This window comes from Pseudomonas syringae group sp. J309-1 (genome assembly GCF_032582135.1).
Taxonomy (GTDB): Bacteria; Pseudomonadota; Gammaproteobacteria; order Pseudomonadales; family Pseudomonadaceae; genus Aquipseudomonas; species Aquipseudomonas quasicaspiana.
This window is the reverse complement of the sequence record NZ_JAWHNU010000043.1, coordinates 1-57,671: the sequence shown is the minus strand read 5'-3', so window position 1 is coordinate 57,671 and position 57,671 is coordinate 1. Positions and strand designations below refer to the sequence as shown.

General features: G+C 56.7%; 46 protein-coding genes and 1 pseudogene (1 of these 47 running past the window's edge). 17 read left to right on the top strand and 30 right to left on the bottom strand.

The features are described from left to right. The 12 genes from RX972_RS20565 to yaaA form a co-directional block, all read right to left on the bottom strand. Positions 1 to 427 carry the 5' portion of an alginate O-acetyltransferase AlgF gene (locus RX972_RS20565; protein ID WP_027898946.1) on the bottom strand. 242 nt of this gene lie to the left of the window's left edge, so the window shows 427 of its 669 coding nt (coding positions 1–427); it begins with the start codon at positions 425 to 427; its stop codon lies off the left edge, out of view. Between the two features lie 13 nt (positions 428 to 440). Further along, positions 441 to 1,628, bottom strand: a complete 1,188-nt coding sequence (locus tag RX972_RS20560; protein WP_027898945.1) for an alginate O-acetyltransferase — start codon at positions 1,626 to 1,628, stop codon at positions 441 to 443. A gap of 9 nt (positions 1,629 to 1,637) precedes the next feature. Next, positions 1,638 to 3,215 (bottom strand): MBOAT family O-acyltransferase, encoded by a 1,578-nt coding sequence (locus RX972_RS20555; RefSeq protein ID WP_027898944.1) that lies wholly within the window; start codon positions 3,213 to 3,215, stop codon positions 1,638 to 1,640. Positions 3,216 to 3,415: 200 nt separating this feature from the next. Beyond that, positions 3,416 to 4,537 carry a mannuronate-specific alginate lyase gene (locus tag RX972_RS20550; protein ID WP_231675414.1) on the bottom strand — a complete coding sequence of 374 codons (1,122 nt, stop codon included), beginning with the start codon at positions 4,535 to 4,537 and terminating at the stop codon, positions 3,416 to 3,418. Positions 4,538 to 4,545: 8 nt separating this feature from the next. After that, the gene (locus RX972_RS20545; RefSeq protein ID WP_027898942.1) at positions 4,546 to 5,985 is read right to left on the bottom strand and encodes an alginate O-acetyltransferase AlgX-related protein; all 1,440 of its coding nucleotides are present in this window, start codon (positions 5,983 to 5,985) and stop codon (positions 4,546 to 4,548) included. 13 nt (positions 5,986 to 5,998) lie between these two features. Then, positions 5,999 to 7,621: a mannuronan 5-epimerase AlgG gene (gene algG, locus RX972_RS20540; RefSeq protein ID WP_255881129.1), complete on the bottom strand. Its 1,623-nt coding sequence runs from the start codon at positions 7,619 to 7,621 to the stop codon at positions 5,999 to 6,001. A 26-nt stretch (positions 7,622 to 7,647) separates the two neighbouring features. Next, complete coding sequence (locus tag RX972_RS20535; RefSeq protein WP_316877964.1) at positions 7,648 to 9,132, bottom strand: alginate export family protein; 1,485 nt, start codon at positions 9,130 to 9,132, stop codon at positions 7,648 to 7,650. Beyond that, positions 9,129 to 10,547, bottom strand: coding sequence for an alginate biosynthesis TPR repeat lipoprotein AlgK (algK, locus tag RX972_RS20530; RefSeq protein ID WP_027898939.1), 1,419 nt, complete (start codon positions 10,545 to 10,547; stop codon positions 9,129 to 9,131). The genes RX972_RS20535 and algK overlap by 4 nt, the downstream gene beginning before the upstream one ends. Before the next feature lies 1 nt (position 10,548). Continuing rightward, the gene (locus tag RX972_RS20525) at positions 10,549 to 11,718 is read right to left on the bottom strand and encodes an alginate biosynthesis protein Alg44 (protein ID WP_316877961.1); all 1,170 of its coding nucleotides are present in this window, start codon (positions 11,716 to 11,718) and stop codon (positions 10,549 to 10,551) included. Positions 11,719 to 11,760: 42 nt separating this feature from the next. Then, a complete protein-coding gene (gene alg8, locus RX972_RS20520; protein WP_099270421.1) occupies positions 11,761 to 13,242 on the bottom strand; it encodes a mannuronan synthase in 1,482 nt (493 codons plus the stop codon). Positions 13,243 to 13,450: 208 nt separating this feature from the next. Beyond that, entirely contained in the window at positions 13,451 to 14,767 is a 1,317-nt protein-coding gene (locus tag RX972_RS20515) for a nucleotide sugar dehydrogenase (protein WP_027898936.1), read from the bottom strand. A gap of 933 nt (positions 14,768 to 15,700) precedes the next feature. Beyond that, a complete protein-coding gene (gene yaaA / locus RX972_RS20510; protein ID WP_316877958.1) occupies positions 15,701 to 16,480 on the bottom strand; it encodes a peroxide stress protein YaaA in 780 nt (259 codons plus the stop codon). Positions 16,481 to 16,797: 317 nt separating this feature from the next. On the opposite strand from yaaA, the gene RX972_RS20505 reads away from it, so the two are divergent. The 5 genes from RX972_RS20505 (at position 16,798) to moaE (ending at position 21,021) form a co-directional block, all read left to right on the top strand. Next, a complete protein-coding gene (locus RX972_RS20505; protein WP_316877957.1) occupies positions 16,798 to 17,934 on the top strand; it encodes a polysaccharide deacetylase family protein in 1,137 nt (378 codons plus the stop codon). Positions 17,935 to 18,266: 332 nt separating this feature from the next. Then, on the top strand, positions 18,267 to 19,661 hold the full coding sequence (locus RX972_RS20500; RefSeq protein WP_027900702.1) for a PhoH family protein: 1,395 nt from the start codon (positions 18,267 to 18,269) through the stop codon (positions 19,659 to 19,661). A 177-nt stretch (positions 19,662 to 19,838) separates the two neighbouring features. After that, the gene (gene moaC / locus RX972_RS20495) at positions 19,839 to 20,327 is read left to right on the top strand and encodes a cyclic pyranopterin monophosphate synthase MoaC (RefSeq protein ID WP_316877956.1); all 489 of its coding nucleotides are present in this window, start codon (positions 19,839 to 19,841) and stop codon (positions 20,325 to 20,327) included. Next, positions 20,324 to 20,569, top strand: coding sequence for a MoaD/ThiS family protein (locus RX972_RS20490; protein WP_231675420.1), 246 nt, complete (start codon positions 20,324 to 20,326; stop codon positions 20,567 to 20,569). Before moaC ends, RX972_RS20490 begins: the two co-directional genes overlap by 4 nt. Before the next feature lie 2 nt (positions 20,570 to 20,571). Further along, positions 20,572 to 21,021, top strand: coding sequence for a molybdopterin synthase catalytic subunit MoaE (gene moaE / locus RX972_RS20485; RefSeq protein ID WP_316877955.1), 450 nt, complete (start codon positions 20,572 to 20,574; stop codon positions 21,019 to 21,021). Positions 21,022 to 21,127: 106 nt separating this feature from the next. Here moaE and rhlB read toward each other — a convergent pair. After that, positions 21,128 to 22,408 (bottom strand): annotated as a pseudogene (rhlB, locus tag RX972_RS20480) (ATP-dependent RNA helicase RhlB); the annotation flags it as partial. Positions 22,409 to 22,983: 575 nt separating this feature from the next. After that, positions 22,984 to 23,640, bottom strand: a complete 657-nt coding sequence (locus RX972_RS20475; RefSeq protein WP_316877953.1) for an alpha/beta hydrolase — start codon at positions 23,638 to 23,640, stop codon at positions 22,984 to 22,986. Positions 23,641 to 24,120: 480 nt separating this feature from the next. Between RX972_RS20475 and RX972_RS20470 the strand changes: the two genes are divergently transcribed. From RX972_RS20470 to RX972_RS20455, 4 genes are all read left to right on the top strand, one after another. Beyond that, a complete protein-coding gene (locus RX972_RS20470; protein ID WP_027900709.1) occupies positions 24,121 to 25,149 on the top strand; it encodes an amino acid ABC transporter substrate-binding protein in 1,029 nt (342 codons plus the stop codon). 70 nt (positions 25,150 to 25,219) lie between these two features. Beyond that, complete coding sequence (locus tag RX972_RS20465; protein ID WP_027900710.1) at positions 25,220 to 26,401, top strand: amino acid ABC transporter permease; 1,182 nt, start codon at positions 25,220 to 25,222, stop codon at positions 26,399 to 26,401. A 10-nt stretch (positions 26,402 to 26,411) separates the two neighbouring features. Then, positions 26,412 to 27,509, top strand: coding sequence for an amino acid ABC transporter permease (locus RX972_RS20460; protein WP_316877950.1), 1,098 nt, complete (start codon positions 26,412 to 26,414; stop codon positions 27,507 to 27,509). 10 nt (positions 27,510 to 27,519) lie between these two features. Then, on the top strand, positions 27,520 to 28,284 hold the full coding sequence (locus tag RX972_RS20455; RefSeq protein ID WP_027900712.1) for an amino acid ABC transporter ATP-binding protein: 765 nt from the start codon (positions 27,520 to 27,522) through the stop codon (positions 28,282 to 28,284). Positions 28,285 to 29,401: 1,117 nt separating this feature from the next. Here RX972_RS20455 and RX972_RS20450 read toward each other — a convergent pair. From RX972_RS20450 to RX972_RS29585, 3 genes are all read right to left on the bottom strand, one after another. Further along, entirely contained in the window at positions 29,402 to 30,109 is a 708-nt protein-coding gene (locus RX972_RS20450; RefSeq protein WP_316877947.1) for a DUF4225 domain-containing protein, read from the bottom strand. Continuing rightward, positions 30,109 to 30,591, bottom strand: coding sequence for an Hcp family type VI secretion system effector (locus RX972_RS20445; protein WP_316877945.1), 483 nt, complete (start codon positions 30,589 to 30,591; stop codon positions 30,109 to 30,111). Before RX972_RS20445 ends, RX972_RS20450 begins: the two co-directional genes overlap by 1 nt. Positions 30,592 to 30,766: 175 nt before the next feature. After that, entirely contained in the window at positions 30,767 to 30,895 is a 129-nt protein-coding gene (locus RX972_RS29585; protein WP_410478248.1) for a DUF6124 family protein, read from the bottom strand. Between the two features lie 582 nt (positions 30,896 to 31,477). Here RX972_RS29585 and RX972_RS20440 point away from each other — a divergent pair. From RX972_RS20440 to RX972_RS20425, 4 genes are all read left to right on the top strand, one after another. Then, positions 31,478 to 32,704 (top strand): CynX/NimT family MFS transporter, encoded by a 1,227-nt coding sequence (locus RX972_RS20440; protein WP_316877943.1) that lies wholly within the window; start codon positions 31,478 to 31,480, stop codon positions 32,702 to 32,704. A gap of 90 nt (positions 32,705 to 32,794) precedes the next feature. Further along, positions 32,795 to 33,280: a nuclear transport factor 2 family protein gene (locus RX972_RS20435; RefSeq protein ID WP_316877941.1), complete on the top strand. Its 486-nt coding sequence runs from the start codon at positions 32,795 to 32,797 to the stop codon at positions 33,278 to 33,280. A gap of 44 nt (positions 33,281 to 33,324) precedes the next feature. After that, on the top strand, positions 33,325 to 33,648 hold the full coding sequence (locus tag RX972_RS20430; RefSeq protein WP_231675428.1) for a GIY-YIG nuclease family protein: 324 nt from the start codon (positions 33,325 to 33,327) through the stop codon (positions 33,646 to 33,648). A gap of 350 nt (positions 33,649 to 33,998) precedes the next feature. Beyond that, the gene (locus RX972_RS20425) at positions 33,999 to 34,931 is read left to right on the top strand and encodes a glutathione S-transferase family protein (RefSeq protein ID WP_316877938.1); all 933 of its coding nucleotides are present in this window, start codon (positions 33,999 to 34,001) and stop codon (positions 34,929 to 34,931) included. Between the two features lie 177 nt (positions 34,932 to 35,108). On the opposite strand, the gene RX972_RS20420 is transcribed toward RX972_RS20425, so the two are convergent. Both RX972_RS20420 and yejK read right to left on the bottom strand, forming a co-directional pair. Continuing rightward, complete coding sequence (locus RX972_RS20420; protein WP_316877936.1) at positions 35,109 to 35,459, bottom strand: glutaredoxin family protein; 351 nt, start codon at positions 35,457 to 35,459, stop codon at positions 35,109 to 35,111. A 12-nt stretch (positions 35,460 to 35,471) separates the two neighbouring features. Beyond that, the gene (gene yejK / locus RX972_RS20415; RefSeq protein ID WP_027900722.1) at positions 35,472 to 36,473 is read right to left on the bottom strand and encodes a nucleoid-associated protein YejK; all 1,002 of its coding nucleotides are present in this window, start codon (positions 36,471 to 36,473) and stop codon (positions 35,472 to 35,474) included. A gap of 405 nt (positions 36,474 to 36,878) precedes the next feature. Between yejK and RX972_RS20410 the strand changes: the two genes are divergently transcribed. Continuing rightward, entirely contained in the window at positions 36,879 to 37,160 is a 282-nt protein-coding gene (locus RX972_RS20410; RefSeq protein WP_027900723.1) for an HU family DNA-binding protein, read from the top strand. Positions 37,161 to 37,415: 255 nt separating this feature from the next. Here the strand turns inward: RX972_RS20410 and rlmF are convergent, their stop codons facing one another. The 5 genes from rlmF to RX972_RS20385 all read right to left on the bottom strand — a co-directional run bounded on the left by rlmF (position 37,416) and on the right by RX972_RS20385 (position 44,364). Beyond that, entirely contained in the window at positions 37,416 to 38,432 is a 1,017-nt protein-coding gene (gene rlmF, locus RX972_RS20405) for a 23S rRNA (adenine(1618)-N(6))-methyltransferase RlmF (protein WP_316877932.1), read from the bottom strand. 113 nt (positions 38,433 to 38,545) lie between these two features. Further along, positions 38,546 to 41,392 (bottom strand): valine--tRNA ligase, encoded by a 2,847-nt coding sequence (locus RX972_RS20400; RefSeq protein WP_316877930.1) that lies wholly within the window; start codon positions 41,390 to 41,392, stop codon positions 38,546 to 38,548. 405 nt (positions 41,393 to 41,797) lie between these two features. After that, a complete protein-coding gene (locus tag RX972_RS20395) occupies positions 41,798 to 42,229 on the bottom strand; it encodes a DNA polymerase III subunit chi (protein ID WP_316877928.1) in 432 nt (143 codons plus the stop codon). Positions 42,230 to 42,236: 7 nt separating this feature from the next. Continuing rightward, complete coding sequence (locus RX972_RS20390; protein WP_095101346.1) at positions 42,237 to 42,665, bottom strand: DNA polymerase III subunit chi; 429 nt, start codon at positions 42,663 to 42,665, stop codon at positions 42,237 to 42,239. Between the two features lie 208 nt (positions 42,666 to 42,873). Further along, positions 42,874 to 44,364 (bottom strand): leucyl aminopeptidase, encoded by a 1,491-nt coding sequence (locus RX972_RS20385; RefSeq protein ID WP_027902261.1) that lies wholly within the window; start codon positions 44,362 to 44,364, stop codon positions 42,874 to 42,876. A gap of 320 nt (positions 44,365 to 44,684) precedes the next feature. Between RX972_RS20385 and lptF the strand changes: the two genes are divergently transcribed. Together lptF and lptG are read left to right on the top strand one after the other, a co-directional pair. Continuing rightward, positions 44,685 to 45,806 carry an LPS export ABC transporter permease LptF gene (lptF, locus tag RX972_RS20380; RefSeq protein ID WP_027902260.1) on the top strand — a complete coding sequence of 374 codons (1,122 nt, stop codon included), beginning with the start codon at positions 44,685 to 44,687 and terminating at the stop codon, positions 45,804 to 45,806. Further along, positions 45,799 to 46,860 (top strand): LPS export ABC transporter permease LptG, encoded by a 1,062-nt coding sequence (lptG, locus tag RX972_RS20375; RefSeq protein ID WP_027902259.1) that lies wholly within the window; start codon positions 45,799 to 45,801, stop codon positions 46,858 to 46,860. Before lptF ends, lptG begins: the two co-directional genes overlap by 8 nt. Positions 46,861 to 47,065: 205 nt before the next feature. Here the strand turns inward: lptG and RX972_RS20370 are convergent, their stop codons facing one another. The 6 genes from RX972_RS20370 to metR form a co-directional block, all read right to left on the bottom strand. Then, complete coding sequence (locus RX972_RS20370; RefSeq protein WP_231675432.1) at positions 47,066 to 47,551, bottom strand: RDD family protein; 486 nt, start codon at positions 47,549 to 47,551, stop codon at positions 47,066 to 47,068. Positions 47,552 to 47,651: 100 nt separating this feature from the next. Further along, positions 47,652 to 47,864, bottom strand: coding sequence for a cold-shock protein (locus tag RX972_RS20365; RefSeq protein ID WP_027902257.1), 213 nt, complete (start codon positions 47,862 to 47,864; stop codon positions 47,652 to 47,654). Between the two features lie 397 nt (positions 47,865 to 48,261). Beyond that, on the bottom strand, positions 48,262 to 49,383 hold the full coding sequence (gene gcvT / locus RX972_RS20360; RefSeq protein ID WP_316877918.1) for a glycine cleavage system aminomethyltransferase GcvT: 1,122 nt from the start codon (positions 49,381 to 49,383) through the stop codon (positions 48,262 to 48,264). Between the two features lie 199 nt (positions 49,384 to 49,582). Continuing rightward, positions 49,583 to 52,447: an aminomethyl-transferring glycine dehydrogenase gene (gene gcvP, locus RX972_RS20355; protein ID WP_316877916.1), complete on the bottom strand. Its 2,865-nt coding sequence runs from the start codon at positions 52,445 to 52,447 to the stop codon at positions 49,583 to 49,585. 10 nt (positions 52,448 to 52,457) lie between these two features. Beyond that, entirely contained in the window at positions 52,458 to 52,841 is a 384-nt protein-coding gene (gcvH, locus tag RX972_RS20350) for a glycine cleavage system protein GcvH (RefSeq protein ID WP_095101330.1), read from the bottom strand. 613 nt (positions 52,842 to 53,454) lie between these two features. Next, positions 53,455 to 54,372, bottom strand: a complete 918-nt coding sequence (metR, locus tag RX972_RS20345; RefSeq protein WP_316877912.1) for a transcriptional regulator MetR — start codon at positions 54,370 to 54,372, stop codon at positions 53,455 to 53,457. 122 nt (positions 54,373 to 54,494) lie between these two features. On the opposite strand from metR, the gene metE reads away from it, so the two are divergent. Then, the gene (gene metE, locus RX972_RS20340) at positions 54,495 to 56,807 is read left to right on the top strand and encodes a 5-methyltetrahydropteroyltriglutamate--homocysteine S-methyltransferase (protein ID WP_316877910.1); all 2,313 of its coding nucleotides are present in this window, start codon (positions 54,495 to 54,497) and stop codon (positions 56,805 to 56,807) included. Positions 56,808 to 57,671: the final 864 nt, after the last annotated feature.

Here is a 57,671-nt window from a genome sequence, read left to right as displayed (position 1 = left end):
CCTTGTCGCTCAGGTTCTGTACGCGAACCAGGGATTTCTGCTTGTTTTTGAACGGTGGTTCTTCAACCAGTTGTGGCTTGCCGCTGGCGTTGTTGACCAGGGTGTAATAGTGGTCGCCTGCCAGTTTCACCGGGACGCTTTGGCTGCCCAGTTTGGCGGTGTAGTCACCTTGTGGCATGAAGCTGAATGCAGTGCTGCCCTGTGGTGCTACTTCGTTCATGTTGGTGTTGCCAACCGAAGCGCTGATCTCGGAGCTGCTGGCGTTGTAGACACGCACGAAGGTCGAGCCTTTTGGTGCGGTTGGGCCGTACAGCGCGGAGTCACCGGCGAATGCTTGCAGGGTGAAGAGGCTGATACCGGCAGCCAGTGCGCAGGTTTTCAGCAGGCTTTTCTTGGCAGTACGAGTGTTCGAATTCTGTAGGTTCATCTGTTTAGTCCTCTCAGTTTTGGGCCTGGTTTGGCGAGTCGGAAGGTTTGACGTTCTGAACGACGTTTTGTTGCGTTTTGATCGCTTCAGGAGCAGCTTTTTTTAGCTGTGCAATCCACTGCTGATCAAAGTCTTTAAGGTCGTTGTGAACGGGCAGATAACGTTCCGGAAATTCCCAGATCAATACTTGCGGCGGGCTGTTTTTGAACGCGTCGGTTTGCAGGTATTTGAGCATCGGCAGGATCGGGCCGTGGCCGTCTTCCGCGTAGTTCACAACATCACTGTGCAGCGCCTCTTTAAGCGCACCGACGAAGTTCCAGTTCGGGTTGGCGCTGTAGCTGGTGCCCACCAGACCAACAGCAACATCGCTGTCGGCGAACAACGCGTCATCGCCTTCGGCCTCTGCGGCTACCGGGTCAGTGCTGCGTTGTTGCAGTTGATCCGGTTGTGGCAACAGGTTGCTGAACAACGGGTCAAGCGGCAGGAAGTTGGTCAGGTCGCCTTTATAAGGCGCTGTTTCCTTGGCCTGGGTGACGAACTTTTCAGGCTCACCGCTCAATGGCGTCTGCTCTGCGATGACCGTGCCCAACTGCTTGGCCACAACTTCGGCACCCATCGGCGTCCAGTGAGTATCGGTACGCAGGAAGACCTGGCCGTGTTGCTTGGCACCTTGCAGCGGTGTCAGCAAATCAGGCGCGACCAGACCGGCTTGCGCAGCATGCTCGTGGAACTGCTGATAAAGATCGGTGTGCAACGTGGCAGGTTTGTTGTCGCCAATGTGCTCCGGATACAAGCGGGTCTTGGCAGGAATAATCGCCAGCACCAGCTTTGTACCTTTGGCGTTCAGTTCGTCGCGTACGCCCTGGATGATTGCCAGGTTTTCCGCTTCGTTCTTGTCACCGTTGGCGATGGCATCGAACTCTTCATCAGTGAACAGCCACTGATCCTTGCCGAGTACAACGCCCGGGCGGCCTTCGTTGAACAGCTTGTAATCCAGCGCTGCCCAAAGGTTGGTGCCCAGACGCTTGATCGGAAACTCTTCGTCGTAATGAGTTTCCGCTGCCTTGGTCCACTTACCGTTAAGCACGGTGGTTTCCGGGGTGGTCGAGAAGCTGGCAAAGCTGCGCAGCGACCAGATACCCAGGATCAGCAGGATAGCCAGGAACAGGGTGATGTAGAGGATGCGTAATGAACGGGTCATGGCAGGTCCTCAGAATTGGAAGTAAAGGAACGGCGAGAAGCTTTGCGCCGACAGTTTGAGAATCGAAGCAATGAACAGCAGCAGGATCAGTGCGCGCATTGCGTAACGTGGCCAGTCAGCAACCCAGTAAGCAGGCTGTACCTGAGCTTCAGTACCCACGATGTAGCCTGGTTCGTGAATGCTTCCTGGTTTGTCACCCGGTACGGCTTTGATCATGCCTGGCTGCGCAGTGGCAGGGCCGTCAGCCTGAACACCCAGATCCGGGTTGCTCTTGCTGGCAGCTTTTTCGGCAGGACGGTTGGCATAGAAGTCACGCAGACCGAAGAACGCCAGTGTTGCGTAAGCCACGACCATGGTCGCCACTTGCAGACCGGTGAGGCTGGCCTGGTTGAGTTCCGACAGTTTCCAGTCACCGAAGCCAAACATCGCGCTGTACATACGGCCGGCAACGTGCAGGTTTTCGGAGCGGAAGATGACCCAGCCAGTGACCACGATCAGGAAAGTCAGGGCCCAGCGCAGTACGTTAAAAGTACGTGGTGCGGTGTTCAGGCCGATGGCTTTCTCGATCGCCAGCCAGATACCGTGCCATGCACCCCAGATTACGTACGTGATGTTGGCGCCGTGCCACAAACCACCCAGCAGCATGGTGAGGAACAGGTTGCGATAGGTCGCGAACTTGCTGCCACGGTTGCCGCCCAGAGTGATGTACAGGTAGTCACGCAACCAAGTGGAGAGGCTGATGTGCCAGCGACGCCAGAACTCGGTGATCGACTGGCTGATGTAAGGCTGTTTGAAGTTTTCCATGAAGCGGAAACCCATCATCAGGCCCAGACCAATGGCCATGTCGCTGTAACCGGAGAAGTCGAAATACAGTTGCGCGGTATAAGCCAGTGCACCCAGCCAGGCGTCGCCTGTGGTCGGGTTTTCCAGCGCGAAGCAGTGGTCAGCGACAACGGCGAGGGTGTCGGCGATGAACACTTTCTTGATGAAGCCCTGCATGAAGCGCGTGCAGCCTTCGGAGAACTTGTCCAGGGTGTGGGTGCGATTGTTGAACTGGTCAGCCAGGTCACGGAAACGCAGCACAGGGCCTGCAATCAAGTGCGGGAAGATCGCGACAAATGCAGCGAAGTCGATCAGGTTGCGTGTGGCCGGGGTATCACCGCGGTACACGTCAATGATGTAACTGATGGACTCGAAGACATAGAACGAGATACCGATTGGCAGCAACACGTGGGTCAGGATGAACGGTTCCAGACCGACCGACGTCATCATTGCGTTGATGCTGTCGACGCCGAAATTGGCGTACTTGAAGTAGCCTAGGATACCGAGGTCGACCACCACGCCCAGCAACAGCCAGCGTTGAGCCGGCTTGGTGCGAACGCCTGCCGCACCAATCTGCAGGCCGATCCAGTAGTTCCACACCGTTACGCCGATGAACAGCGCGAGGAAGTCCACACGCCACCAGGCATAGAACACATAACTGGCAATCAGCAGCAGCAGATTGCGATAGCGTTGCCCGCTCAAGTAGTACAAGCCGAGGAAAATCGGCAGGAACAGGAACAGGAACACGTTGGATGAGAACACCATCCTGATATCTCCGTTTATCCATCAGTCAAGGGCCCAAAGCCCCCCCAAACCCCCCACACCGATGTGGGGGTTAACGCGTTACCTGTAGGAGCTGCCGAAGGCTGCGATAAGGTCGGTACGACCTTCAAGCAACTCCGAAATCAGCGACTGCTCCGCAGCCGATCGCAGCCTGCGGCAGCTCCTACAGTTTCAATCGTGTATCAACCGCCTTTGTCGCCTTTCTCATGCTCAGGGTCGTAGACCTTGGTCAAGTCACCGCCCAGACGGAAGGTTTTGAAAGGTTGTTTTTCGTGCTTGTCTTCAAGTACTTCAGGGCTGCAGGTGTAGAGCGAGCAGTACGGTTCCAGCCAGGCAAATTTCGGATCCTTCTTGAGGTCCGTCATGTCCTGTTTTTCACCGTTTTTAGCAGCGAAGGCAGCCGGGTCTTTCACGCCAGACAGCACGCGATCAGCCAGACGTTTCAATGCACCATTGTTTTCCGGACGCAGGTCTACACCATTGGCCTGCGCAAAGCTGGCGATCATCGCCAGTGGCGGCAAGGCGTAGTTGTGATAGGAGAGGGCACGCTGACGACGCTTCATCTCGTTCGGCAAGTAGCCTTCCGGATCGACTTGGCTGGCGGCGACTTTGAATTCTTTGATTGCCCAGTCGAACAGATCCTGACGGTTGGTGGCGACAGCCGTTGCCATCACCGACCATGCGGCCCAGTACGAGTGGTTGTTGATTTTTTCCATCGGCAAGTTGCTCCAGTCACTGATGACCTGGTCAGCCAGTTTGCTGAACCATGCCTCAATGATCTGTGCGTCCGCCTGGCGGTTGGCCAATGGATGCGAGTCGGAGAACTTCAAGCGCAGGTAAGCGGAGGACATGCTGCCCAACGCCCATTTGCGCATCGATTTACCGGTATGGTTGAAGTCCTTGGACTCCAGCGCATCAGCCTTGGCCCAGGTAGTCATCATGTTCAGCGCGCAATCGAGCTGTTCTGGACGACCATCGCGCATGTACTGCATCACGACTTTGCTGACGCCACGCTCAAGGGTGGTGATGTCTTTGGTCGCACTGCGAAACGCTTCTTCGGACGCTTCGTTCAGGGTCGCACGCGCCTTGTCTGAACCTTCGTATTTGCTGCGAAACACCAGCTTGTCGGTGTAAGGCTTTGGAACGGCGTCACAACTGAAGTTGTGGTCGCCGGTTTTCATTTTTTCGATCGGAGCGTCGTAGCCTTTGGGTGGCACGAGGTTCGCGGCGCTGGCGGCCCCGGCGCCACCGGCCATAATGGCCAGTGACAGCAGGGTAGGTAACATCAGTTTCGGAGTGTGCATAGGTAGCCTCATAACCCGGCTTGCGCAGTTTGCTGCGCAGTGCCTGGGAACACGTTGCGTTTGCATACTTTCGCTTCGACTTTCTGGGGTGCAGTGCCCGCTTCCGGACCCTGGATTTCCAGTGCTAGCAGTTGCTGGTCAGCCCAGTCTTCATCTGTTCGCAGTTCGAAGGAGAAGCGCCCGTCTGTATCGGATGTTTCCGGTTTTTCGATTTTCAGATCTTCGTGACGACCGTTCATGTACCAGAGTCTGGCTTGCAGAACTTTTACCGACGTGTCGGCAAAACGGATGTCGATCTGATTGCTGCCATTGCGGATGTTCTTGATTCCATTCTTACCGTTGACCAGCACTTCGTTGTTGCCGGTTTTCAGCGTGGTGCTTGCACTCATCAGTGCAGGTTTGCCTTCGCAGCCGTTATCCAGCAGCGACATCATCTGGCGGTAAATGGTCTCCTGGTCCAGGCGATACAGCGGCGAGAATTCCCAGATCAGGATTTTTGGTGGACGTTTCTGGAAGTCTTCACTGCCCAGGTACTGCAACATCGAACCTTCCAGACCACCGCCAGGGAAGGCGACGTTGAGGATGTCGGCACCGATGTACTCTTGCAGGAAGCCGGCGAAGTTATAGTTCTTGCCGCTGTGACTGGTACCGACCAAAGTGATTTCCGGGTTGCCGGAATCACCGAACAGGTCGCCGTCACCGGCCTCGCCTTTAGGCTCGGTGGTGAACTGGTCCATGTACTGGATCGCGTAGGTGTTACCGCACAATTGTGCTGCCATGTTGTGCAGGGTACCGGTTTTGCCCATGCGTCCCGAAACGTGGCTTTCGAATTCACGCTTTGGAATGTCGGCGTAGCCCGGGATTTTCTTCACGGTTTCGGCAACGATTTTCGCGGTGCGCTGAGCGCCGTATGGCGTCCAGTGCTGGTCGCCGCGGAAATAGAAATCATGGGCCTGTTGCTCGTTGGTCAACGGCGACAGATCCGGAACCCAGTAGCCCATCTTGTCGAAGCGACCCAGCATGGCCTTGTAGTTGGTCAGCGCTTTTTCATAGTCGAACTTGTCGCGTTCGGCAGGGAACAGTTTGTTGCGATCCACAAGGCCGCGAGTCGGCTGATACACCACTACCAGTTCAACGCCTTTGCTCTTGAAGGCATCGTGCAGTTGTTGCATGCGGCGATAGCCTTCTGGCGTGGTGTTGAATTCGGTACGCAGGTCTTCCTGGGTACGGAACAGCCAGTCACCTTCTGCTTGCACCAGCGTGGTGAAGTTCTGCTGGTAGCGCGTGGTGTAATTTCTGGCGTCATGCGCTTGCGGGCACAACTGGCAGCATGGCTCAGCGGTGAAGTTGGGCGCTTGCAACTCGTCTGCACGTGCGCCGCTGCTGATTGCCATCAGTGCTGCGGTCAGGCCGGACAGGCTGAGTAATTTGATCAAGTGTGCGTGCATAAACATTACCTTCTCAGTCCTGAAGTTCTTTCTGGCTTTCGACCGGATCGATCAGCACGGCTTTCTGTTGGCGTACCAGCAAGTCAAGGATTTCATCCTGACGTTCGCCCAGAATGCCGGCGAAGCTGATACCGCTGTTCTTGGTCGGAGCCAGCATCGCCACTCGGTAGAGTTCGATACTCAGTGGCGAATCGATCGACAGTGGGCCCGAGTTATTACCGGTCAGCTCACCGCCAACAACAATCAGCGACACCTTGGATTCGAACGGGTCGAGCGCGATGTCGCGGTCGGTGTTGCTCAAATCCTTGATGTGCCCGTAGACACCCAACAGACCGTTACCCATGGCAATGTTTTCGTAAAGGCGGATGTTCACGCTGTTACGAACGCGGATGCCGTGACGACGGTTGGCGATGACCTTGTTGCCCCACAGCAGGTTGTCGCCGCTTTCGTACAAGGTGATGCCGTCAGTGTGGTTCTGGTAAACCTCGTTGTAGGCAACGATGTTGTTAACGCTGTTACGGTCCAGAACCATGCCGGACAACTTGTTGTTGTGAGTCTTGTTGTTGAAGATGAAGCTGTCGTTCACCTCACGGGAAATAATGATCCCGTGCTTTTTCTTGGTTCCGTAAACGTCGTTTTCGGCAATGATCAGACCGTGGGAACGGTCGTGCGGGTCGATGCCGTAAACGATGTTGTCGCGGTAGGTGCTGCCTTTGACCACGAAGTCTTTGGTTTCATAGCAGTAGAAGCCGTACCACATGTCCGAGAATTCCGAGCCGACGATCCAGCCGGTCGGATCGGGCTTGTTCATCTCTTTGACCATGTTGGGCGTGTACTGGGAAATACTCACACCGTAGGACTTGCTCTGGTCGTAACCCAGGCTCGCCATTTTGGTGTTGATGATGTAGACCTCAGAGCCACCCCAGGACAGCAGGAACGGACGGAATTCATCGGGCTTGCGGAAGGTCGACGGCGTGTTGTCCTTTTCGCGCCAGCCATTCATCTGGGTGTCGCTCATGAACAGCTTGCCTTCGACGACCAGGAACGCACCTTTCTCTTGAGACAGGCGCAGCTCCTTGGTTTTCTTGTTGGCTTCGAAGATGCCGGTAGCCTTGACCAGAATCGGCAGGCGAGCCACGTAAGTGCCTGGCGATACTTCGCTCAGGTACTGTTTCGGGACTTTTTTTGCCAGATCCTGAACCGTCACATAGCCGTCTTCGATGATGATTGCCTGCGGGATGCCTTGTTGACGGGCAACCCATTCAGCCATCTTGTTATCGCCACCGATAAACTCTTTCAGACCCACTTCCGACATCATTCGAGCCACTCGAATCTTGCCCGCTTTGGTGCGGACAATTTTCTTGGCAGCGGCTTCGGCGGTGTAGCCGGAGAGGTCTGGCAGCTTGGGTTTTTCCAGGTGCAGTGTTTCCACCGGCGGGCTGCTGATGGTGTAGTTTTTGGCCTGCTGCAACTCTTTGACCACTGCCGCACCGTTCACCGGAGCCGGGACCGGGTTGACCGGCACTGTGGCGGCCATGGCGGAGCTGGCGAGCAACAGCGCGCCGCTCAGCACTGCGCTTTCGAGCAGTGCTTGTGGCCATGCGCGGTTGCGCAGACTGCTTGCTTGACTGTTCATCTCATCGCACTCCTTTCGCGGTTGCATCAGAAGCGCCAGATGACGTCTACGACGGCGCGGTGCATGTAGCTGTCGACTCCGCTGCCATAAGCATCACCCGGTTTGAATACACCGGCACGCAGACGGACGAGCGCTGAAGGTTCATCCATGGACTGGCTGAGTGCCGCAGGCATCAGGCCACCTTTGAAGTACTTGGTCACGACCAGGTCCATTTCCTGACCCAGGTCTTTATCGCCGTCGGTGGTCAATGGCAGGGACGAAAGAACGCCACTGTCTTCTCTGCCAACAGCGTTGATGCCGGACGTGCCGATTCGGGCATTGCCATCGGTGCGGCGGAACTTGTGGTAGATCAACGATGCGTCGTATTCATCCTGCATCTGCCAGGAGGCGAACAGCGAGCCGCTTTCCACGTTGGCCATTTCGCCCTGGAACGCTTCACCGAAGCGGTGAATGCGCGAGCGCGTACCGGTCCAGTTCGAGCGGTTGGATTCCAGACCGTTCTGTACGTATTCCTTGCTGGCGCGCGAGTAGGCGGCGCCGACTTGCCATTGCGGGTCCAGACGGAAACGCAGACCCAGGTCAGTGGCCCAGCCATTGACGTTACTGCTGGTTTTCGGGCCCGCTTCAAATCGTTGGTCAACGGGGTCGAACGGAGTAGTGATACTGTCTCGATCACCGGTCAGCCAGGTCACGCTGCCCCAGTAGTTGATCGGGTTGATGTTGCGATGATTGTAGGCATCGCTGTTGGCCTGAATGCCCAGCCAGGTGAGGTCACCATTGGAGGTTTTGTCCAGGTCGTCGACTTCCTGATCCTGCTTCTTCAGGTTGCCGTCGTCCTGGCTATGGTGTGCGCGCACACCTGCCCATTGACCTGGCATCCACTGGTAGCTGACGTCGCCGAAAATGTGTTTACGGTCTTCGTCCTGTGGAGACAATTCAGTCAGGTCAGTGCGGTATTCGCTGAAGCGTTGAGCCACGCCCACGTCTGCTTTGAGCAGTGTCGTGTCGAAGACCCAGTTCACGGCCTCGATGTTGGTGTCGTGCCACTGGCCATCGTCGTTGCGCAGGCGCTGACGACCGACTTTGAGTATCTCGCCGGGGTAGGCGGTGAAGCCGCTGTAACCAATCCAGAATTCGCGCAAGGCCAGGTAGCTCTTGTCGACTTCACGCTCGCTGGCATTGCCACGAGCCTGGACGGTTTGCTGGGTGCGGGCGTCGGTTTGCTCAAGAGGGTCAGTCTGGATGGTGTCAGTGGCAGTCACCACTTGACCCATCGCGTAACCGCTCCATTCACCGCGTTCGCCATAGACCCAAGGACGCAAGTCCAGACCAACACCGTTGACGTTGCCACCGGAGCGTGTGCCCAGGTCGCGGTCGCCTTCGGCCTGGCCGCTGATTTTTACTTCCAGACCAAAGTTCTTCTCTTCGGTCAGGGCCGCCAGTGTCGGCGTAGCCCAAAGCAGGGTAAAGCCAAGACCCAGGCCTGCGGCCATCAGGGGATTCAACTTCATAGTGGTGCGTCCTCGCCGTCTTCTTCTTTCAGGGCTTGAATGGCCAGCGCGTTTTGGCTGGTGATGCCCCGGACGTTTTTCTCTTGCTGCAACAGCCGTTGGGCGGTGGCGAGTTTTTCAGGTGGCAGGGCGGTGCTGATTTCCTGCGCGAGATCAGTGGCAGCCGGCGTCGGCGTTGGAGCCTGAAGCGCCAGTTGGCTGAACACCCAGGCATTGACCGGGTTAGGCATGGTGCCTCTGCCTTGGGAAAACAATTGGGCAATGGCAAAGTCAGCGCTGTTCTGGCCGCCACGTGCAGCGATCAGCAGTTCGTCCAGTGCCTTTTGCGATTCGACCTTGCCGAGGTAGCCACGGCGGTAGATCTGACCCAGGTAGTAATGCGCAGAGAGCTCACCGCCAGCGGCGGCTTTTTTCATGTGTTCTTCTGCTTTGCGTGAATCAGCCGGTACCCATTTACCTTCGTAGTACAGGCGCCCCAGCAACAGCTCGGCGCGGGGTTGGTCCGCAGCACGACCGTTATCCAGGTATTCCATCATCTTGTTGACGTCGCCCAGTTCGGGGAAGTCGTAAAGCAGTTTGGCCAGTGTTACCCATGAAGCGGGATAACCCGGTGCAACTTGCTCAAGCAATTGCTGAGCGGTTTTTTCATCGGGAGTACCGATGGACGCATCACCCAATACGCGGGCTACGCTGTCAACACGCTGAGCGCCGACGCCGCCAACGGAATAAGCACTTTTCAGTTGCTCGACCACTGCGGTGCGCTGTTCGTTCTGGCCACGTTTCTGATAGACCGTCACCAGCTCGACGTAGCAGATGTCGACTTTGCTCAGTGCGTTTTTGCAGATGTTTTCCACGTCATCCAGGTGCTGGTCGTAAGTGCCCTGGGTGCGGTACAGCAGCACTTGGGCCAGACCAGCTTCCGGATAACCCTGTGCACGCCACTCGCTGATTTTCTGCTGGGCATTCACGTTCGGAAAGCTGTGCGGGAATTGCAGGTAAAGCATGGCCAACGGTGTCAAAGAGCTGGTATCGCCACTGGCGAAGGCCTTTTTCAGCAGGCTTTCCGCTTCGTGGTGTTCAGCTTCAGTCGCGCCCGGCTTGGTCGCCAGCAGGCGACCCAGACGAGCTTGAGCACGCGGCGACGTTTCAGCAGCAGCGCGATAAGTGGCTTCAGCTTCCTTGATGCGCTGCGGATCACCGCTTTGCACTGCAATGTCAGCCAGGCCTACCTGTGCATCGCTGTAGCCCAGGTCCGCCAGTTGCCGATAGTTCTGTTCTGCCAGAGCGGTGTCGCCGTTCTTCAAGGCTTCATTGGCCAGGCGTTGATCGGGCAGACCGGCACAACCGGTCAGCGCGATGGCAACGGCCAGGCTCAATAGGGTAGGGCTCGACAATCGTTGTAATGGGCTACGCATGTTAGAGACCCGCGGCCATGGCTTTGTCGATCAGCCAGTTCATCGATGGACCACGATCGCTGGTGACTTCAACCGGACGGCCAGCCAGGGAAGTGTCCAGCACTTCGTCAGGCTTGATCTGCACGCGGATATCGGTGGCCAGATCTGTTTCGCTCAGGTTGGTGCTGCTGACGATTTTGCCGCTGCGAATGTTTTCTTCACCGGCTACCTGGAAGTTAACGCGGGTGCCTGGCTTGACGTCGTTGAACTGGCGATAGGTGAAGCGGGCTTCAACGTTGGCTGCGGTGTTACGCGGTACCAGTTGGAAGATCACCTGGCCTTTGGCAGCGAACTGACCATCGGAAACCAGTTGCTTGGCAATCACACAGTCGCAAGGGCTGGTGAGGGTACCGGCCATTTGCTTGCCATACAGCTCTTCGATTTTTGCAGGTTGCAGGTCGTCGCCGTTCAGGCTGCCCTTGAGCATTTCCAGCATGCTGGTGTTGAACGAGGCCATTGGTGCGCCCTTGGCGACCGGAGTGTTGACCGCGACCAGGCTCTGCACGGTGCCTTCACGCGGCATCGTTACGTCCATGGCTGGCAAGGTGACCAGGCCGGCCGAGGAGTGGCTGACGAAGTACAGGCCGTAAACGGTTTTGAAGATAAAGCCGAATGCTGCCAGACCGACGATGAAGATACCGAGGGTGAAGGTCACTGCGCGCAGGCGACCCAGAGCGCTCATGCCGTCGCCGCTGCCTTTCACCTTGCGTGCTTTGGTGAAGTTGTCACGCTGCAGGGTAGCCAGCACTTCACCCATGCTGACGATGTCGCCGCTCAGGTGCGAGGTGATCAAGTGACGCAGGGTGGCGATGTCTTGAGCTTCCAGATTCTGGAACTGGCAACCCACGCGACCGGTGGAAGGATCAATGGAGCGCACCTGCATCTCAACGTCCATGGCCAGGCCAAGGTTGTCGATCAGGAACTGCAGGCGCCCCTTGATAACTTCACCTGCCGTTGGGCGCTGCTGCGCAGGCGCGACGAAGCTCAGACCGCCAGCGGACAAGTCTTCAACTTGTACCAGAGGCGCGTTCGGGGCTTCGAGCAAGCGCAGCTTGGCCGGGATTTTGACCCGGGCGTGTTGGCGCTGGGCTTCGGATTCGTGTACGACGTTTGCATTCACGGCTGTATTCATGGCTAATTTTTCCTACTTAAGCGATTAATCCGTTGGCCCGGTTTAAACCATCGTCAACAGCACTGCGACGAAGATGGTGCCAGCCGAGAAAGTCATGGTTCGAGATGACCAGGTGTTGAACCAACCCTGGAAACTGGCCATGTCACGGCTGAGTTTGGTGTCTTGACGCGTCCAGGACTGGCGGTCCAGGCGGAAGAAGACGTAGATCTTCATCAGTGCGCCGACGATCTGGTTGTAATAAAGAATGACGGGGTAGGCCGGCCCGATGTTGTGCCCTGACAAGGACAGCAGCAGGGTCAGGATCAAGCGGGTTATCCCGATCCACAGCAGATACATCAGGATGAACACACCGCCGTATTTGAAGCTGGCGATGATCGCAACGGTGAGGCCGAGAATGGAGGTCCACATTGACACACGCTGGTCGAACAGCACGATGCTGGTGAAGATCCCCAGACGACGAACGCCCAGACCCAATGCACGCGAGTTCTGACGCAGGTTGTTGCCGTACCAGCGATACATCAGTTTGCGGCTGGCCTTCAAGAAGCTCTTTTCCGGCGGGTGCTCAACGGTGTTGATCGTAGCGTCCGGTACGTAGAACGTGTCGTAGCCAAGACGCATCAGGCTGAACCAGCTGGACTTGTCATCACCGGTCAGGAACTTGAACGTACCCAGACGCCAGTGATGCAGCGAGTCGCTTTCAACGTCGGCGATGAACTCAGGGTCAGTCACGACGGTGGCGCGGAACACTGACATACGACCGGTCATGGTCAGTACGCGCTTGGACAGGGCCATCGAGCACATGTTGATGTGACGCTGCGCGAAACGCAGTTTGTGCCACTCACTCATGATGTAGCCGCCGCGGACTTCGCAGAACTCGTTAGTGGTCAGGCCGCCGACATTGCCGAACAGCTGGAACCACGGAACAGTCTTGCGAACCACACCTTCAGACAGCACGGTGTCGCCGTCGATCACGGCGACCACTGCACGGTCGTCCGGCATGTGCCGGGAGATTGCGCGGAAGCCGAAAGCCAGACCGTCGCGTTTACCGGTACCGGCAATACGTACGAAGTCCAGTTTGACGTGAGCAGGCGGGTTGGCCTTTTCCCACATCGCCTTGACCAGCAACTCGTCTGACATTTCTACCAGGGAGCAGACCACGGTGGTCGGGTAGCCGCATTCAATGGCTTCGCGAATCACCGAGCTGTATACCTGGGCGGTGGTCAGTGCGTCGATACGAAAGCTGGTGACCATCAGGAACACGTGAGACGGGTCCGCCGACTTGCCCAGCTTGCGCACTTTGCGACGCAGGTGCGGGTAAACGATGTAGAGAAAGATCATGCCGCGCACAAAGTGCGTAGCGCCCATCGAGTAGCGCCAGATGCCCACGGCGCCAATCAGGAAAATAAAGTTCTTCGACTGTGAGTCGAAGATACTGGTAGGCAACGCGGTTGCGAGAGCCCCTAATAAACTCAGGTAGAACAACCAACCTGCGGCCTGTAGTAGACCATGCTTAAGCCTGTGCATATCTGCATCCGTCTCGGTATCGGGTGAGCCTTTGAGGTGGCCCGAGTTGGTTTAGGCAGGCGTGTAACAAGCGCCCTTTTTCCGTAGCCCGTCCGCGGTAGAAGCCAGCTTGTTGGTGAAAGGATTGACCGGTCATAAACCGGTCAATCGTCTCGCCAACAAGTTGGCTCCTACGGTTGACCTGCCCCGAAGGGCGCTCTGACAGCCGTTACCAGCAGATACCTTCAGCGCTAGCGTTTTCGGCAGTAGTGGTGGTCATGAAGCCGACCAGGTCCACAATCTGCTTGCCCGCTGGAGCCTTGTCGGCCAGGGCGCGGAAGCGCTCATCACGGTTGCCCAGGATGATCACGTCGGCGTGTTCGATCACAGCGTCGAAGTCCGAGTTCAGCAGGGACGAAACGTGCGGGATCTTGGACTCGATGTACTCTTTGTTGGCACCGTGAACACGAGCGTATTCAACGTTGCTGTCGTAGATGCTCAAGTCGAAGCCTTTACCGATCAGCATTTCAGCCAGCTCTACCAGCGGGCTTTCACGCAGGTCGTCAGTACCGGCCTTGAAGCTCAGACCCATCAGCGCGACTTTGCGAGTGTCGTGGGCAGCCACGATGTCGAAAGCGTTCTGAACCTGGGAAACGTTACTGCGCATCAGCGAGTTGAGCAGAGGTGCTTCAACGTCCAGGCTGCCAGCACGGTAGGTCAGGGCGCGGACGTCTTTTGGCAGGCAAGAACCGCCGAAAGCGAAGCCTGGACGCATGTAGTACTGGGACAGGTTCAGTTGCTTGTCTTGGCAAACCACTTCCATTACTTCACGACCATCGACGCCGCACGCTTTGGCGATGTTGCCGATTTCGTTGGCGAAGGTGACCTTGGTGGCGTGCCACACGTTGCAGGTGTACTTGATCATTTCGGCAACAGCGATGTCCTTGCGGATGATCGGTGCGTCGAGTTCTTCGTACAGAGCTTGCAGCACGTCGCCGGACGCTTTATCGAACTCGCCGATAACGGTCATTGGCGGGTGATCGTAGTCTTTGATCGCGGTGCTTTCGCGCAGGAACTCAGGGTTCACTGCAACGCCGAAGTCGACACCGGCTTTTTTGCCGGAGCAGTCTTCGAGGATTGGGATCACAACGTTGGCAACAGTGCCCGGCAGAACGGTGCTGCGCACAACGATAGTGTGACGGGTGTCTTTTTCACGCAGTACGAAGCCGATTTCGCGGCAAACGGATTCGATGAAATCGAGTTCCAGGTCGCCGTTTTTCTTGCTAGGAGTACCCACGCAGATCATCGACACGTCAGTGGCGCGAATGGCCTCGGAGAAGTCCGTGGTGCCACGCAGTTTGCCAGTGCGAATGCCCTTGTCCAGAAGCTCGCCCAGACCAGGCTCTACGATTGGCGATTTGCCGTTATTGATAAGGTCGATTTTGGCGCTGGAGATATCAACACCAACAACATCATGACCCCGCGCAGAAAGGCAACCGGCACATACTGCACCGACGTAACCCAAACCAAAGATGCTGATACGCATCGTACTCTCCTCGATTTACACGCCATTAAGTTGGCTGGATATTGAATTTTGGCCAGCAGGTATCGCGCACTCGGATGTGGGACTTAAAGAAGTCTCACAACAAGTACAGGCATATTTAAAAAAGACGAGTGCCAGAAGTAACTAAGGCAATCTCAAATACTGCTGAGTCTTGAACGGCAAGTAACCTGGCTGTGACAGCGACAGGGCCTCGCTCTGGGATGTGGTAAACCACTCCTTTAGGTGCTGACGCTGTCTTGATGCCGACAGACCCGGACCAGAGCCTTGGGCTGCCATGCCTCAATGTCGCGTTATGCACTTGAACAGTGCTTTGCCATACGACTAAAACTTTGTAAGTGTGAGCCAATCTCCCGACTGCCTACCGCCGCTGATCCTGAGATCAGTGTGATGAACGGCAACTTCCACATTTTCTACACCCCTTGTAAGTGATCTCTCACAAGGAAGGCGAGAATTGTTACGGGATGTAGGAGCGTTTGATTCCGGGATAAGTTCCGGGCCACTCGTCCTCTTTTTGAGAATTTTTCTTTTTGAAGGCCCGGATGGAGTGATCGCACTGTGATGTCATGTATGCTGCAGGCCTTGTCAAGCAAGGGTTGCCGCCGAGTCGGTGTGAGGATGCTACTACTGTGAACAAGCCAAATGCTACTACACAAAAAATTTGTTAATTTTTTGAGAAAAACACTAACTAAAAAAAGGTGACTGTTAGTTGGCGACAGTAAATTGTCAAAGTGCAATTTGCATGACGTTTATAAGGGGATAAATAGCATAGTGCAGGGGATAAACTCGCCTTAAGCGGGTTAATACGAATGTTGTGGAATGCCTTTGACCGGAAAAGCAGCATTTCAGGCAGTGAAAATGCCGCGAAAGCGCCAGCGTCTTGCCCGGTCAAAGCGGGTCCTCCTGCGGAGCGAAGAGCTACGATTCGGGCGTGTCGCGCAGGAATACCAGACGGGTTGCCGTTGACTGCTCTTTGCTGAAGCGATAACCCCCGACGTCGAACTGTTTCAGTGCATCCGGTGTATCGATTTTTTCCGATATAACAAAGCGGCTCATCATGCCCCGCGCCTTCTTGGCGTAGAAGCTGATGATCTTGTATTGGCCGTTCTTCAGGTCTTTGAAATCGGTATCGATGATGCGCGCGTTTAATGCTGGACGTTTAACGGCAGAAAAGTACTCGTTGGACGCCAGGTTCAACAGCAGGTCATCGCCTTGTTCTGCCAGTGCCTCGTTCAGCCACTCACTGATTCGTGTGCCCCAGAACGCGTAGAGATCCTTGCCGCGAGCATTGGCGAGTTTGGTGCCCATTTCCAGCCTGTAGGGCTGCATCAGGTCCAGTGGGCGCAACAGACCATAAAGGCCGGACAGCATGCGCAAGTGATCCTGGGCATAGCTGAGTTCAGTTTCACTCAGTGTTTCGGCTTGCAAGCCGGTGTACACGTCGCCTTTAAAAGCCAGCAGCGCCTGTTTGGCATTCTCCTGAGTGAACGCTGGGGTCCAGCTGCCGAAACGTGCGGCATTGAGCCCTGAGAGCTTGTCGGAAAGGTGCATCAATTCGCCGATCTGTGCGGGGGTCAATTCGCGCAGTATCTCGATCAGTTCCTGGGAGTGATCCAGATACTCCGGCTGGGTAAAACGTTCGGTCGTCGGCGGGGTTTCGAAATCGAGGGTCTTGGCTGGGGAAATCACCATCAGCATGGGGTCGTCTCCTTTAATCGTCGGACGATTCTAGGGGCTGTTGGAGCCTGACTCCAGCTATGGTGGTGATAGGAGAGATGTTTTGACGCGTGGCGAAGGGCTGTAGGGGGGGGGCGTTCCTGTATTAGGCAACTTGTTGGCGAAAGGGCAGGCGCGGTTCTTCAGGCACGCCGCCTCGCGAACAAGTTCGCTCCTGCCGGGTAGCGCCTTGTCAGGGGACGCAGAAGCATTTGTATCGGTGCGGACACAAGCCCAGCCACTCATATCAGCTATAGTGCGGCGCTTATCCAGGTTCGATGTTCAGGGAGCGATTGGTGTTGCGTAAGTTTCTAGCAGTGTGCGCGTGTCTGTTCAGCGTTCAGGCCATGGCGGCTCCGCCTTCGGTTGCAACCATTGACCGTAGCCTTTGGCCGGAGCGGCTGGAATCGCCTGATCTGTTCGATGTGGCATCCCGTGCGGAGATTCTCGGCTTTGCCCACGAATTGCTGGCTAGCGAAGCACTGGACGAGGAGGGGCTCAAGAAGCGTCTGGGGCTCAGGTACGTCAACGTGCCGTCACTGAATCTGCTTCGTCACCGCCTCTGGAACCGTTTGCTGGAGGGTTACCAGAGCGCGCAATTGAGCTGCCCCCAGGACGCATCGTTCTGCGTGTTGGTCGAGGACATGGACCAACTGCGCCAGCGTGCCGCCGAATTCACCATCGCCAGCGATTCGTTCTACGCCAACTGGGCTGCGCCGAGTGCGACCTTTCATGAGCGCTATCTCAACGAACTGATGTACATGGCGGCGTTATTCCCGCAAACCAGCAGTGAAATCGCCCTATATAACTCTGATGAGTTGAGCGGCGATGAAATGGCTGACCGTACCTTTCAGATGAATTTCGAAGGTGGCCCCACCGGCGCTGACGGGGGCACCGACTGGCTGACTGACTTCATGCGTCAGCAGAAGATGAACGCGACGTTCTTTGTATTGGGTAAGAACCTGCAGGAGCGCCTCGCCGCGACTAACGGCACCGCGTTGCAATCGCTTTATCGTCTGCAGTGCGTCGGCATTCAGGGATGGGAATATCGCTCGCATAGCCAGTGGCTGGAGTGGCAAGACTCGGTGCGTCGAAGTGAAGGCCTGACTCAACAACTGCTACCCGACAACTTCATCCCGCTGTTCCGTCCTCCCTACGGCCATCGACGTGCGGACAGCGGGCAGTTCTTTCGTGATCAGAATCTGCGGGTGTCGCTGTGGAATATCGATGCGCAGGACAGCAATGGTCGACTGACGTCCGAGCAGATAACAGACCGGATTGTGAACCTGATGTTGCTGTGGCGGCGAGGGACAGTGGTGTTTCACGACGCCAGTGCGAGGGTGCAGTCGGCAGTGCCGCTATTGCTCGCAAACACCGCACAAAGCGAGTTGATCTGGGACGATTGCCACAATATCCCTGACAGGCCCGCAGAATAAGGGCTTGCGTTCATTTTTATGGGCGGATAGGGCGAATTTTCCGACGATTTCAGGTAGAGCGGACTTCCGACTGTAAACGGGCTTGGGCAGGTCGCCAAGGGCTATTCGTCATACTGTGAAATAAACTTCAAAAAAGTGTCAAAGTGCTTTTTTCTGTCATGTGTTTTGCGGTATTACCACTATCAGACCGCCGAAACCTGCAACACAGGTGGCGTCCTCCAAGACTCCATCTTGAGCATTTCTCTCCTGCCCTAAGGAGAGAGCCCGGCGGCCTTTTCGTGGCGCAGTGTGAGTGGTTCTGCGTCACCTGGCTTTTATAAAGGTGAGCGAGTATGGATGATCACGGACGCACCCCTTCTTCTACCCAGCCAATCCTTTACGTGCTCGATACCAACGTACTGATTCACGATCCAAATGCACTGCTGAATTTCGAAGAACACCGCGTCGCCATCCCCATGACCGTGCTGGAAGAGCTGGACAAGCTCAAAGCCGGTAAACATTCGGTCGCTGCCGAATGCCGTCAAGCCATCCGCCTGATCGACAAGACACTGGGCGAAGCCACGCCTGAAGAAGTCGAGAAGGGCGTACCCATCGACCGTGGCACGGGAGTCTTCAAGGGCTTCCTGTCGATCATGATGAGCAAGCGCGAGGAGCCCAACAGTCTTCTACCTGAACACCTCAATGACAACATCATCATCAACCAATTGATTGACCTGCATGCGCGCGACAAGGACTTGCGTCTTGTGCTGGTCACCAAAGACATCAACATGCGTCTTAAGGCGCGTGCCTGCGGGATCGCGGCCGAGGATTACAGCACCGACCAGTTGGTCGATGACGTGTCGATGCTGTCCCGTGGTTATCACAACGTGACCGGCTCCTTCTGGGACCGGGTCAGTAAAGTCGACACCCGTCAGGATCACGGCCGTACCTGGCATCGCGTGCAAATGACTGAAATGCTGCCGTCGGTACACATCAACGAGTTCATCATCGACGAGCAAGGGTTTGTCGGCTGGGTCAAAGGCGTCAAGGCCGACGAACTGATGATTCTGGACATGCATCAGGAGCCACTGCTGCATCAGGAAGCCTGGGGTCTCAAACCGCGTGATATCTACCAGGGCCTGGCGCTGTTTGCCTTGCTTGACCCGGATATCCATCTGGTCAACCTGTCCGGCGCTGCCGGTTCCGGCAAGACCATTCTGGCGCTGGCTGCGGCCATCGAGCAAACCATGGTCAGCAAGCGTTATCGGCGAATTATTGCGACTCGTAGCGTGCAGGGTCTCGACCAGGAGATCGGCTTCCTGCCAGGCACCGAAGCAGAAAAAATGGAGCCTTGGCTGGGCGCCATCACCGACAACCTCGAAGCCTTGCACATGGATGACGAAAACACCCATGGCAGCGTCGATTACATCCTCAGCAAAGTGCCGTTGCAGTTCAAATCCCTCAACTACATACGGGGTCGCAGCTTCCAGCAAAGCCTGATTTTGATCGATGAATGTCAGAACCTGACGCCGCACCAGATGAAAACCATCATCACCCGTGCCGGCGCTGGTTCAAAAGTGGTCTGCCTGGGCAACCTCGCGCAGATCGATACTCCATACCTGTCGGCCACCAGTTCCGGGCTGACCTACCTGACGGAGCGCTTCAAAGACTTCCCGAACGGCGTGCACATCTCGCTGCAAGGCGTGCCACGCTCAATTCTGGCTGAATATGCGGAGTCGCATTTGTAAGCATTGAAGATCCCCACCCGTGGGAGCGAATTCATTCGCGAAGAGGCCGTTTCAGGCACATAAATGTGTCGGATGGGATGGCCTCTTCGCGGATGAATCGGCTCCCACAATTGTTTCATGCCCTGTCGGTTGCTTTGTTTAGGTTTACAATCCCCGCTCCTGTTCAGGAGTAACGTTGTGCTCACTCATCTAGATTCCCAAGGTCGCGCCAATATGGTCGACGTCACTGATAAAGCTGTGACGTCCCGTGAGGCGGTGGCCGAAGCATTAATCCGTATGCTGCCCGACACCCTGCAAATGATCGTCAGCGGTGGGCATCCCAAGGGGGATGTGTTCGCCGTGGCGCGCATCGCCGGTATTCAGGCAGCGAAGAAGACCAGCGACCTGATCCCGCTGTGCCACCCTTTGATGTTGACCAGTATCAAGGTGGAGCTGAGCGCTGAAGGCGCAGACGCTGTGCGCATCGTCGCCCGCTGCAAGCTGGCCGGGCAGACCGGTGTAGAAATGGAGGCGCTGACCGCTGCCAGCGTCGCTGCGCTGACCATCTATGACATGTGCAAAGCGGTTGATCGCGGCATGGTCATCGAGAACGTTCGCTTGCTGGAAAAGCTCGGTGGCAAAAGCGGCCACTTCATTGCCGACGAAACGGCACCGGAGGCTTCATGAGCATCAGCGTCCAGTATTTCGCCCGTTACCGGGAAACCCTGGGGACTGACGGTGAGCAGGTTGACGGCGAGTTCGCCACTATCGACACACTGCGCCTGCATTTGCTGGAGCGCGATGGGGTGTGGCAAGTATTGGCTGAGCAGAACCTGATGTGCGCTCGCAATCAGGAGCTGTGTCAGTTGGATGAGCCCTTGCAGGCGGGTGACGAAGTGGCATTCTTCCCGACCGTGACCGGAGGCTGATCATGGCGATTCGGGTTCAGGCAGAACTGTTGGATCCTGGCGTTGAAGTCAACGCTCTGCATGCAGCTAACGTCGGCATCGGCGCAGTGGTCAGCTTTGTGGGCTACGTCCGGGACTTTAACGAAGGGCGGGAAGTCTCGGGGATGTTCCTGGAACACTATCCCGGCATGACTGAAAAGGCATTGGGCAAGATTGTGCTTGAGGCCGAACAGCGCTGGCCATTGCTCAGGCTGGAAGTGCTGCATCGGGTTGGCGCGCTGGAACCAGGTGAGCCGATTGTGTTTGTCGGCGTTGCCAGTGCCCATCGTCAGGCAGCCTTCGAGGCCTGTGATTTTGTGATGGACTACCTCAAGACCCGTGCGCCGTTCTGGAAGAAGGAGAACACGTCAGAAGGGCCGAAATGGGTCGAGGGGCGGGCGAGTGATAAAGCGGCGGCGGGGCGGTGGGAATAAACAAGCCTGTAGGAGCGCGCTTGCCCGCGATTGAATGTACCAGGCGACATTTCATCGACTGGACTGACGCTATCGGGGGCAAGCGCGCTCCTACAGGGAGTGAGCGCTACTGAGGCTGTGCTGGCTTACGCACTACCGCACGCAACAACTCGGTCGGCGGTGTTTCGCAGCTGATCTTGCGACCCAGTTTCTCTTCAATCGCAGGCAGTTGATAAGAGTCATCTTCACCGGCGAAGCTGATCGAAACACCTGCTGCACCCGCCCGGCCTGTACGGCCAATGCGGTGTACGTAGTCATCCGGCACTTCCGGCAGGGTGAAGTTGATCACATGACTGATACCGTCGATATGAATCCCGCGACCGGCGACATCGGTGGCAACCAGTACGCGAATCTTGCCTTCGCGGAAGCCTTCCAGCGTTTTGATGCGTTTGTGTTGTGGCACATCACCTGACAACTGCGCGGCGTTCACGCCATCACGTACCAGGCGTTCTTCGATGCGACGCACTTCGTCCTTGCGGTTGGCAAATACCATGACGCGTTCCCAGCCGTTGTCGGTGACCAGGTTGTAGAGCAACTTGTATTTATCGGCACCGGCGACGGCGTAGATATGCTGCTCAACGTTTTCGCTGGCGACCTGCTCGGCTTCGATTTCAACGATGGCCGGTTCGGTTGTCCATTGTTTGGCGAGGTTCATCACGTCTTCAGTGAACGTGGCGGAGAACAGCAGGGTCTGGCGTTCGCCCTTGTGCGGCGTCTGGCGAATGATCGAGCGCACCTGTGGGATGAAGCCCATGTCGAGCATGCGGTCGGCTTCGTCGAGGACCATCACTTCGACCATGTCCAGATGCACTTCGCCGCGCTGGTTGAAGTCCAGCAAACGGCCAGGAGTGGCGACCAGAATGTCGCAATGGCGCGCTTCGAGCTGCTTGAGCTGTTTGTCGAAGTCCATCCCGCCTACAAACGTCATGACGTTCAGGTCGGTGTACTTGGTCAGGTCAGCAGCGTCCTTGGCGATCTGCACCACCAGCTCCCGGGTCGGGGCGATGATCAGTGCGCGAGGTTCGCCCATATAGCGCTCTTTGGGCGGCGGTGTCTGAGTCAACTGCGAGATGATCGAGATAAGGAACGCGGCGGTTTTACCGGTACCGGTCTGGGCGCGGCCGATGGCGTCTTGCCCTTTGAGCGTGAAACCCAGTACCTGTGCCTGAATCGGCGTGCAGTAAGGGAAACCGAGGTCTTGAATCGCGTGCATCAATTCTGGGGCGAGGGCGAAATCGTGAAAGCGGGTTTTGCCTTCCTGAGGTTCGACGACGAAATCTTCGAGTTTCCAGGGAATAACGACCGGCTTGGGCGCACGTTCGCGACGTGGGCGCTCGGGTTTGGGGGTGGCGACGACGGCAAGGTCTGCCGTTTCAGCCAGTGCACTCGGCTCTTTATCGTCTGCACGGGGTTGGGCAGGTGCCTTGGCTGCAGCGCTGCGATCCCTTGAGTGGCCTTCAGTCTTGCTTTGCGGCGCAGGGGAAGGAGTAACAGGGCCAGCAGCGAGCGGCTCAGCCTCGCTTTTACCGAACATCTTTTTAAGTGCTTTGAGCACGGTCATCTCATCAGTTGGTTAAGGAATGTACGCCCAGCAGTGTAAAGCAAGAATCGGGCGCGGCGTAGTGTCATGCCAAACGGGCTACATATGCCCAAATTTGTGGGGCCGGCTTTAACCGGGAGGGCGGAGTCTCTGACCAGGCAGGCCCTGCGTCTCACCAACAACCTGGCTCTTATAAAACAACAAATAACTATCTGATTTTGAATGCTTTTTACTATACGAGCGCGCTTGCCCGCGATAGCGTCAGCATAGGCGATAGATTCATCGACTGATGGACCGGATCGCGGGCAAGCGCGCTCCTACAGGTCCCGTTTGCCGTGAGGCAGCGTGCCGCTCCCGGGGATTTGCGCCCTACAAGCTCCCAATCAGATGAGCTTGTCGATCAGCCAGGCACGAATGTCAGAAATCTCCTGCGGTAACACTTGGTGTTCCATTGGGTATTCCTGCCATGTGACGGTTACGCCTTGAGCCTTCAAACACTCATAAGCGGCCAGCCCCATGGATTTCTGGACCACGTTGTCGAATGTGCCATGCAAGCAGCACACCGGAATGCGTTTCTGACTATCCGAAAGCTGTAATTGATCGCCAAATGTCGGTGCGTAAGTGGAGAGGGCAAGTACCCCGCCCAATGGACCCTGCCAGCGCTTGAAAGCGGTATGCAGCACCACCGCGCCACCTTGGGAGAACCCTGCGAGGAAGATCCGCGCCGGGTCGATTCCGCTGTTGCGTTGGCCTTCTATGAGGTCCAGAACGGTCTGCGCAGAAACCTCCAGTTGGTCGTGATCGATAGCGCGGGCGGGGCTCATGGCCCTGATGTCGTACCAGCTCGGCATCTCATAGCCGCCGTTGATCGTCACGGCCTGGGTCGGTGCCTGAGGCAGGATGAAGCGGGTAGTCAGCAGCGATTCCTGAAGTGCTTCAGCGACCGGCATGAAGTCATAACGATCTGCGCCAAGGCCATGCAGCCAGATAACGCATGCGTCTGGAGTGTTAACAGGTTCGAGAATCAGAGGGTTGGTCATGAGTGCTCTATCCGGGTGCGCTCGCTCTTTTGCAGTGCGTTAATGCGGTGCGCGAGTTGTTAAAAATGAAAGAAGATGTCGCAAGGTTACAAGTTTTTCTCTTGACCTGTCGCTAATTCGACATCGCCACCATGCTGGTACGGCGTTTGCTATGAAAAACCGGGGAGTGAAGCGCTTACCTCGTTCGGTAACACTATTGTGCTATTACCGATACTCAACGGGGGCAAGCACGGAGTCCATGCATCAGGATTCACGGCACGGTTCATCCTGTACCGGATTGGTTCAGGAACATCATGGGGCTTGAATCCTGTAGGCCGTCTAAGATCATGAGGCGAGCGATGAGATGACCTCACGCTCGGCTCATGAACTGGCCTGAAAGTCGGATGACCCAAAAATAAGCCAGCACGGGTCGTCAATGCCTCACAAGGGTGCGACGGGATTGAAGCGCCTAAACAACAAAGAGCAAAACTGGAGGTTTGAATGAAGATGTTGAAATCCACCCTGGCTGTAGTAGCCGCCGCAGCAGCACTCGGCGTGAGCAGTTTTGCTCAGGCAGGCGCAACACTGGACGCCATTCAGAAGAAAGGCTTTGTACAGTGCGGCGTCAGCGATGGCCTGCCAGGTTTCTCCGTTCCTGATGCTACCGGCAAGATCACCGGTATCGACGCCGACGTCTGCCGCGCTGTTGCTGCTGCCGTTTTCGGTGACGCCACCAAAGTAAAATTCAGCCAGCTGAACGCCAAAGAGCGTTTCACCGCGCTGCAATCGGGCGAGATCGACATTCTGTCGCGTAACACCACCTGGACCAGCTCCCGCGATTCGGGCATGGGTCTGGTTTTCGCCGGTGTGACTTACTACGACGGCATCGGCTTCCTGGTAAACAACAAGCTGGGCGTCAAAAGCGCCAAGGAACTGGATGGCGCAACCATCTGTATCCAGGCTGGTACTACCACCGAACTTAACGTTTCCGACTACTTCCGTTCGAACGGTCTGAAATACACCCCGATCACTTTCGACACCTCTGACGAAAGCGCCAAGTCCCTGGAAGGCGGCCGTTGCGACGTACTGACTTCCGACCAGTCGCAGCTGTACGCACAGCGCAGCAAACTGGCCAGCCCGGCTGACTACGTGGTTCTGCCAGAAGTGATCTCGAAAGAGCCACTGGGCCCAGTCGTACGTAAAGGCGACGAAGAGTGGTTCTCCATTGTGAAATGGACCCTGTTCGCAATGCTCAACGCCGAAGAAGCCAAAGTGACTTCGAAAAACGTTGAAGCTGAAGCCAAGTCCACCAAGAACCCTGACGTTGCCCGTATGTTGGGTGCTGATGGCGCTTACGGTGCCGACCTGAAACTGCCGAAAGACTGGGTAGTGCAGATCGTCAAACAAGTCGGTAACTACGGCGAAGTGTTTGAACGCAACCTGGGCGAATCGACCCCGCTGAAAATCAAGCGCGGCCAGAACGCTCTGTGGAATGCCGGCGGCATCCAGTACGCTCCACCAATTCGTTGATTGACCCGACGCCCGACAGCCTTCACCGGCTGTCGGGCGTCGTTTTGTTTCATTTTTCCTGGGGCACTTCATGGAAAAGCAAATCGTCGCACCCAAGCAAAAGCTCTCCTTGAGCGACCCAAAAGTGCGCGCGTGGTTATTTCAGATCATTACCGTACTGGCGGTGGTCTCGTTGGGCTGGTTCATGTTCGACAACACCCAGACCAACCTCCAGCACCGTGGTATTACCTCGGGTTTTGGATTTCTTGAACGCAGTGCCGGGTTTGGCATTGCGCAGCATTTGATCGATTACACGGAAGCGGACAGCTATGCCCGGGTGTTTGTCATCGGCTTGCTTAATACGCTGCTGGTGTCGGTCATCGGTATTTTCCTGGCCACGATCCTGGGCTTCATCATCGGCGTTGCACGCTTGTCACCGAACTGGATGATCAGCAAGCTGGCAACTGTCTACGTGGAAGTCTTCCGTAACATCCCGCCGTTGCTGCAGATCCTGTTCTGGTACACCGCTGTGTTCCTGACCCTGCCGGGTCCGAGACAAGCACACGGTTACTTCGATATGTTCTTTATCAGCAGCCGCGGTTTGAACATGCCGAGCGCTGTGGCTGCCGAGGGTGCCTGGCCATTCGTGACCAGCATCATCGTGGCTATCGTCGCTATCGTGGCGATGACCCGTTGGGCCAACAAGCGCTTTGAAGCCACCGGCGAGCCGTTCCACAAGTTCTGGGCTGGTCTGGCGCTGTTTCTGGGTATTCCGGCTCTGAGCATGCTGATTTTCGGTGCTCCGGTGCATTGGGAAGTGCCAGAACTCAAAGGCTTCAACTTTGTTGGCGGCTGGGTACTGATTCCTGAACTGATCTCCCTGACCCTGGCCCTGACGGTCTACACCGCAGCGTTTATCGCGGAAATCGTGCGTTCGGGTATCAAGTCGGTCAGCCACGGTCAGACGGAAGCAGCTCGCTCCCTGGGTCTGCGCCCTGGGCCGACCCTACGCAAGGTCATCATCCCGCAGGCACTGCGTGTGATCATCCCGCCATTGACCAGCCAATACCTGAACCTGGCGAAGAACTCCTCGCTGGCGGCCGCTATTGGTTACCCGGAAATGGTTTCTTTGTTTGCCGGTACCGTGCTTAACCAGACCGGTCAGGCCATCGAAGTTATTGCCATCACCATGAGCGTGTACCTGGCGATCAGTATCAGCATTTCCCTGCTGATGAACTGGTACAACAAGCGCATTGCGCTGATCGAGCGGTGAGGAAACGCGCATGACTACTCATACTTTCAAACCTGACATGCCACCACCGGGCAAAGTATTCGGCCCGGTAGCGTGGATGCGGCAGAACCTGTTCTCCAGCTGGATCAACACGCTGCTGACCTTGTTCTCGCTGTACCTGATTTACCTGGTTGTTCCGCCGATCCTCAGTTGGGCTTTGCTGGACGCCAACTGGATCGGTACCACACGGGCTGACTGCACCAAGGACGGCGCGTGCTGGGTGTTTATCCAACAGCGCTTCGGCCAGTTCATGTACGGCTACTTCCCGAACGAGCTGCGCTGGAGGGTAGACCTGACTGCCATTCTGGCAATCATCGGTGCGGCACCGCTGTTTATCTCGAAGTTTCCGCGTAAGGCGATTTACGCCATCGGCTTCCTGATTGTTTACCCGATTGTTGCTTTCTACCTGCTGAGCGGCGGCGCGTTTGGTCTGACCCACGTGGCCACCAGCCAGTGGGGCGGCCTGATGCTGACGCTGGTGATCGCCACTGTCGGTATCGCCGGTGCGTTGCCTCTGGGTATTTTGCTGGCCCTGGGTCGTCGTTCCAACATGCCTGCCGTGCGCGTGGTGTGTGTGACGTTCATCGAGTTCTGGCGCGGCGTGCCGTTGATCACCGTGCTGTTCATGTCGTCGGTGATGTTGCCGCTGTTCATGCCGGAAGGAATGAACTTCGACAAGCTGCTGCGGGCGTTGATTGGCGTGATCCTGTTCCAGTCGGCCTACATCGCTGAAGTGGTTCGGGGTGGCATGCAGGCAATCCCTAAAGGTCAGTACGAAGCTGCCGCGGCCATGGGCCTCGGTTACTGGCGCAGCATGGGCCTGGTGATTCTGCCGCAGGCGTTGAAGATGGTTATTCCCGGCATCGTCAACACCTTCATTGCCCTGTTCAAAGACACCAGTCTGGTGATCATTATCGGCCTGTTCGACCTGCTCAACAGCGTTAAACAAGCCACCGCCGACCCGTCGTGGTTGGGTATGGCCACCGAGGGCTATGTCTTCGCAGCCCTGGTGTTCTGGATCTTCTGTTTCGGTATGTCCCGCTATTCCATGCACTTGGAACGTAAGCTGGACACAGGCCACAAGCGTTAGGAGTTTTGACATGAGTGAAGTTATCACCAAGCCTCTGGGCGCCGAAGGCATGATCCGGATGGAGGGCGTCCACAAGTGGTACGGCCAGTTCCACGTGCTCAAGGACATCAATCTGAACGTCCGTCAGGGCGAGCGTATCGTGTTGTGCGGCCCTTCGGGCTCGGGCAAATCCACGACCATTCGTTGCCTGAACCGTCTGGAAGAGCACCAGCAGGGCAAGATCATCGTCGATGGCACCGAACTGACCTCGGACCTGAAGCAGATCGAAACCATCCGCCGCGAAGTCGGCATGGTGTTCCAGCACTTCAACCTGTTCCCGCATCTGACCATTCTGCAGAACTGCACACTGGCCCCGATGTGGGTCCGCAAGATGCCGAAGAAAAAGGCCGAAGAAATCGCCATGCACTACCTGGAGCGCGTACGCATTCCGGAGCAGGCGCATAAATTCCCGGGCCAGCTTTCCGGCGGTCAGCAACAGCGTGTGGCGATTGCCCGTGCCCTGTGCATGAAGCCGAAAATCATGCTGTTCGACGAGCCGACCTCGGCACTCGACCCGGAAATGGTGAAAGAGGTTCTGGACACCATGGTAGGCCTGGCAGAAGAAGGCATGACCATGCTCTGCGTAACCCACGAAATGGGCTTCGCCCGCACCGTGGCCAACCGCGTGATCTTCATGGACAAAGGCGAAATCGTCGAACAGGCTGCGCCGAACGACTTCTTCGACAATCCACAGAGTGACCGTACGCGTCTTTTCCTGAGCCAGATCCTGCATTGATTGGTTGAGTGATGGACTGAGAAACCCGGACGTTGAGTTCGGGTTTTTTTATGGATGGCAGGGAAGGCTGGAATTGCTGTTCAACGGGTAGGAGCTAACTTGTTCGCGAGGCGGTTTGTCTGGTAGCACTGACCTCAGAGGTTTTCACCGATCTCTTCAGCCGTCTTATCGGTCTGGTACTTTGTTTTAGACATAGAGTCATGTCTTCTTTTTTCTCATCCAGGACCTGACGCTATTTTCACCAGGGAGCGCATAAGCGTGTGCCAATATCATAAACAGCGACAGCCATCCCATAGGCTCTCGCTCGTATACTCCCAGGAATGGCAAAGCTCCCTTGTCGATGAATCGCCAGTGTAAATAAGTCAAAAATATACTGTATATAACTGCGCCCACTGATGTTGCCTGAGTATGGTCTTTTCCACTGAAGGAAAATTTTGCCCATAATGCGGGTAAGTAGAATAGCAGGCAACCAATCACGAAAAGTATGTTAAATATAAAATCATTCATTGTTTTAATTGTTCATTACGTTTAGGTGCTTGCTTCTCCAGTTTTTCGATATATCTACAATTTGCGTCCATGTTTTCTATGGTGAATACGTACGAACCAAATACCAAGCGCGACACAAATGGGGTAGGTGACGTACCCAACTAGCCTCCACTGCTGGGGTTCCAGTTTTATTAGCTCTAAAAGAATATAGTTAAAGACTACTGTGTAAAAACCTGCACCGCATAAGACAAAAATTGATAGCCTTAAAAAATAAAATATTCGATCTATGTCTATGGTTAGAGATCTTTTGGTTCCGTCTAGTGCTTTATAGAATACATGCGTGCTTTTTGGGTACTCATCTGGCTTGCGAAGGCTTGCCATCATGTACCCGTATGCTAGCGCGATGATGAATGAGAATAAGTCGATGAAAGGAGCATCTTTGATGTTGGTTAGTGGTATGTTTCCTGTTCTGGAAATGCCGATGTGTATGATCATAAACGCTACGTTGTAGGTGAAAAACATACGATATGAGGTAATGGTGAAGTCGATGCGGGATGAGGCGCGCTTCGCCCAAATTGAAGGTAGGAAGAGGAGGGAGCTGATAACGAAAAAGATAATGTATAAAATGAGTTCAATCATTTTTTTGCTCTAGGCTGTCGTGAATGCCTTTAGATGTGTAAATACCGCTCGCAGCATCAAACCCGAGAACCCACTTTGATGTGAATCTGTAAGCGCTCGCATAGTCGGTGTCTATATAATTAAATAGCTTCCAGGCATCTGGTTTTAGTGTGTTTCTGAATGCGCCGAATAATGAGGTCCCGATGTCAATCACTCCATAAGTAACGTCGCCTGCTGTTTTTCCGTAACCCTTACCTTCAGATACCTTGCGGTATACCATTCTAGTTGCGCCCACTGTGTCGGACCTGCCTTCCCATAAGTTAACTGTGTTCTCGTGGATGTTGTTCATACCGTGCGCAATCATGAACGCACCTCCCACGCATGCGGCTCCACCTGATGCAGTACATATTGCGACTCCACCTGCGAACTGAAACCCTCCAGCGACTAGGCCTACAGATTGAGAGAGGACTGTCCATTGATGGCTTGTCAGTAATGTATGTTTATCTCTGAATGCCTTTAATGCTTCCAGAATGCTTTTTTTGCCACCCTCAACATCTCGAACAATACCCTGCGTGTAATAAGAAACTTCCCTATTAAATTGCAGCCGCAACATACCGTCTTGAATATGCTGCATGCTCAACGTGCAAGCGTGATTCGTCAGCGCTACAGCCGCCTGCTTAAGCTGCTTATTCTCGGAAGTGTTCGATTTGGGTTCTGCCATCAGGACTCGCCCCAATAGCTATAACCACTGGTCCCTGCGGCGTGGTGGGTCCAGCTGATGTCGCCGTAGCGGATGGCGAGTTGTTCGAGGGGTTCGGCGTCGTTATCGAGGGTGACGTGAGGCGTCTGGACAATCAGATTTTCGATGACGGCTTCCGTGATCTCGACGGTGTAGAACTTCTCCTGACTGCCATTGGGTGTGGTGCGATAGAAATCGATCTTGCAGGTAATGGATTCCCGTTGCGCCAAGGCTTGGGCCAATAAAGGCGAGGACTTGTCGATGTTCTTGGTAATGACGACGGGCATGTGCGTGGCGCGGTCGATGTTCGCGACGTTGGCCATCTGGTGCGTGTAGGACAGCACCATGATTTCGTTCAGGTGTGCTTCCTGGCATTTATTACCCATGGACTCCGGGGTCGAACAGCCTGCGGAGATATCGCCCTGTTCCTTGCCCTTGATGGTCATGTAGATGGGGTGAGCCATGGAGTGATCGCCTGAAATAAATGGGCGATCAGTTTATGGATGGGAGATTCAGGGTTATGTAGGGCGTTTCTGTGATTGTTGAAGGGCTTTGCGCGATTGTGGATTCTTGTAGGAGCTGCCGAAGGCTGCGAAAGGGTTGTTTCAGGCAGACCGCGATCGCAGCCTTCGGCAGCTCCTACAAGGGATTCTCGTTATTGAGCAGGGATTTCTCCACCGTCCCACGGGCCATATCAATCAAGTGCACCACCGAAAACACCAGGTCACGTTTGTTGCCACTCAGTTGGTCGGCGGATTCATAGGCAATCGAAAGGGGGCGGCTGTGCAGCAGGTTAGTAGACCGGACAATAGGAAAACCGGCGCACCCGAAGGTGCCCTGCGCACAGCCACCGTAAAGGTGAACACCTGTGCGCCTATTGGTCCGGGCTACTAAACCCGATCGCTGATGTGCAGCGACGGAGGCAGCCTGGTGAGACGGATTTGCAGGCGCAAGCGAGGGACAAGTTTCTCGGAAAGGTCTGGCAGGGGGAAGGGATCAGGTCTGGCAAATGTGTTGCGGCAAGTGGCTTCAGGGCAGAAGCAGGGCTGATGATGTTTCCAGTGGCGCGCAAATCTGTGGGAGCTGGGCTTGGTCTGGGCGGCATTCCGACGATGAACGATAACTCATTGTAAGGCTTGACACCTTATCGCCCATATCGCGGGCAAGCCTCGCTCCCACAGGTTCTCTGTTTAGCGCTCCATAGTGCTGTGTCAGAGACATCTCACAGGAGATCGCATTTCAGTTCAGGGCTGTATTCAATCCGAGCGAAACTTGTATTCGTTGCTGTTCTCCAACACGATGCACCTTTTTGGCGCTCTGCGCCGCTTCACTACCTGCCCTGAGAAAACAATGACGACCAAGGCGCCATCGGCGAGCTCTACCCCACAACATCCTTCTTCTGTAATTGATCGGCCGTGGCTGTTGCTGCTCGGGCTGGTGCTGGTGGCGCTTAACCTGCGTCCGGCGCTGGCGAGTATGGCACCGCTGCTCAGCAGTGTTTCCAGCAGCCTGGGGCTCTCATCCGCTTCGGCGGGGCTGCTGACCACTCTGCCGGTGTTGTGTCTTGGGTTGTTCGCGCCGCTGGCCCCGCGATTGGCGCGGCGCTTTGGCAGTGAGCAGGTGGTGTTGGGGATTTTACTGACCCTGGCCGCCGGTATCTTGTTGCGTAGCCTGTTCGGTGAGGTCGGGTTGTTTGCGGGCAGTGTTCTGGCTGGCGCGAGCATCGGTGTGATTGGCGTGCTGCTGCCGGGTATCGTTAAACGCGACTTCCCCAAACAGGCCGGTACGATGACCGGCGTCTACACCATGGCCTTGTGTCTGGGCGCAGCCTTGGCGGCTGGTTCGACGGTACCGCTGACTCAATATTTCGGCGATGACTGGACCATCGGCCTGGGCTTCTGGATGATTCCAGCATTGTTGGCGGCACTCATCTGGTGGCCCCAGGCACGGCAAAAGCACGATGTGAATCAAGTGACTTATCGCGTGCGTGGCCTGTTGCGCGATCGCCTGGCCTGGCAAGTCACCCTTTACATGGGGCTGCAGTCTTCGCTGGCTTATATCGTGTTTGGCTGGTTGCCTTCGGTGTTGATCGGCCGGGGCATGAGCCCGACGGATGCGGGGTTAATGATGTCCGGGTCGATCATGGTCCAGTTGATCAGCGCATTGACCGCGCCTTGGCTGGCGACTCGCGGCAAGGATCAACGCCTGGGCGTGCTGGTGGTCATGTCCATGTCGCTGGCCGGATTATTTGGGTGTTTGTATGCGCCCATCGATAGCCTGTGGGGCTGGGCTATTTTGCTGGGGTTGGGGCAGGGTGGTGCCTTCAGTATCGCGTTGACGCTGATCGTGCTGCGGTCCAGGGACTCCCATGTTGCGTCGAACCTGTCGGGCATGGTCCAGGGCATTGGTTATACCATCGCTTCCATTGGCCCCTTTGCCGTAGGCGTCGTGCATGACGTTACCGGTGGTTGGGATTCCATCGGCTGGATCTTCGCGGTGCTCGGCTTGTCGGCGATCATTGCGGGGCTTGGTGCCGGACGAGCGCTTTATGTGCAGGTGAGTAGCGAAAAAGTCTGACTCCAGGCATTTGTCTCGCTTATGCCCATGGCAAAACCAGCGATTGCCGCTTATCGTGCAGGCACCTTTTGCTCCAACGGACCTGCATGCATGAGCGACGAAGACAAACGCCTGATCAATAACGCGCTGATTACCCGCTTTTACGAGGCCTTCAATCGCCTGGATGCCGAGGCGATGGCTGCGTGTTACACCGATGACGTGCTGTTCAGCGATCCAGTCTTTGGCGAGTTGCGCGGCCAGCAGGCTTGCGACATGTGGCGCATGCTTACCTCGCGGGCCAAGGACTTTTCCCTGACCTTCGATAGCGTCCGCGCTGATGAACGCAGCGGCGCAGCGCACTGGATTGCCACGTATCTGTTTAGTCAGACCGGCAACACCGTGGTCAACGACATTCAGGCGCGCTTCGTGTTTCGCGACGGCAAGATCGCGGAGCATCACGATCAATTCGACCTGTGGCGCTGGTCTCGACAGGCCTTGGGCACCAAAGGCGTGTTGCTCGGCTGGACGCCGTTTGTACAGAACGCTATCCGCGCTCAGGCGCAGAAGGGCCTGAAGGCGTTTCAGGCCGGACGTTAAGCCTCTGATAGAATCGCGGCTTTCGCACCATTTGATCTGTTGCCATGCCTGAAGCCTTGTCCTCATCCGTCAACGAGACACCCGAACCAGCGGTCAGCAAACCTTGGTTCGTGTACTTGGTGCGCGCTGAAAACGGCTCGTTGTACTGCGGCATCAGCGACGATCCGCAGCGCCGTTTTGCGGCCCATCAGAGTGGCAAAGGTGCACGCTACTTTTATTCCAGCCCGGCGGTGGCACTTGTTTATGTTGAGCAGTGTGTGAGCAAGGGGGAGGCGTTGCGCCAGGAGCGGTTGATCAAGAAATTGAGGAAGAGTGCGAAGGAGTGTCTGGCGGCGGGGTATTGCACCACGCTGCCCCGCGTTAAATAGCGGACCTCTATGCTGGGCTGCGAACACAATTCCCGTGGGAGCGAATTCATTCGCGAAGAGGCCGGTACATCCGCAGCTTATGCATCGTGTGGAATATCGCTTTCGCGAATGAATTCGCTCCCACTGGGTTCTGTATTCTTTCAGGCACACCTCGCTCTTGTACGCTTTGTCGGAGGTTACGACGGCGAAGATGTCGGTTTGTCTGGCGCGCCGCCATTCGCAGCCTTCGGCAGCTCCAGAACACTGTGTTTCGATCAATCGCTGTGATGATTTGCCATCATTGTTGTCGGGTAGGCTCGCTGCCTGTACCCGGTTAAGCTGCTGACTTACCTACCGTTGGAAAGCCAGCCATGACCGACATCATCCTGCACCATTACCCCACCTCGCTGTTCGCTGAAAAAGCCCGTCTGATGCTGGGGTTCAAAGGCCTGTCCTGGCGCTCCGTCACTGTCCCTTCGATCATGCCAAAACCCGATCTGACGGCGCTGACCGGTGGTTATCGCAAAACTCCGGTGCTACAGATCGGCGCTGATATCTACTGCGACACGGCATTGATGGCCCGTCGTCTGGAACAGGAAAAAGCCTCGCCTGCGTTTTTCCCGGAAGGTCAGGAGTTCACGGTCGCCAGCTTTGCAGCGTGGGCCGACTCAGTAATGTTCATGCACGCCGTGAGCCTGGTGTTCCAGCCTGAGTCGCTGGCGGTACGTTTCGCCAAAGTGCCGCCTGAAGGAGTGAAAGCCTTCGTCGCTGATCGCGCTGCGTTGTTCCAGGGCGGCAGTGCAACTCGTTTGCCCGTCGAGCAGGCCAAACACCAATGGCCAACGCTGATGTCCCGGCTGGAGCAGCAACTTGATCGCAATGGCGACTTCCTGTTTGGCGCACCTTCGATTGCCGACTTCTCTGTTGCCCATACCCTGTGGTTCCTCAAGCAAACCCCTGTGACTGCGCCGTTTGTCGATGATTACCCTGAAGTGGCGGCCTGGCTGGCTCGGGTTCTGGGCTTCGGTCATGGCGCGCCAAGCGAGTTGAGCCCGGCTGAGGCGGTTGAGATCGCTTTGAACGCGACGCCTGCTGCGTTGCCGGATGAGCAGTTTGTTGATCTCAATGGCTTCAAGGCCGGTGATCAAGTGTCCATTTCAGCTGTTGATTACGGCGTGGATCCGGTTGAAGGCGAGCTAGTCTTCAGTGGTCGCGAAGAGTTAATCCTTCGCCGTGAAGAAGAGCGGGCGGGTGTGGTGCAAGTGCACTTTCCGCGGTTTGGATTTCGAATCGAGAAGGGCTGAGAGAGCCAGCTGTGAATCTACCTGTGGGAGCGAATTCATTCGGGAAGGCGGTGCTTCAGTCGATACAAGGTTGTGGATGTACCGGCCCCTTCGCGAATAAATTCGCTCCCACAGGAAGTGAGCTAGCAGGCCAATGTAGAGTCCCACAGGGTGTTGTCTAGCCTTGGAGCTCCGCGATCACTTCAAGGCTGCCAATATAGCTTCTTCGCTGAAGCCCCTGATGATGGTGCCATTCACATCTATCAACGGGATGCCACGGCCACCCAGCGCTTCATAAGCCTTGCGGCCTTCGTTTGACTTCTCGATGTCGTACTCCTTGTACGGAATTCCCTTGCTGTCGAGAAAACGTCGGGTCTGTTTGCAATAGCCGCACCACTCGGTCGCGTACATCACCACCCGGGCTTGCGCCTGGGTCTGCGCAGGGATGGCGTCCGAGGGGTTGAAGAAGTGCTCGATCTTGCCCCAGTTCTGATAAATCACTACGACCAGCATGATCAGAGCGAACTTCTTAAGGGTGCGTAGCAACATGCTCGTTTGTCCTCAGCGGCGCTTGAGCTGATCAGTCAGTTGCGTTGGCAGACCTTTGATGATCAACGTACCGGCGGCTTCGTCGTATTCGATCTTGTCGCCCAGCAGGTGCGCTTCAAAGCTGATCGACAGGCCTTCTGCGCGGCCGGTGAAGCGGCGGAACTGGTTGAGGGTGCGCTTATCCGCAGGGATCTCTGGCGACAGGCCGTAGTCCTTGTTGCGGATGTGATCGTAGAACGCGCGTGGGCGCTCTTCGTCGATCAGGCCGGAGAGTTCTTCCAGGCCCATGGGCTCACCCATTTTGCTCTGGCTGCTGGCGTAGTCGACCAGGGTCTTGGTTTTCTCCCGGGCGGAATCTTCCGGCAGGTCCTCGCTTTCGACGAAGTCGCTGAAGGCCTTGAGCAGGGTGCGGGTTTCGCCAGGGCCGTCGACGCCTTCCTGGCAACCGATGAAGTCGCGGAAGTATTCCGAGACCTTCTTGCCGTTCTTGCCCTTGATGAACGAGATGTACTGCTTGGACATCTTGTTGTTCTGCCATTCGGACACGTTGATCCGCGCCGCAAGGTGCAGTTGACCAAGGTCCAGATGGCGGGACGGGGTCACGTCGAGGGTTTCGCTCACGGCCACGCCTTCGCTGTGGTGCAGCAGGGCGATGACCAGATAATCCGTCATGCCTTGTTGATAGTGAGCAAACAGCACGTGGCCGCCGACGGACAGGTTGGATTCTTCCATCAACTTTTGCAGGTGCTCTACTGCGACCCGGCTGAATGCCGTGAAATCTTTGCCGCCGTCCATGTACTCCTTCAGCCAGCCGCTGAACGGATGCGCACCAGACTCGGCGTGGAAGAATCCCCAAGCCTTGCCCTGTTTGGCGTTATAGCTTTCGTTGAGGTCGGCCAGCATGTTCTCGATGGCTTGAGACTCAGCGAGTTCGGAGTCGCGTGCGTGGAGAACTGCGGGCGTGCCGTCGGGTTTCTTGTCGATCAGGTGGACGATGCAATGACGGATCGGCATGGGTTTCTCGGCTGGTTGTGAGCGGAATACTGACGAGCGGCGCTGCTCGATTTACGGCACGCAGTGTAACGCACCCGAGACGTGAAACGAGGCTGAACCCCTTGGTTTTAGCTCTCATGAGGTGTCCGAACCGCTTTTTTTCGGTTCAAACGGGAGAAACCTGTCCAAACGGGTAGGTTAGTGCGGATATTTGCTCGGCTCTGTGCTAGTTTTGCCCCGTCTTGCGCAGCATAGCGCGCCAAGCACCGCAGTTTGTGTGCGTTTGGGCCGAACCAATGCCCGGTTTCAGTATCTACACTTCGCGATTAATCGTGGCTGCTACTGGAGGGTCGGGTTCATGATCCGGCTCCAGGCCGACGCTGCACTCTGCAATCCAAATGAATTTGATAGGGAAGGAACACCACCATGGCTCTGACTAAAGACCAATTGATCGCCGATATCGCAGAAGCTATCGACGCGCCAAAAACCACCGCGCGTAATGCTCTTGAGCAATTGGGCCAAATTGTTGCCGACCAACTGGAAAACGGCGCTGAAATCACTCTGCCGGGCATCGGCAAACTGAAAGTAGCCGAGCGTCCAGCTCGCACTGGCCGCAACCCTTCGACTGGCGCTGCCATCGAAATCGCTGCCAAGAAAGTCATCAAGTTCGTACCAGCTAAAGTGCTGAACGACTCGATCAACAAGTAAGCACACGCTTGCTGTTGAAAAAGCCGTGCACCGGTTAACCGGGCACGGCTTTTTTGTGGGTCACATTTGCCAATGTTGGAATGCATTCCTATGGGAGATGCCCCGGTGTCCCTGACACCACGCTGTCGCTAAGCAAACGGATGACCCTGTAGGAGCCAACTTGTTGGCGAGACGTCGGACCCGCATCGTCAGAAATTCCGCTTCGCCAACAAGTTAGCTCCTACAGGGGATTGCGTTACAGCAGGCTCAGTTTCTTTACACCCAGCGCTCCAGCCGCCACGCTTCCTGTTTGGCCTTGTCATGAAAGGTCCACGCCACGAAGCGGCTTTGCTTCTGGCCCTGGCCCATCTCGATCACCTGGCTTTCAAACACTCCTGCTTTTTTCAGTGTGCTTTGAATCATTGGCAGGTTGGACGCCTTTGAAACCAGGGTGCTGAACCACAACACCTGTTTAGCTGATTGGGTGCTTTCTTTGATCAGTTGAGTGACGAAGCCGATTTCGCCGCCCTCACACCACAACTCCTGCGACTGACCGCCGAAGTTGAGTACCGGAAGTTTTCGTTTCGGGTCCGCCTTGCCTAACGCCCGCCATTTACGCTGGCTGCCGCGCTGTGCTTCCTCCAGAGACGAGTGGAAGGGCGGGTTGCAGAGGCTCACGTCGAAGCGTTCATCGTCGCTCAGCAGGCCCAGCAGGATCTGATTGCGATTGGTTTGCTGACGCAGGCTGATGGCTTTGCTCAGGTTGTTGGACTTGATGATCGCGGTGGCAGCTGCAACGGCGGTGGTGTCGATTTCCGAGCCCAGGAACTGCCAGCCATAGTCGCTATGACCGATCAGTGGATAGACGCAGTTGGCGCCTGTGCCGACGTCCAGTGCCTTGATCGAGGCGCCACGCGGGATGACGCCTTCGTTGCGCTCAGCCAGCAGGTCCGCGAGGAAGTGCAGATAGTCGGCGCGGCCCGGAATCGGCGGGCACAGATAGTCGGCCGGGATATCCCAGTGGGCGATGCCGTAAAACGACTTGAGCAGCGCCCGGTTGAACACGCGTACAGCGGACGGGTTGGCGAAGTCGATGCTTTCCTTGCCATACGGATTGGTGATCAAAAACTGCCCCAGCTCCGGGCTGCTTTTGATCAGCTTGGGAAAATCGTAATGGCCTTGATGGCGATTGCGTGGGTGCAAAGTAGCTTTTTCACGGGGCTCGGCAGGTTTGCCTGGCTGCGCCGGTTTGTGCTTTTTGCGGGGTGGTTTTGGCTTGTCTGGAGTAGTCATGACCAATTCAATTCTGGAGAGAGCACAAAACCCTGTAGGAGTGACCGGGGTGGCGCTCCTACAGGGTTCGTTGTTGTCGGCCAGCCTTGGGGAAGGCTGGCTGACTGTTTTATTTACAAGCTCGCAATCCGCGCATGCTGCTCAGCCAGCTTGCCCAAGGCCTGTTCGGCCTCGGCCATCTTCGCGCGTTCCTTGGCGATGACCTCAGGCGGTGCCTTGTCAACGAAGGCAGCGTTGGACAGCTTGCCGCCCACCCGTTGCACTTCGCCTTGCAGGCGCAGGATTTCCTTGTCCAGACGCGCCAGCTCGGCGTCTTTGTCGATCAGACCTGCCATTGGCACCAGCACTTCCATTTCACCCACCAGACCGGTAGCCGACAGCGGTGCTTCTGCGCCTGCTTCCAGTACGGTGATGGATTCCAGCTTGGCCAGTTTCTTCAGCAGGTAATCGTTCTCCTGCAGGCGACGCAGGTCTTCGGCGTTGACGTTCTTGAGGAACAGTTGCAACGGCTTGCCCGGACCGATGTTCATTTCGCCACGGATGTTACGGGTGGCGAGCATCAGGCCCTTGAGCCATTCGATGTCGTCTTCGGCGGCTTGATCGATGCGCGCTTCATTGGCCACTGGCCAAGGCTGCAGCATGATGGTTTTGCCTTCTGCACCGGCCAGCGGCGCGAGGCGCTGCCAGATTTCTTCGGTGATGAACGGCATGAACGGATGCGCCAGACGCAGCGCAACTTCCAGCACGCGAACCAGCGTACGGCGGGTGCCGCGCTGACGTTCAACCGGGGCATTCTCGTCCCACAGCACCGGCTTGGACAGTTCCAGATACCAGTCGCAATACTGGTTCCAGATGAACTCGTACAGCGCCTGAGCCGCGAGGTCGAAACGGAATTGATCCAGTTGACGGGTTACTTCGGCTTCGGTGCGCTGCAATTGCGAGATGATCCAGCGATCAGCCAGGGACAGTTCGACTTCTTCGCCGTTCTGGCCACAGTCTTCGCCTTTGTCCAGCACGTAGCGTGCGGCGTTCCAGATCTTGTTGCAGAAGTTGCGATAGCCCTCAACGCGGCCCATGTCGAACTTGATGTCGCGACCGGTAGACGCCAGCGAGCAGAAGGTGAAGCGCAGGGCGTCGGTGCCGTAGCTGGCGATACCGTCAGCGAACTCGTCGCGAGTCTGCTTTTCAATTTTCTTCGCCAGTTTCGGCTGCATCATGCCGGAGGTGCGTTTCTGCACCAGGTCTTCCAGCTCGATGCCGTCGATGATGTCCAGCGGGTCGAGGACGTTGCCCTTGGACTTGGACATCTTCTGGCCCTGACCATCGCGTACCAGGCCGTGCACATAAACGGTTTTGAACGGCACTTGCGGCGTGCCGTCTTCGTCTTTCACCAGATGCATGGTGAGCATGATCATCCGGGCAACCCAGAAGAAAATGATGTCGAAGCCAGTAACCAGTACGTCGGTGGAGTGGAAGGTTTCCAGCGCTTTGGTCTTTTCCGGCCAGCCGAGGGTAGAGAAGGTCCACAAGCCCGAACTGAACCAGGTGTCGAGTACGTCGTTGTCCTGTTGCAGCGCAACGTCGGGGCCCAGGTTGTTCTTGGCACGTACTTCGGCTTCATCGCGACCGACGTACACCTTGCCGGACTCGTCGTACCAGGCCGGGATGCGGTGGCCCCACCAGAGTTGACGGCTGATGCACCAGTCCTGGATATCACGCATCCACGAGAAGTACATGTTTTCGTATTGCTTGGGCACGAAGGCGATGCGGCCGTCTTCAACTGCAGCGATAGCCGGTTCAGCCAAAGGCTTGGTAGACACGTACCACTGGTCAGTCAGCCACGGCTCGATGATGGTGCCGGAGCGGTCGCCTTTCGGGACTTTCAGGGCGTGATCGTCGACGCTGACCAGCAGGCCGGCGGCGTCGAATGCCGCAACGATCTGCTTGCGCGCTTCGAAACGGTCAAGACCTGCGTATTCGGCGGGCAGGGTACCGTCTACGGTTTCGTTCAGGGTGCCGTCGAGGTTGAACACCTGAGCGGCGGCCAGCACGCTGGCGTTCTTGTCGAAGATATTCAGCAGCGGCAGGTTGTGGCGCTTGCCGACTTCGTAGTCGTTGAAATCGTGGGCCGGGGTGATTTTCACGCAGCCGGTGCCGAATTCCGGGTCGCAGTATTCATCCGCAATGATCGGGATGCGGCGGCCAACCAGCGGCAGCTCAACGAACTTGCCGATCAGCGCTTTGTAACGCTCGTCTTCCGGGTTAACGGCGACGGCGGCATCACCGAGCATGGTTTCCGGGCGAGTCGTGGCAACGATCAGGTAATCCAGACCGTCAGCGGTTTTCGCGCCGTCAGCCAGTGGATAACGCAGGTTCCACAGGAAGCCTTTCTCGTCGTGGTTTTCCACTTCCAGGTCGGAAATAGCGGTGTGCAGTTTGGTGTCCCAGTTGACCAGACGCTTGCCGCGGTAGATCAGACCATCTTCATGCAGACGTACGAAAGCTTCTTTAACCGCGTCCGACAGGCCGTCGTCCATGGTGAAGCGCTCACGGCTCCAGTCAACGGACGAGCCCAGGCGGCGGATCTGACGGCTGATGTTGCCGCCGGACTGATCTTTCCATTCCCAGATTTTCTCCAGGAATTTATCGCGGCCCAGATCGTGACGGTTCAGGCCTTGCGCTTCGATCTGACGCTCTACCAGCATTTGCGTGGCGATACCGGCGTGGTCGGTGCCCGGTTGCCATAGGGTGTTGCGACCCTGCATGCGGCGGAAACGGATCAAGGCATCCATGATCGCGTTATTGAAACCATGGCCCATGTGCAGGCTGCCGGTGACGTTCGGCGGCGGGATCATGATGGTGTACGAGTCACCCGCGCCTTGTGGGGCGAAGTAATTCTCGGATTCCCAGGTTTGATACCAGGAAGTTTCAATAGCGTGCGGCTGGTAGGTCTTGTCCATGCGCGGCGGGAACCTATTGCTGTAATTCAGGAAAGCCGACAAGTATAGCGGGGATGAACGGCTGGGCGTAGAGCGGGGCGATGATGGGTGCCGCAAAATTGGGTTATGTGTGAATCAGATACTGAAATTTCGACTGTTAAGGCTTTTTTCGCGAATGAATTCGCTCCCACACAGACTGTGTGAAAACCCTCAGACAAAAACAAACTGCGCGCGCTCACGTGAAATCTTTAAAAGTTTGTGTGGGTCACAGACCTCAAACTCACGTAGGAGCGCGGTTTTTTGAGCGTTTTTTAGCCAGCTAATTGGCTCGTGAGGTTTTCACACAGCCTGCACAGGTAACTGCGGTGAGCCCTGTGGGAGCGAATTCATTCGCGAATGCGTCAGTCCAGGCACCGCCGTGGTTATTTAATTCTGATACTGGCTCAGCAGCCGTTCCATCCGCGCTTCAAGACGGCGTTTGATTTCGGTCTCGATATGCGGCGCGAAGTCGTCGATGACGTCTTGCATGATCAGTTGGGCAGCGGCGCGCAGCTCAGAGTCCAGATGCAACAGAGCATCTTCTTTTGATCTTGCTTGCGCCGGAGCAACAGTCGCTGGCGGCTCGACAGGTTGTGCAACAGGCTCAGGTGTCAGGGTTAGGATATCGGCCTCATCTTCATCGCCGAAATCCAGTTCCTGGTGCAGTGCCGGTTTTGCGCCCACCACATCGAACAGCAAAGGGATCTGCCCTTCGCCATGAGTGGGCGGTTGCTGTGAATCATCGCCGAGCAGTTGGCGGATCGACTCGAGGTCGTCCAGCAAATGGGCGGAGTTTTTCAGAGGGTTTGAATTATCCATCGTGTGCTCAAAGCCGCTGTAGTCGGTGATCTTGCAGAGGATAGCCCTGTTCACGATAGAAACGAAAACTCTCTCGTGCGGCCAGTCGTATGGCGGGGTCTTCCACCACTATTTCCGCCACTCGGGCGAAACGTTTGAAAAAATCGGGGATGCGCAGGTCCAGATTGACCAGCAGATCCTGATGTTGCCCCGGGTCTTCTCCCAGGCCCAGCACCACTGGCGCGACCTGATCGTCTTCAGCGTCACCGTGGGGAATAAAAGTTTCGCCTTTGAAACGCCATAACCGGGCATCCAGATCTTCACGCTGCGCGGCATCGCTGCAATGCAGGTAAATCCGATGGCCCATGCGCCAGGCTTTCTCCGTGAGCTTGCAGGCGAAGTCCAGACGTGCCGAAGGATCGGGGCTGGGGAGAATGTAGAAATCGACTTGTGTCATGTAAGGTTCCAGGTCGCGGGGCACTTGTCTCTGAACAACCAAAATGCAGTTTACCGAGTTGAAATGCATTTTTTGTAGGAGCTGCCGTAGGCTGCGAAAGCGTTTGCCCTGACACACCGCCATCGCAGCCTTCGGCAGCTCCTACAGAGGTAGCGTTGTTGCGTGAACACACGGTGTCAGTGACACCGTGCGGACCGCCCCGTGTGCCTTACGCGCCAGCGCGGTCGAGCAGGTATTGAGTCAACAAAGGCACAGGACGGCCGGTGGCGCCCTTGTCCTTGCCGCCGCTCAGCCAGGCTGTGCCAGCGATGTCCAGGTGCGCCCAGTCGTAGGTTTTGGTGAAGCGCGACAGGAAGCAGGCTGCGGTGATGGTGCCGCCTTTCGGGCCGCCAATGTTGGCGATGTCGGCGAACGGGCTGTCCAGTTGTTCCTGATATTCGTCGAACAACGGCAACTGCCATGCACGGTCGTCGGCAAATTTGCCAGCGTCGAGCAACTGATTGATCAGCGCGTCGTTGTTGCCCAGCAGGCCAGACGTATGACCGCCCAATGCTACAACGCAAGCGCCGGTCAGGGTGGCGATGTCGATCACGGCCTGAGGCTTGAAGCGTTCGGCGTAGGTCAACGCATCACACAGCACCAGACGGCCTTCGGCGTCAGTGTTGAGGATTTCCACGGTCTGGCCACTCATGGTGGTGACGATATCGCCTGGACGTGTCGCGGTGCCGCTCGGCATGTTTTCCGCGGCGGCGATGACGCACACCAGATTGATCGGCAGTTGCAGTTCCAGCACGGCGCGCAGGGTGCCGAACACGCTGGCAGCGCCACACATGTCGAACTTCATCTCGTCCATACCCGCAGCAGGCTTGATGCTGATGCCGCCGGTATCAAAAGTGATGCCTTTACCGACCAGCACGAAAGGCTTTTCGCTTTTCTTGCCGCCGGAGTAGTTCATCACGATCAGGCGTGGCGGCTGAGCGCTGCCCTGTGCCACGGCGAGGAACGAACCCATGCCCAGTTCGGCGAGTTTCTTTTCGTCGTGAACTTCAACCTTGAGGTTCTTGTGTGCTTTACCCAGCGCCTTCGCCTGTTCGCCCAGATAAACCGGGTGGCAGACGTTAGGCGGCATGTTGCCCAGATCGCGAGTGAACGCCATGCCAGCGGCGATGGCCTGTGCGTGAGTAGCTGCACGCTCTACATCGGCGACGCTGATCTTGTCGGTCAGCAAGGTGACCTTTTTCAGCGCTTTGGCTTCGGCTTTCTTGCTCTTGAAACGATCGAAAACATATTCGCCGTCGGCGAGGGTTTCTACCAGCAGACGTGCCTTGCCATAGGTATCACGGTTTTTGACGACGACCTGATCCAGCGCAATGGCTGCGTCGCTGCCGCCCAAACCTTTAAGAGTCGACAGCACGGCGCTGATGACTTTCTTGAATTGACGGTCAGACAATTCTGCTTCTTTACCGGTACCGACCAGCAAAACGCGCTCGGCTTTCAAATTGGGCAGGTTGTGCAGGAGCAGGGTTTGAGCCACCTTTCCTGCCAGGTCACCACGTTTGAGCACTGCACTGATGGCGCCGCCGCTGAGCGCGTCTACGGTTTTTGCAGCGTCGCTGAGCGCGCGGCCTTCGCCTACGGCGACGACCAGGGTCGCGGTTTTCAAGGTTTCTGGACTTACGCTTTTAACAACCAATTCCATGTCGGGGTCCCCGAATAAACGATGAGCTATCGCGAAATGAATGACGTGCGCGGCAGGGAGCGGGTGTTTCGCATCAACATGCCAACGACAAGGCCCGCAGTTTGACCCCGCCACGGGATCGCTGACAACCCCGGAAAACATGTGAATGTGGCTCTGTGCAGGACGTTTCCGAGAGAACTATCCGGAGCACGCAGTGACAGAGGACCTCATTCACAGGATAATGCCGCATATTTTTTGGCAGACCTGTGTTGAATCTGCCGCCACTGCTAGTACCTTTTCTTGTCTGGCTGCCTGAGCCTGGCGACCCTGGAGTGTCTGGTTTGATCGTCTTTCGTTATCTGTCCCGAGAAGTGCTGGTTACCCTGAGCGCTGTGAGCGCCGTGTTGTTGGTAATCATCATGAGCGGACGCTTCATCAAGTACCTCGCGCAGGCTGCGTCCGGGGCGCTGGATCCGGGCGTCCTGTTCATGATCATGGGCTTTCGTATGCCCGGCTTCCTGCAATTGATCCTGCCGCTGGGTCTGTTTCTGGGGATTCTGCTGGCTTACGGTCGGCTTTACCTTGAAAGCGAAATGACTGTTCTTGCCGCGACCGGCATGAGCCAGCAGCGTTTGCTGTGGATGACCATGGCGCCAGCGACCGTGGTGGCGCTGCTGGTTGCCTGGCTGAGTTTCAGCCTGGCACCGCAAGGCGCGACCCAGTTCTCCCTGCTTATTAACAAGCAGGACGCGATGACCGAATTCGATACGTTAGTGCCAGGCCGCTTCCAGGCGCTGCGCGATGGTACTCGCGTCACTTATACCCAGGAGCTTTCCGAAGACCGTTCGAATCTGGGCGGCGTGTTCATTTCGGAAAAGCGCGTCTCCTCCGACAAGAGCAAGGACCGCGGGATTACCGTTCTGGTGGCAGAAAAAGGCCACCAGGAGATCAAGCCGGACGGCAACCGCTTCCTGATCCTGGAGAACGGCTATCGTTATGACGGCAATCCGGGTGAGGCCAATTATCGGGCGATCAAGTACGACACTTATGGCGCGATGCTGCCCAAGCCGGACATCAGCGACGAGATCACTGACCGCGAAGCCATTCCGACCTCCGACCTGTTCGGCAGCGATGTCTTGCGCAATAAAGCCGAACTGCAGTGGCGTATCTCGCTGCCGATTCTGGTGTTCATCGTGACCTTGATGGCAGTGCCACTGTCCCGCGTCAACCCGCGTCAGGGTCGTTATCTGAAGCTGCTGCCTGCAATCCTTCTCTATATGGCTTACCTGACCATGCTGATCGCGGTGCGCGGTGCACTGGAGAAAGGCAAGCTGCCAATGGCGCTGGGAATCTGGTGGGTGCATGTGCTGTTTCTGTTGATCGGCCTTGGGCTTTTGTACTGGGAGCCGCTGCGCTTGAAGATGGCGAGTCGCCGCAGCGCGTCGGAGGTGGCTCATGGTTAAGCTCGATCGTTACATTGGCAAAAGCGTTTTCGTTGCCATCCTGGCGGTTCTCGGGATCATTCTCGGTCTGGCGTCGTTGTTCGCCTTTATCGATGAAATGGGTGACATCAGCGACAGCTACACCTTGCTGGATGCCAGCAGCTTCGTATTGATGACTGCGCCACGGCGTGTGTATGAAATGCTGCCAATGGCGGCGCTGATTGGCTGCCTGATCGGCCTGGGCAGCCTGGCCAGCAGCAGCGAACTGACGATCATGCGTGCCGCTGGCGTGTCTATCGGCCGTATCGTCTGGGCGGTCATGAAACCAATGCTGGTGCTGATGATTGCCGGTGTACTGATCGGCGAATACGTAGCTCCCGCAGCCGAGAACCAGGCTCAGGCCAACCGTTCTCTGGCGCAGGGCAGTGGTGATGCGCAAAGTGCACGCCACGGTATGTGGCACCGTCAGGGCGATGAGTTCATTCACATCAACTCAGTGCAACCTAACGGCATTCTGTACGGCGTGACACGATATCGTTTCGACAATGAGCGTCATATGCTCAGCGCCAGCTTCGCCAGACAGGCCAAGTTCAACGAAGATCACTGGTCGCTGAACGACATCTCCACCACCTTCTTCCGCGATGGCAGCACCGAGGTGATCAAGACCGCTGACGAGCGTTGGGACGTTGCGCTGAGTCCGCAGTTGCTCAGCACGGTCGTCATGCCGCCTGACTCGCTGTCGATCACCGGTTTGTGGCAATACGCGCACTACCTGGCCGATCAAGGCCTGAGCAATGGCCGTTACTGGCTGGCGTTCTGGACCAAGGTTCTGCAGCCGCTGGTAACGGTCGCGTTGGTGTTGATGGCGATTTCCTTCATCTTCGGTCCGCTGCGCTCCGTGACGCTGGGCCAGCGGGTGTTTACCGGCGTGCTGGTGGGTTTCACCTTCCGCATCGTGCAGGACCTGCTGGGGCCATCGAGCCTTGTGTTTGGCTTCTCGCCGTTGTTTGCAGTGCTGGTGCCTGCGGGTGTCTGTGCATTGGCCGGGGTGCTGTTGTTGCGCAGGGCCGGGTAAGGTTCGCAACTGTGAAAAAGCCGACTTCGTGTCGGCTTTTTTGTGTGTGCAGTTAAGTACCGTGGCGAACTTACTACAGCTATCGCGGGCAAGCGCGCTCCTACATAAGATCGTGATTCAACTGTAGGAGCGCGCTTGCCCGCGATGACGATGTATCAGGCAACGCATTAATGGTACGACCACCCACCCGCAAAGATGAGCTGTTCTACCGCTTCTTCGGCACCCGCACCAACTGGCTATTGGAATACAGGTCATGCCAGCTACGATTCCGCTTATCAAACAACGCCCAGATAAACCCCAGCCCTAAACACAGCCACGATGCGATGGACACCATGAAGCGCAGCAGCGCTTGCAGCAGACTGATTCCGCTTCCATCGGCGTTCTGCACGCGGATGCCCCACACCTGCATGCCCAGCGTTTGCCCTGAGTGAGTCCAGAATTTCGCGAAGAAACCAAATATCACCAGCAGCAAAATCGTAGACAGGAATGGGTCGCCGTCCAGCGAGCCCGATTCCGACATCGCCTTCAGTCGGGCCTCGCCAATGAACGCCATCAACACCAGCTTGTAGATAAAGGCTGTGACCAGCAGCAGAGCAAAGCACAGCAGCGCGTCGTAGAAAATCGCAGCAAGGCGACGGCCCAGGCTCGCGGGCGGGAAGTCACCTTGCGGGCTAAGCAGGTGTCGGGACATGGCAGCGGTTCTCAATCATCGAAAGCGTGCATGTTACTGACTCGCGCCCACAAAAAAGCCCCCTGATATCAATACCAGGGGGCTTTTCATGTTCCAAGGCTTACGCTTCGGCTTGAACTTCGTCAGCCTGCATACCTTTCTGGCCTTGCACCGCAACGAAAGTCACTTTCTGACCTTCTTTCAGGCTCTTGAAGCCGTTGCCCTGAATAGCGCGGAAGTGCACAAACAGATCCGGACCGCTTTCTGGAGTGATAAAACCAAAACCTTTCTCGTCGTTAAACCACTTGACGGTACCGCTCTGACGTTCAGCCATTTTCTTATTCCCTGGAACTTGAATTGATGACAGCCTCTTTCACATGAAAGAGTACTGGGCTGGTTGCAGGAATTAAGAAGCGTAGAGCGGGTTGTAGCAAACTTGGCGCTACTGCCCAGGTCCCGATTCAGCGACCCATGCAAACACAGTTGAGAAACTCTACGCTAACTCTTATTACAAACACAAGCCCCTGTCTGGTGCCCGGATTCAGGCGGTTTCGCGGCGTTTTAAAATATTTACCAGTTATCAGGAATCGATAGTTTTTTACTGTTAGGCGCACTCTTCGAGTGCGCTGTTTTGGCTATTACGCTGCTGTTTAGTGCGTGTAATACAAGCGGCTGATATAGGCGTTAGCCGCCGTATTTTTTTGACGCCGTTAATCAGCCGCGACTGGCACTTACCCGCGATAGTAGCGTTGTGCAACGAAAGGCATTTTGCTGACCAGCATCGGTACTTGCTTGCCGCGCACTACCGCCCAGACTTGAGTGTCCAGTGCGGTAAACGCGCTGTTCAAATAACCCATCGCCAAAGGACCGCCAAGGCTGGGGCCGAAGCCGCCGCTGCATACGGTGCCAATCGAGTTGCCGTGGGCATCGACAATATCTGTGCCTTCGCGCACAGGCGTGCGTTCCTGTGGCAACAGGCCAACGCGTTTGCGGGCTGGGGCGGTCTGTTGTTGAGCAAAGATCTGCTGGGCACCGGGGAAGCCGCCGGCACGAGCGCCATCAGCGCGGCGAACTTTGGAAATAGCCCACAGCAGGCTGGCTTCAATGGGGGTTGTCTCGGTGTTCATGTCGTGGCCGTAAAGGCACAAGCCTGCTTCCAGACGCAGCGAGTCGCGCGCACCCAGGCCAATCGGGGCCACTTCCGGTTCATCCAGCAAGCGCCGGGCCAGGGTTTCAGCCTGATCGGCCGGTACAGAAATCTCGTAGCCGTCTTCGCCAGTGTAGCCCGAGCGGCTGACGTAGCAGTCCACGCCCAGCAACTGCACGCTGGCGAACTGCATGAAGGTCATTTTTGCGACTTCCGGCGCCAGACGCGCCAGCACGGTTACTGCCTGCGGACCCTGAAGGGCGAGCAGGGCGCGCTCTTCAAACAGGGGCTGGATTTCACAATGCTCACCCAGATGTTTCTGCAGGTGGGCAAGGTCGTCGTTCTTGCAGGCAGCGTTGACCACCAGCATCAGTTGGTCATTGCCGAGATTGGCGACCATCAGATCGTCAAGGATGCCGCCGGTGTTGTTGGTGAACATTGCGTAACGCTGCATGCCGACGGGCAGGTCGATGATGTCCACCGGCACCAGAGCTTCCAGTGCCTTGGCGGCATCGGCACCGCTCAGGCGAATCTGGCCCATGTGCGACACATCAAACAACCCGGCTTTTTCCCGGGTGTGCAGGTGTTCTTTCATCACGCCAGCCGGGTATTGCACCGGCATGTCGTAGCCCGCGAAAGGCACCATTTTGGCACCCAGTTCACGGTGCAGGGCGTGGAGCGGGGTGGTGAGCAGTTGTTCGGTCATGATCGATTCCTTGAGTGTTCAGATGGATCGGGGCCGAGGTCATGACGGAACTGAGGAGGTCAGCCCGTGGGAGCGAATTCATTCGCGAAGAGGCCGGTACATCCGACGCATATCCGTCGATTGAAATACCGCATTCGCGAATGAATTCGCTCCCACAGGTCCGTCATTCAACAGACCCGATATTATCTCGGTGGCTCGATCACGCCTCTTGATAGCTCTCGATGGACGGGCAGGCACAGATCAGGTTGCGGTCGCCAAACACGTTGTCGACGCGGCCAACCGGTGGCCAGTATTTGCCATCGATCAAGGACTCAACTGGATACACCGCTTGCTCGCGGCTGTAAGGATGGGTCCATTCGCCGACGATTTCCGCCGCAGTGTGCGGGGCGTTTTTCAGCGGGTTGTCTTCCTTGTCCAGTACGCCGCTTTCCACTGCGCGGATCTCTTCGCGGATCTTGATCATGGCGTCGCAGAAGCGGTCCAGTTCTTCTCTGGATTCGCTTTCGGTCGGCTCGATCATCAAGGTACCAGCAACCGGGAACGACATGGTCGGTGCGTGGAAGCCAAAGTCGATCAGGCGCTTGGCGACGTCATCAACGCTGATGCCGCTGGTTTCTTTCAGCGGACGCAGGTCAAGGATGCATTCGTGAGCCACCAGACCGCTGCTGCCGGTGTAGAGCACCGGGTAGTGTTCTTCAAGGCGGCGAGAAATGTAGTTGGCGTTGAGGATCGCCAGTTGCGAGGCGCGTTTCAGGCCTTCGCCGCCCATCATGCTGATGTACATCCAGGTGATTGGCAGGATGCTCGCGCTGCCGAACGGTGCTGCGCAGACTGCGCCTTCCTTGCGGGCCATGGTCGCGTGGCCCGGCAGGAACGGGGTCAGGTGCGACTTGACGCCAATAGGGCCAACGCCCGGGCCGCCACCGCCGTGAGGGATGCAGAAGGTTTTGTGCAGGTTCAGGTGGGAAACGTCGCCGCCGAACTTGCCCGGTGCGCAGAGGCCAACCATGGCATTCATGTTGGCGCCGTCGATGTAAACCTGGCCGCCGTTATCGTGAACGATGGCGCAGATCTCGCGGATGCCTTCTTCAAACACGCCGTGGGTCGACGGGTAGGTGATCATGATCGCGGCCAGATGATCGCGGTGCTCGATGGCCTTGGCGCGCAGGTCTTCGATGTCAACGTTGCCACGCGAATCGCACGCCGTCACAACAACGCGCATGCCTGCCATGTTGGCGGTGGCAGGGTTGGTGCCGTGAGCGGATTGGGGGATCAGACAGATGTCGCGGCGCTCGTCGCCACGGCTCTGGTGATAGGCACGGATCGCCAGCAGGCCGGCGTATTCACCTTGAGAGCCCGCGTTAGGCTGCAGCGAGATCGAGTCGTAACCGGTGGCTGCGCAAAGCATCGCTTCCAGTTCGTCGGTCAGTTGCTGGTAGCCAGCGCTTTGGTCCGCAGGTGCAAACGGGTGCAGGTTGCCGAACTCAGCCCAGGTCACCGGGATCATTTCGCTGGCTGCGTTGAGCTTCATGGTGCACGAGCCCAGCGGGATCATGGTGCGATCCAGCGCCAGGTCCTTGTCGGCCAGTTTGCGCAGGTAGCGCATCAACTCGGTTTCAGAGTGGTAGCGGTTGAACACCGGGTGGCTAAGGATGGCCGACTCGCGCAACAGTGCTTGCGGCAGGCGCGCTTCAACACTTTGTTCCAGTGCTGCGAAGTCCGGCAGGGTTTGCCCGTCACCGGCAAAGATCGCCCACAGGTCTTCGACCGATGCTTGCGAGGTGGTTTCGTCCAGTGAAAGGCCAAGACGCTGATCGTCGATTTCCCGCAGGTTGATCTTCTGGGCGCGTGCCTTGGCATGCAGCGCTGCGGTATCAGCGCCGGTGTTCACAGTCACGCTGTCGAAGAAGTATTGCTGCTCGACGTTCAGGCCCAGCTGGCTCAGGCCCTTGGCGAAGATTGCAGTCAGGTGATGCACGCGGTTGGCGATTTGCGTCAGGCCGCGTGGGCCGTGATAAACGGCGTACATGCTGGCGATGTTGGCCAGCAGCACTTGGGCGGTGCAGATGTTGCTGGTGGCTTTCTCGCGACGGATATGTTGCTCGCGGGTCTGCATGGCCAGACGCAAGGCCTGCTTGCCGTGACGGTCCACGGAAACACCGACCAGACGGCCAGGCATGTCGCGCTTGTACGCATCCTTAGTCGAGAAGTAAGCAGCATGCGGGCCGCCAAAACCCAGTGGCACGCCAAAACGCTGGGCGCTGCCGATGGCCACGTCTGCACCGAACTCACCGGGCGGCGTCAGCAGGGTCAGGGCCAGCAGGTCGGCCGCGACGGCGACCAGAGCGTTGGAGGAGTGGAAGCGCTCAACCAGTTCGCGGTAATCGAACAGGTCGCCGTTGCTGGCGGGGTATTGCAGGAGTGCGCCGAAGAACGGGCTGACGTCGGTCAGCTCTGCTTCGTCAGCGACAACTACGGTGATGCCCAGTGGTTCAGCGCGGGTGCGCAGCACGTCGAGGGTTTGCGGATGGCAGTGGCTGGAAGCGAAGAACTGGTGGCTGCTCTTGTTCTTGCTCAAGCGTTTGCAGAAGGTCATCGCTTCGGCAGCGGCCGTGGCTTCATCGAGCAGCGAGGCGTTGGCGATTGGCAGGCCGGTCAGGTCGCTGATCAGGGTCTGGAAGTTCAGCAGTGATTCCAGACGGCCTTGGGAAATTTCTGGCTGATAAGGCGTGTAGGCGGTGTACCAGGCCGGGTTTTCCAGCAGGTTGCGCAGGATCGGCGCAGGCGTGTGGGTGTTGTAGTAACCCTGACCGATGTAGGTCTTGAACAGTTGGTTCTTGCTCGCGATGGCTTTGATCGAAGCCAGTGCGTCTGCTTCGCTCAGGCCTGGCTGCATGCCCAGAACGCTGGTGCCTTTGATGCTTTCCGGGATGACGCTGGCGCTCAGGGCTTCCAGCGAGTCATAGCCCAGGGTTTGCAGCATGGCCTGCTCGTCATCGGCGCGTGGGCCGATGTGACGGGCGATGAATTCGTTGGCGGTGGTCAATTGAATACGGTCAGTCATGGTCTGCTCCTCAGGCTTCGGCGTTGGCTTTGATCAGGCGGTCGTAGGCGTCCTGATCAAGCAGGCTATCGATAGCGCTGGCGTCTTGGGGAATGAAGCGGAAGAACCAGCCGGCGCCCAGGGCGTCTTCATTGACCAGTTCCGGGGTGGCGTCGAGGGCCTGGTTGACTTCAACCACTTCGCCATCGAGTGGCATGTTGATGCTGCTGGCTGCCTTCACTGATTCGACGACCGAAGCTTCGGCGTCTTTGGCGTAGGTCTGCAGCTCAGGAAGTTGCACGTAAACCACATCACCCAGAGATTCTTGCGCGTAAGGCGTGATGCCTACCGTGACACTGCCATCGGCTTCGGCCCGCAGCCATTCGTGATCGACGGTGAATCGCAACTCGCTCATAGATACTCCTAAGGTGACTTGATGCTCGCGGCAGGCGCTAGCATTGATGACAATCACTTAGCAAATATGCGGCCAGTTTTATTTTTGTTATATAAATCAGCTAGTTATATGATATTGAATATCTAGCAATGATTTGCGGTGTAGCGAAATCGATACAACCTGTATCCGGTTACAAACTTTCGACGGATCAGAGCCTTGGCGGCGGCGGGCATGCCAATTCCGTATTGAAATCGTTACGGTGTATTGAAATCGATACGATTGTGGGGGCCGTTGCTGGCACTGGCTGAACGAAGTCCTGTGCAGACTGTGTGAAAACTACTGCAGGCTGGGCACCTTCGGTGCTACGCGCACAATACTGCGTTAAAAACAGGCGAAAAATGCTCATTTAGAACACCTAGACTCCGCTTTTTCGCCTGTTTTTGCCTTGTCTTGCCGTCGCTCGCTACGTTTTCACACAGTCTGTGTGGGAGCGAATTCATTCGCGAATGGGCCGGTACATTCAATACATCTCTTTCTTCTGGAATTCCGCTTTCGCGAATGAATTCGCTCCCACCGTGATCAGCGTTTGCATGCCAACATAGAATCGCCCACAGGTTCTGCGTCGTTCACACCATCACCGCACCGCACTCACTCCATCCAGCGTCGAGAACGAAGTGTCCTTGGCAGTCAGCAGGAAGTCGCGCATGTAGGGCGCGTCCAGCATGTCGGTTCGCACTCCGGCATAGAGTGTAGCGAACAAACCTTTTTCGCCCAGGCGTTTGCCTTTCACATAGCCTCGTGAGCTGTATTCGTGCAACGCCCAGTGGGGCATGCCACAGACGCCACGGCCGCTGGCGACCAGTTGCATCATCATCACGGTCAGCTCCGACGTTCGCACCTGCGCCGGCTCGATTTCGGCCGGTTCAAGGAAGCGCGTGAAGATATCCAGCCGGTCTCGTTCCACCGGGTAAGTGATCAGGGTTTCCTTGATCAGGTCTTCGGGCACGATGTACGGCTTGCTCGCCAATGGGTGCTGATTGGCAACCGCCAACATGGCCTCGTAGGTAAACAACGGCACGTAGGTGATGCCCACCAGTTCCAGCGGATCGGACGTCACCACAAGGTCCAGATCGCCGCGGGCCAGAGCAGGCAAGGGTGCGAAGGCAAAGCCGGAGGCCAGGTCCAGTTCGACTTCCGGCCAGGCGTCGCGGAACTGGTCGATGGTTGGCATCAGCCACTGAAAACAGCTGTGACACTCGATCGCCATGTGCAAACGCCCCGCGGTGCCGCCCGCCAGTCGGGCAATGTCCCGCTCTGCGCCACGCAATTGTGGCAGCACCGAGTCCGCCAGTTGCAGCAGGCGCAGCCCGGCGCTGGTAAAGCGCACGGGTTTGGTTTTACGCACAAACAACTGCATGCCCATTCGTTCTTCCAGTTCCTTGAACTGGTGGGACAGCGCTGATTGCGTCAGATGCAGGCGCTCGGCGGCTTCCACAAGGCTATCGGCCTCGCGCAAGGCATGCAGGGTTTTCAGATGGCGTATCTCAAGCATCTCGTCTCGCAGGTAATCCTGCGCTCCATGAATGAATTTTGTGATCAACACGAAAACAATGAGTTTGTCTCACGTTGGTCCGGCTGTCGACAATAGCGTCATATTTCGACAGGAGCTTCATCATGGCCTTGGCCCACAATCTTGGTTTTCCGCGCATCGGCGCTGACCGTGAACTTAAAAAAGCGCTGGAAGCGTACTGGAAAGGCGATATCGATCAGTACGGTTTGCGCACAGTAGGCCGGGAGCTTCGGGCCACTCATTGGCAACTGCAAAAAGATGCGGGTATCGAACTGCTGCCCGTGGGCGATTTCGCTTGGTACGACCAGGTGCTGGGCCACTCGCTGGCATTCGGTGTAGTGCCCGAGCGCTTTGCTGATACCCGGGATTTCCGCGGTTTGCCGACACTGGACACCTTGTTCGCCATGGCCCGTGGTGCTGAAAGCTGCTGCGGTACACATGTTCAGGGGCATGGCCAGCAGCAATATGCTCAGGAACTGACCAAGTGGTTCGACACCAACTACCACTATCTGGTCCCGGAATTTACCCAGGATCAGCGCTTCCAGTTGAGCTGGGAGCAGTTGTTCGAAGAAGTGGATGAAGCCCGCGCTCTGGGTCACAAGGTCAAGCCGGTAATCATCGGCCCGTTGACTTACCTGTGGCTGGGCAAGGCCAAGGGTGAACTTTTCGACAAGCTCGACCTGCTGGAGCGCCTGCTTCCTGTTTACGGCGAAATCCTCGGTCGTCTGGCGGGGCAGGGTGTGGAGTGGGTGCAGATCGATGAGCCTATCCTCACACTGGACCTGCCTCAGGACTGGAAAAATGCCTTCGAGCGCGCTTATCACAGTCTGCAATATTCACCGCTGAAAAAGCTCATCGCGACTTACTTCGGTGGTCTGGAAGACAACCTTGGGCTGGCGGCTTCTTTGCCGGTGGACGGTTTGCACATCGACCTGGTACGTGCGCCGGACCAACTGGCTGCGGTGCTGGATCGCTTGCCGACCTATAAAGTGCTGTCGCTGGGGGTGGTCAACGGGCGAAATGTCTGGCGCTGTGATCTCGAGCAAGCACTGGATCAGTTGCGTGAAGCGCAGCAGCGTTTTGGCGACAATCTCTGGGTAGCCGGCTCCTGCTCCTTGTTGCACAGCCCGGTTGACCTGGGTCGTGAAGACAAGCTCGATGTCGAACTCAAGAGCTGGCTGGCGTTCGCCGTGCAGAAGTGTGGTGAAATTTCGCTGCTCACCAAGGCTTTGAATGATCCCGACAGTGTAGAGGGCGCGTTGGCCGAAAGCCGCGCGGTGCAAACCAGCCGCGTGCAGTCGTCGCGGATTCACAAGCCGCAGGTCCAGGCACGTATCGCTGCGATCACAGCGGAGGACAGCCAGCGCCAATCTGCTTTCGCCGAACGTATCGAGCAGCAACGCCAGCGTCTGGACTTGCCTGCGTTTCCGACGACGACTATTGGCTCATTCCCACAGACTGCGTCGATTCGTCTGGCGCGTCAGTCGTTCAAGCAGGGCAAGCTGTCGGCCAATGATTACCACGATGCCATGCGCCACGAGATCCGTCATGCCGTGCAGATTCAAGAGCGTCTGGGGCTGGACGTATTGGTGCACGGCGAGGCCGAGCGCAACGACATGGTCGAGTACTTCGCCGAGCAACTGGACGGTTATGCATTTACCCGCTTTGGCTGGGTGCAGAGTTACGGTTCGCGCTGCGTAAAACCGGCGGTGATTTTTGGCGACCTGAGTCGCCCGCAGGCCATGACTGTGGACTGGATCAGCTATGCACAAAGCCTGACCGACAAGCTGATGAAGGGCATGCTGACGGGGCCGGTGACTATGTTGATGTGGTCGTTCCCACGGGAAGACGTGTCCCGCAAAGTGCAGGCGCAACAGCTGGCATTGGCGATTCGTGATGAAGTGGTGGACCTGGAAGCGGCCGGAATCAAGATCGTGCAGATCGACGAAGCCGCCTTCCGCGAAGGCTTGCCGCTGCGCCGGGCGCAATGGCAGGAATATCTGGATTGGGCCGTTGAAGCGTTTCGCTTGTGTGCCAGCGGTGTGCGGGACGAAACGCAGATTCACACCCATATGTGCTACAGCGAATTCAACGACGTGATCGAGTCCATCGCGGCGATGGATGCCGACGTGATCACTATCGAAACCTCGCGCTCGGACATGGAGTTGCTGGAGGCTTTCAAAGCGTTCGACTACCCGAATGACATTGGTCCCGGTGTTTACGACATTCACTCGCCACGCGTGCCGGGTACGGATGAGATGGTGCGACTGATGAGCAAGGCCGTGCAGCATGTGCCTGCCGAGCGCTTGTGGGTCAACCCGGATTGCGGCCTGAAAACCCGTGCCTGGCCCGAGACCGAGGCGGCATTGGTGAACATGGTGGCGGCGGCCCGGCAACTGCGCAGCCAGTTGGCCTGAAGCTTCAAAGGTGACTGCGCATCCTGTGCAGACTGTGTGAAAACCCTTAGACAAAAACAAACTGCGCGCGCTCACGTGAAATCTTTAAAAGTTTGTGTGGGTCACAGACCTCAAACTCACGTAGGAGCGCGGTTTTTTGAGCGTTTTTTAGCCAGCTAATTGGCTCGTGAGGTTTTCACACAGCCTGTGTGGGAGCGAATTTATTCGGGAAGGCGGCATTCCAGTCGATAAACAGGCTGCGGATGTACCGCCCTCTTCGCGAATGAATTCGCTCCCACCTGTGTGTTTGCAGGCCTGCATAGAACTTCCCACGGAATGTCCATGCGCTTTTGGCTCACAGCGAACCGGTGGGACCGAATTTATTCGGGAAGGCGGCATTCCAGTCGATAAACAGGCTGCGGATGTACCGGCCTCTTCGCGAATGAATTCGCTCCCACCTGTGTGTTTGCAGGCCTGCATAGAACTTCCCACGAAATGTCCGTGCGCTTTTGGCTCACAGCGAACCGGTGGGACCGAATTTATTCGGGAAGGCGGCATTCCAGTCGATAAGCAGGCTGCGGATTTACCGGCCTCTTCGCGAATGAATTCGCACACACGAGTGTTTGCAGGCCTGCATAGAACTTCCCACGAAATGTCCATGCGCTTTTGGCTCACAGCGAACCGGTGGGACCGAATTTATTCGGGAAGGCGGCATTCCAGTCGATAAACAGGCTGCGGATTTACCGGCCTCTTCGCGAATGAATTCGCACACACGAGTGTTTGCAGGCCTGCATAGAACTTCCCACGAAATGTCCATGCGCTTTTGGCTCACAGCGAACCGGTGGGACCGAATTTATTCGGGAAGGCGGCATTCCAGTCGATAAA

Bases quoted from the DNA above. Each gene is read 5' to 3' on its own strand.
- moaE (WP_316877955.1), top strand. From the start codon at position 20,572: ATGGCGATTCGGGTTCAGGCAGAACTGTTGGATCCTGGCGTTGAAGTC.
- lptG (WP_027902259.1), top strand. From the start codon at position 45,799: ATGGTTAAGCTCGATCGTTACATTGGCAAAAGCGTTTTCGTTGCCATC.
- gcvH (WP_095101330.1), bottom strand. From the start codon at position 52,841: ATGAGCGAGTTGCGATTCACCGTCGATCACGAATGGCTGCGGGCCGAA.
- metE (WP_316877910.1), top strand. From the start codon at position 54,495: ATGGCCTTGGCCCACAATCTTGGTTTTCCGCGCATCGGCGCTGACCGT.
- RX972_RS20470 (WP_027900709.1), top strand. From the start codon at position 24,121: ATGAAGATGTTGAAATCCACCCTGGCTGTAGTAGCCGCCGCAGCAGCA.
- algK (WP_027898939.1), bottom strand. From the start codon at position 10,547: ATGCGTAGCCCATTACAACGATTGTCGAGCCCTACCCTATTGAGCCTG.
- RX972_RS20490 (WP_231675420.1), top strand. From the start codon at position 20,324: ATGAGCATCAGCGTCCAGTATTTCGCCCGTTACCGGGAAACCCTGGGG.
- alg8 (WP_099270421.1), bottom strand. From the start codon at position 13,242: ATGCACAGGCTTAAGCATGGTCTACTACAGGCCGCAGGTTGGTTGTTC.
- RX972_RS20515 (WP_027898936.1), bottom strand. From the start codon at position 14,767: ATGCGTATCAGCATCTTTGGTTTGGGTTACGTCGGTGCAGTATGTGCC.
- RX972_RS20500 (WP_027900702.1), top strand. From the start codon at position 18,267: ATGGATGATCACGGACGCACCCCTTCTTCTACCCAGCCAATCCTTTAC.
- RX972_RS20400 (WP_316877930.1), bottom strand. From the start codon at position 41,392: ATGGACAAGACCTACCAGCCGCACGCTATTGAAACTTCCTGGTATCAA.
- RX972_RS20385 (WP_027902261.1), bottom strand. From the start codon at position 44,364: ATGGAATTGGTTGTTAAAAGCGTAAGTCCAGAAACCTTGAAAACCGCG.
- RX972_RS20370 (WP_231675432.1), bottom strand. From the start codon at position 47,551: ATGTCCCGACACCTGCTTAGCCCGCAAGGTGACTTCCCGCCCGCGAGC.
- RX972_RS20390 (WP_095101346.1), bottom strand. From the start codon at position 42,665: ATGACACAAGTCGATTTCTACATTCTCCCCAGCCCCGATCCTTCGGCA.
- RX972_RS20535 (WP_316877964.1), bottom strand. From the start codon at position 9,132: ATGAAGTTGAATCCCCTGATGGCCGCAGGCCTGGGTCTTGGCTTTACC.
- RX972_RS20430 (WP_231675428.1), top strand. From the start codon at position 33,325: ATGCCTGAAGCCTTGTCCTCATCCGTCAACGAGACACCCGAACCAGCG.
- RX972_RS20420 (WP_316877936.1), bottom strand. From the start codon at position 35,459: ATGTTGCTACGCACCCTTAAGAAGTTCGCTCTGATCATGCTGGTCGTA.
- RX972_RS20475 (WP_316877953.1), bottom strand. From the start codon at position 23,640: ATGACCAACCCTCTGATTCTCGAACCTGTTAACACTCCAGACGCATGC.
- yejK (WP_027900722.1), bottom strand. From the start codon at position 36,473: ATGCCGATCCGTCATTGCATCGTCCACCTGATCGACAAGAAACCCGAC.
- algG (WP_255881129.1), bottom strand. From the start codon at position 7,621: ATGAACAGTCAAGCAAGCAGTCTGCGCAACCGCGCATGGCCACAAGCA.
- RX972_RS20560 (WP_027898945.1), bottom strand. From the start codon at position 1,628: ATGACCCGTTCATTACGCATCCTCTACATCACCCTGTTCCTGGCTATC.
- metR (WP_316877912.1), bottom strand. From the start codon at position 54,372: ATGCTTGAGATACGCCATCTGAAAACCCTGCATGCCTTGCGCGAGGCC.
- RX972_RS20525 (WP_316877961.1), bottom strand. From the start codon at position 11,718: ATGAATACAGCCGTGAATGCAAACGTCGTACACGAATCCGAAGCCCAG.
- RX972_RS20455 (WP_027900712.1), top strand. From the start codon at position 27,520: ATGAGTGAAGTTATCACCAAGCCTCTGGGCGCCGAAGGCATGATCCGG.
- RX972_RS20460 (WP_316877950.1), top strand. From the start codon at position 26,412: ATGACTACTCATACTTTCAAACCTGACATGCCACCACCGGGCAAAGTA.
- RX972_RS20410 (WP_027900723.1), top strand. From the start codon at position 36,879: ATGGCTCTGACTAAAGACCAATTGATCGCCGATATCGCAGAAGCTATC.
- RX972_RS20440 (WP_316877943.1), top strand. From the start codon at position 31,478: ATGACGACCAAGGCGCCATCGGCGAGCTCTACCCCACAACATCCTTCT.
- RX972_RS20445 (WP_316877945.1), bottom strand. From the start codon at position 30,591: ATGGCTCACCCCATCTACATGACCATCAAGGGCAAGGAACAGGGCGAT.
- RX972_RS20395 (WP_316877928.1), bottom strand. From the start codon at position 42,229: ATGGATAATTCAAACCCTCTGAAAAACTCCGCCCATTTGCTGGACGAC.
- RX972_RS20425 (WP_316877938.1), top strand. From the start codon at position 33,999: ATGACCGACATCATCCTGCACCATTACCCCACCTCGCTGTTCGCTGAA.
- gcvP (WP_316877916.1), bottom strand. From the start codon at position 52,447: ATGACTGACCGTATTCAATTGACCACCGCCAACGAATTCATCGCCCGT.
- RX972_RS20465 (WP_027900710.1), top strand. From the start codon at position 25,220: ATGGAAAAGCAAATCGTCGCACCCAAGCAAAAGCTCTCCTTGAGCGAC.
- RX972_RS20450 (WP_316877947.1), bottom strand. From the start codon at position 30,109: ATGGCAGAACCCAAATCGAACACTTCCGAGAATAAGCAGCTTAAGCAG.
- yaaA (WP_316877958.1), bottom strand. From the start codon at position 16,480: ATGCTGATGGTGATTTCCCCAGCCAAGACCCTCGATTTCGAAACCCCG.
- RX972_RS20545 (WP_027898942.1), bottom strand. From the start codon at position 5,985: ATGCACGCACACTTGATCAAATTACTCAGCCTGTCCGGCCTGACCGCA.
- RX972_RS20550 (WP_231675414.1), bottom strand. From the start codon at position 4,537: ATGCACACTCCGAAACTGATGTTACCTACCCTGCTGTCACTGGCCATT.
- gcvT (WP_316877918.1), bottom strand. From the start codon at position 49,383: ATGACCGAACAACTGCTCACCACCCCGCTCCACGCCCTGCACCGTGAA.
- rlmF (WP_316877932.1), bottom strand. From the start codon at position 38,432: ATGACTACTCCAGACAAGCCAAAACCACCCCGCAAAAAGCACAAACCG.
- RX972_RS20365 (WP_027902257.1), bottom strand. From the start codon at position 47,864: ATGGCTGAACGTCAGAGCGGTACCGTCAAGTGGTTTAACGACGAGAAA.
- RX972_RS20435 (WP_316877941.1), top strand. From the start codon at position 32,795: ATGAGCGACGAAGACAAACGCCTGATCAATAACGCGCTGATTACCCGC.
- RX972_RS20555 (WP_027898944.1), bottom strand. From the start codon at position 3,215: ATGGTGTTCTCATCCAACGTGTTCCTGTTCCTGTTCCTGCCGATTTTC.